49 protein-coding genes and 5 pseudogenes (1 of these 54 running past the window's edge) are annotated in these 57,671 nt (G+C 44.8%); 10 read left to right on the forward strand and 44 right to left on the reverse strand.

Annotation, left to right across the window (positions count from 1 at the left end; genetic code table 11):
- Positions 1-8: 8 nt before the first annotated feature.
- The 11 genes from nirB to N5P32_RS15845 all read right to left on the reverse strand — a co-directional run bounded on the left by nirB (position 9) and on the right by N5P32_RS15845 (position 13,976).
- Positions 9-2,567 (reverse strand): nitrite reductase large subunit NirB, encoded by a 2,559-nt coding sequence (gene nirB / locus N5P32_RS15795; protein WP_265729981.1) that lies wholly within the window; start codon positions 2,565-2,567, stop codon positions 9-11.
- A 70-nt stretch (positions 2,568-2,637) separates the two neighbouring features.
- On the reverse strand, positions 2,638-3,867 hold the full coding sequence (locus tag N5P32_RS15800; protein WP_265729982.1) for an NAD(P)/FAD-dependent oxidoreductase: 1,230 nt from the start codon (positions 3,865-3,867) through the stop codon (positions 2,638-2,640).
- 4 nt (positions 3,868-3,871) lie between these two features.
- Complete coding sequence (locus N5P32_RS15805; protein ID WP_265729983.1) at positions 3,872-4,720, reverse strand: ABC transporter ATP-binding protein; 849 nt, start codon at positions 4,718-4,720, stop codon at positions 3,872-3,874.
- A gap of 70 nt (positions 4,721-4,790) precedes the next feature.
- Entirely contained in the window at positions 4,791-5,762 is a 972-nt protein-coding gene (locus tag N5P32_RS15810) for an ABC transporter permease (RefSeq protein WP_265729984.1), read from the reverse strand.
- Positions 5,763-5,838: 76 nt separating this feature from the next.
- Positions 5,839-7,248, reverse strand: coding sequence for a CmpA/NrtA family ABC transporter substrate-binding protein (locus N5P32_RS15815; RefSeq protein WP_265729985.1), 1,410 nt, complete (start codon positions 7,246-7,248; stop codon positions 5,839-5,841).
- Positions 7,249-7,605: 357 nt separating this feature from the next.
- Entirely contained in the window at positions 7,606-8,370 is a 765-nt protein-coding gene (locus N5P32_RS15820) for an ABC transporter substrate-binding protein (RefSeq protein ID WP_265729986.1), read from the reverse strand.
- Positions 8,322-8,804, reverse strand: coding sequence for an ABC transporter substrate-binding protein (locus N5P32_RS15825; protein WP_265729987.1), 483 nt, complete (start codon positions 8,802-8,804; stop codon positions 8,322-8,324). The genes N5P32_RS15820 and N5P32_RS15825 overlap by 49 nt, the downstream gene beginning before the upstream one ends.
- On the reverse strand, positions 8,801-9,406 hold the full coding sequence (locus tag N5P32_RS15830; protein WP_265729988.1) for an ANTAR domain-containing response regulator: 606 nt from the start codon (positions 9,404-9,406) through the stop codon (positions 8,801-8,803). The genes N5P32_RS15825 and N5P32_RS15830 overlap by 4 nt, the downstream gene beginning before the upstream one ends.
- A gap of 207 nt (positions 9,407-9,613) precedes the next feature.
- Positions 9,614-10,249, reverse strand: a complete 636-nt coding sequence (locus N5P32_RS15835; protein WP_265729989.1) for a response regulator transcription factor — start codon at positions 10,247-10,249, stop codon at positions 9,614-9,616.
- Between the two features lie 104 nt (positions 10,250-10,353).
- Complete coding sequence (locus N5P32_RS15840) at positions 10,354-11,685, reverse strand: HlyD family type I secretion periplasmic adaptor subunit (protein ID WP_265729990.1); 1,332 nt, start codon at positions 11,683-11,685, stop codon at positions 10,354-10,356.
- Positions 11,686-11,687: 2 nt separating this feature from the next.
- Positions 11,688-13,976, reverse strand: coding sequence for a type I secretion system permease/ATPase (locus N5P32_RS15845; protein ID WP_265729991.1), 2,289 nt, complete (start codon positions 13,974-13,976; stop codon positions 11,688-11,690).
- 147 nt (positions 13,977-14,123) lie between these two features.
- Between N5P32_RS15845 and N5P32_RS15850 the strand changes: the two genes are divergently transcribed.
- Positions 14,124-14,495 (forward strand): hypothetical protein, encoded by a 372-nt coding sequence (locus tag N5P32_RS15850; RefSeq protein WP_265729992.1) that lies wholly within the window; start codon positions 14,124-14,126, stop codon positions 14,493-14,495.
- Between the two features lie 43 nt (positions 14,496-14,538).
- On the opposite strand, the gene N5P32_RS15855 is transcribed toward N5P32_RS15850, so the two are convergent.
- From N5P32_RS15855 to N5P32_RS15880, 6 genes are read right to left on the reverse strand one after another with little or no spacing between them, the layout of a single operon-like run.
- The gene (locus N5P32_RS15855) at positions 14,539-16,053 is read right to left on the reverse strand and encodes an EAL domain-containing protein (RefSeq protein WP_265729993.1); all 1,515 of its coding nucleotides are present in this window, start codon (positions 16,051-16,053) and stop codon (positions 14,539-14,541) included.
- On the reverse strand, positions 15,990-16,490 hold the full coding sequence (locus N5P32_RS15860; RefSeq protein WP_265729994.1) for a LapD/MoxY N-terminal periplasmic domain-containing protein: 501 nt from the start codon (positions 16,488-16,490) through the stop codon (positions 15,990-15,992). Before N5P32_RS15860 ends, N5P32_RS15855 begins: the two co-directional genes overlap by 64 nt.
- A gap of 10 nt (positions 16,491-16,500) precedes the next feature.
- Positions 16,501-17,190, reverse strand: a complete 690-nt coding sequence (locus N5P32_RS15865; RefSeq protein ID WP_265729995.1) for a transglutaminase-like cysteine peptidase — start codon at positions 17,188-17,190, stop codon at positions 16,501-16,503.
- 7 nt (positions 17,191-17,197) lie between these two features.
- On the reverse strand, positions 17,198-17,491 hold the full coding sequence (locus tag N5P32_RS15870; protein ID WP_265729996.1) for a DUF1244 domain-containing protein: 294 nt from the start codon (positions 17,489-17,491) through the stop codon (positions 17,198-17,200).
- A 34-nt stretch (positions 17,492-17,525) separates the two neighbouring features.
- Positions 17,526-18,131 (reverse strand): tRNA-uridine aminocarboxypropyltransferase, encoded by a 606-nt coding sequence (locus N5P32_RS15875; protein WP_265729997.1) that lies wholly within the window; start codon positions 18,129-18,131, stop codon positions 17,526-17,528.
- Positions 18,132-18,135: 4 nt separating this feature from the next.
- Positions 18,136-18,861: a pyridoxine 5'-phosphate synthase gene (locus tag N5P32_RS15880; protein ID WP_265729998.1), complete on the reverse strand. Its 726-nt coding sequence runs from the start codon at positions 18,859-18,861 to the stop codon at positions 18,136-18,138.
- 145 nt (positions 18,862-19,006) lie between these two features.
- Between N5P32_RS15880 and N5P32_RS15885 the strand changes: the two genes are divergently transcribed.
- The 3 genes from N5P32_RS15885 (at position 19,007) to N5P32_RS15895 (ending at position 20,692) form a co-directional block, all read left to right on the forward strand.
- A complete protein-coding gene (locus tag N5P32_RS15885; protein WP_265729999.1) occupies positions 19,007-19,681 on the forward strand; it encodes a DNA-3-methyladenine glycosylase I in 675 nt (224 codons plus the stop codon).
- Between the two features lie 44 nt (positions 19,682-19,725).
- Positions 19,726-20,367 carry a DsbA family oxidoreductase gene (locus N5P32_RS15890; protein ID WP_265730000.1) on the forward strand — a complete coding sequence of 214 codons (642 nt, stop codon included), beginning with the start codon at positions 19,726-19,728 and terminating at the stop codon, positions 20,365-20,367.
- 178 nt (positions 20,368-20,545) lie between these two features.
- Positions 20,546-20,692, forward strand: coding sequence for a (2Fe-2S)-binding protein (locus N5P32_RS15895; RefSeq protein WP_265730001.1), 147 nt, complete (start codon positions 20,546-20,548; stop codon positions 20,690-20,692).
- Between the two features lie 62 nt (positions 20,693-20,754).
- Here the strand turns inward: N5P32_RS15895 and bfr (N5P32_RS15900) are convergent, their stop codons facing one another.
- From bfr (N5P32_RS15900) to parC, 3 genes are all read right to left on the reverse strand, one after another.
- Positions 20,755-21,219, reverse strand: coding sequence for a bacterioferritin (bfr, locus tag N5P32_RS15900; RefSeq protein ID WP_265730002.1), 465 nt, complete (start codon positions 21,217-21,219; stop codon positions 20,755-20,757).
- Positions 21,220-21,230: 11 nt separating this feature from the next.
- Positions 21,231-21,704, reverse strand: coding sequence for a bacterioferritin (gene bfr / locus N5P32_RS15905; protein ID WP_265730003.1), 474 nt, complete (start codon positions 21,702-21,704; stop codon positions 21,231-21,233).
- A 116-nt stretch (positions 21,705-21,820) separates the two neighbouring features.
- Entirely contained in the window at positions 21,821-24,118 is a 2,298-nt protein-coding gene (parC, locus tag N5P32_RS15910) for a DNA topoisomerase IV subunit A (RefSeq protein WP_265730004.1), read from the reverse strand.
- A gap of 180 nt (positions 24,119-24,298) precedes the next feature.
- On the opposite strand from parC, the gene N5P32_RS15915 reads away from it, so the two are divergent.
- Entirely contained in the window at positions 24,299-25,027 is a 729-nt protein-coding gene (locus N5P32_RS15915; RefSeq protein ID WP_265730005.1) for a hypothetical protein, read from the forward strand.
- A gap of 10 nt (positions 25,028-25,037) precedes the next feature.
- On the opposite strand, the gene N5P32_RS15920 is transcribed toward N5P32_RS15915, so the two are convergent.
- From N5P32_RS15920 to N5P32_RS15995, 16 genes and pseudogenes are all read right to left on the reverse strand, one after another.
- Positions 25,038-25,925: a GNAT family N-acetyltransferase gene (locus tag N5P32_RS15920; protein ID WP_265730006.1), complete on the reverse strand. Its 888-nt coding sequence runs from the start codon at positions 25,923-25,925 to the stop codon at positions 25,038-25,040.
- Between the two features lie 329 nt (positions 25,926-26,254).
- On the reverse strand, positions 26,255-27,133 hold the full coding sequence (aguB, locus tag N5P32_RS15925; RefSeq protein ID WP_265730007.1) for an N-carbamoylputrescine amidase: 879 nt from the start codon (positions 27,131-27,133) through the stop codon (positions 26,255-26,257).
- 54 nt (positions 27,134-27,187) lie between these two features.
- Positions 27,188-29,041 carry a biosynthetic arginine decarboxylase gene (gene speA, locus N5P32_RS15930; protein WP_265730008.1) on the reverse strand — a complete coding sequence of 618 codons (1,854 nt, stop codon included), beginning with the start codon at positions 29,039-29,041 and terminating at the stop codon, positions 27,188-27,190.
- Positions 29,042-29,246: 205 nt separating this feature from the next.
- A complete protein-coding gene (gene lipA / locus N5P32_RS15935; RefSeq protein ID WP_265730009.1) occupies positions 29,247-30,206 on the reverse strand; it encodes a lipoyl synthase in 960 nt (319 codons plus the stop codon).
- A 1-nt stretch (position 30,207) separates the two neighbouring features.
- A pseudogene (lipB, locus tag N5P32_RS15940) lies at positions 30,208-30,853 on the reverse strand (lipoyl(octanoyl) transferase LipB).
- Positions 30,854-31,159 (reverse strand): YbeD family protein, encoded by a 306-nt coding sequence (locus N5P32_RS15945; RefSeq protein WP_265730010.1) that lies wholly within the window; start codon positions 31,157-31,159, stop codon positions 30,854-30,856. It lies immediately after the preceding pseudogene.
- A 25-nt stretch (positions 31,160-31,184) separates the two neighbouring features.
- Positions 31,185-32,333, reverse strand: coding sequence for a D-alanyl-D-alanine carboxypeptidase family protein (locus tag N5P32_RS15950; protein WP_265730011.1), 1,149 nt, complete (start codon positions 32,331-32,333; stop codon positions 31,185-31,187).
- A gap of 82 nt (positions 32,334-32,415) precedes the next feature.
- Positions 32,416-33,291 carry a septal ring lytic transglycosylase RlpA family protein gene (locus N5P32_RS15955; RefSeq protein ID WP_265730012.1) on the reverse strand — a complete coding sequence of 292 codons (876 nt, stop codon included), beginning with the start codon at positions 33,289-33,291 and terminating at the stop codon, positions 32,416-32,418.
- Positions 33,292-33,337: 46 nt separating this feature from the next.
- Entirely contained in the window at positions 33,338-34,396 is a 1,059-nt protein-coding gene (mltB, locus tag N5P32_RS15960; RefSeq protein ID WP_265730013.1) for a lytic murein transglycosylase B, read from the reverse strand.
- Positions 34,393-35,514, reverse strand: a complete 1,122-nt coding sequence (gene rodA / locus N5P32_RS15965; RefSeq protein WP_265730014.1) for a rod shape-determining protein RodA — start codon at positions 35,512-35,514, stop codon at positions 34,393-34,395. The genes mltB and rodA overlap by 4 nt, the downstream gene beginning before the upstream one ends.
- The gene (locus N5P32_RS15970) at positions 35,504-36,388 is read right to left on the reverse strand and encodes a penicillin-binding transpeptidase domain-containing protein (protein ID WP_265730015.1); all 885 of its coding nucleotides are present in this window, start codon (positions 36,386-36,388) and stop codon (positions 35,504-35,506) included. The genes rodA and N5P32_RS15970 overlap by 11 nt, the downstream gene beginning before the upstream one ends.
- A gap of 347 nt (positions 36,389-36,735) precedes the next feature.
- Positions 36,736-37,278: pseudogene (locus N5P32_RS15975) on the reverse strand (penicillin-binding protein 2); the annotation flags it as partial.
- A gap of 117 nt (positions 37,279-37,395) precedes the next feature.
- The gene (rlmH, locus tag N5P32_RS15980; RefSeq protein ID WP_265730016.1) at positions 37,396-37,863 is read right to left on the reverse strand and encodes a 23S rRNA (pseudouridine(1915)-N(3))-methyltransferase RlmH; all 468 of its coding nucleotides are present in this window, start codon (positions 37,861-37,863) and stop codon (positions 37,396-37,398) included.
- Between the two features lie 11 nt (positions 37,864-37,874).
- Entirely contained in the window at positions 37,875-38,228 is a 354-nt protein-coding gene (gene rsfS / locus N5P32_RS15985; RefSeq protein WP_265730017.1) for a ribosome silencing factor, read from the reverse strand.
- A gap of 14 nt (positions 38,229-38,242) precedes the next feature.
- Positions 38,243-38,908: a nicotinate-nucleotide adenylyltransferase gene (nadD, locus tag N5P32_RS15990; protein ID WP_265730018.1), complete on the reverse strand. Its 666-nt coding sequence runs from the start codon at positions 38,906-38,908 to the stop codon at positions 38,243-38,245.
- Positions 38,898-40,157 carry a glutamate-5-semialdehyde dehydrogenase gene (locus tag N5P32_RS15995; RefSeq protein ID WP_265730019.1) on the reverse strand — a complete coding sequence of 420 codons (1,260 nt, stop codon included), beginning with the start codon at positions 40,155-40,157 and terminating at the stop codon, positions 38,898-38,900. Before N5P32_RS15995 ends, nadD begins: the two co-directional genes overlap by 11 nt.
- Before the next feature lie 131 nt (positions 40,158-40,288).
- Between N5P32_RS15995 and tsaA the strand changes: the two genes are divergently transcribed.
- Both tsaA and N5P32_RS16005 read left to right on the forward strand, forming a co-directional pair.
- Positions 40,289-41,023, forward strand: coding sequence for a tRNA (N6-threonylcarbamoyladenosine(37)-N6)-methyltransferase TrmO (tsaA, locus tag N5P32_RS16000; protein WP_265730020.1), 735 nt, complete (start codon positions 40,289-40,291; stop codon positions 41,021-41,023).
- A complete protein-coding gene (locus N5P32_RS16005; protein WP_265730021.1) occupies positions 41,020-41,268 on the forward strand; it encodes a hypothetical protein in 249 nt (82 codons plus the stop codon). The genes tsaA and N5P32_RS16005 overlap by 4 nt, the downstream gene beginning before the upstream one ends.
- Before the next feature lie 133 nt (positions 41,269-41,401).
- On the opposite strand, the gene rpsA is transcribed toward N5P32_RS16005, so the two are convergent.
- From rpsA to gyrA, 6 genes and pseudogenes are all read right to left on the reverse strand, one after another.
- Positions 41,402-43,084: a 30S ribosomal protein S1 gene (gene rpsA, locus N5P32_RS16010; RefSeq protein ID WP_265730022.1), complete on the reverse strand. Its 1,683-nt coding sequence runs from the start codon at positions 43,082-43,084 to the stop codon at positions 41,402-41,404.
- 181 nt (positions 43,085-43,265) lie between these two features.
- Entirely contained in the window at positions 43,266-43,949 is a 684-nt protein-coding gene (cmk, locus tag N5P32_RS16015) for a (d)CMP kinase (RefSeq protein ID WP_265730023.1), read from the reverse strand.
- Positions 43,950-43,968: 19 nt separating this feature from the next.
- On the reverse strand, positions 43,969-46,143 hold the full coding sequence (locus tag N5P32_RS16020) for a prephenate dehydrogenase/arogenate dehydrogenase family protein (protein WP_265730024.1): 2,175 nt from the start codon (positions 46,141-46,143) through the stop codon (positions 43,969-43,971).
- 95 nt (positions 46,144-46,238) lie between these two features.
- A pseudogene (pheA, locus tag N5P32_RS16025) lies at positions 46,239-47,362 on the reverse strand (prephenate dehydratase).
- Positions 47,363-47,402: 40 nt separating this feature from the next.
- Positions 47,403-48,482, reverse strand: a pseudogene (serC, locus tag N5P32_RS16030) (3-phosphoserine/phosphohydroxythreonine transaminase).
- Between the two features lie 103 nt (positions 48,483-48,585).
- Positions 48,586-51,272: pseudogene (gyrA, locus tag N5P32_RS16035) on the reverse strand (DNA gyrase subunit A).
- 348 nt (positions 51,273-51,620) lie between these two features.
- On the opposite strand from gyrA, the gene ubiG reads away from it, so the two are divergent.
- The 3 genes from ubiG (at position 51,621) to N5P32_RS16050 (ending at position 56,095) form a co-directional block, all read left to right on the forward strand.
- Positions 51,621-52,343 carry a bifunctional 2-polyprenyl-6-hydroxyphenol methylase/3-demethylubiquinol 3-O-methyltransferase UbiG gene (gene ubiG / locus N5P32_RS16040; RefSeq protein WP_265730025.1) on the forward strand — a complete coding sequence of 241 codons (723 nt, stop codon included), beginning with the start codon at positions 51,621-51,623 and terminating at the stop codon, positions 52,341-52,343.
- Positions 52,344-52,363: 20 nt separating this feature from the next.
- Positions 52,364-53,107, forward strand: a complete 744-nt coding sequence (locus N5P32_RS16045; RefSeq protein ID WP_265730026.1) for a YciK family oxidoreductase — start codon at positions 52,364-52,366, stop codon at positions 53,105-53,107.
- Between the two features lie 126 nt (positions 53,108-53,233).
- A complete protein-coding gene (locus tag N5P32_RS16050) occupies positions 53,234-56,095 on the forward strand; it encodes an insulinase family protein (protein ID WP_265730027.1) in 2,862 nt (953 codons plus the stop codon).
- A 50-nt stretch (positions 56,096-56,145) separates the two neighbouring features.
- Here N5P32_RS16050 and N5P32_RS16055 read toward each other — a convergent pair whose 3' ends face one another.
- Together N5P32_RS16055 and fabV are read right to left on the reverse strand one after the other, a co-directional pair.
- Entirely contained in the window at positions 56,146-56,688 is a 543-nt protein-coding gene (locus tag N5P32_RS16055; RefSeq protein WP_265730028.1) for a hypothetical protein, read from the reverse strand.
- A gap of 102 nt (positions 56,689-56,790) precedes the next feature.
- A protein-coding gene (gene fabV / locus N5P32_RS16060) for an enoyl-ACP reductase FabV (RefSeq protein ID WP_265730029.1) crosses the window boundary here: on the reverse strand, positions 56,791-57,671 show its 3' portion. Its footprint extends 322 nt past the window's final position; only the last 881 of its 1,203 coding nucleotides appear in the window; the start codon falls outside the window, past its right edge; its stop codon occupies positions 56,791-56,793.

Below are 57,671 nucleotides of genomic sequence, written 5' to 3' on the forward strand. Positions count from 1 at the left end.
TCATCGTATTAACCCACCTTTGCGATTAATTGCTGTTTTTCTAGGTCCGTTGCAGGGCGCATTTGATTGCGCTCTTCCACAAACACTACGTTGCTGTCTTCACCGTCGTAATTCACAAATTGGCGAAAGGTTTTCAACGCTTCTTGGTCTTCTAGTGTGGTTTTCCATTCGCATTGGAAGGTATCAACCACATGCTGCATACGCGCTTCCAACTCGGCACACAGGCCTAGTTTATCGTGAATAACCACGTCTTTTAGATAATCCAAACCACCTTCTAAGCCTTCCATCCAGACGGAAGTACGCTGCAATCGGTCGGCGGTTTTCGTGTAAAACATCAGCACGCGGTCAATGTATTTCACCAAGGTTTCATCGTCCAAATCTTTGGCAAACAAATCACCATGACGGGGCTTCATACCACCATTACCGCACACGTACAAATTCCAACCGCCTTCGGTGGCAATGACCCCAATGTCTTTACTCTGTGCTTCTGCACATTCTCGGGTACAACCCGATACGGCGAATTTAATCTTATGAGGCGAACGCAGCCCCTTATAACGGTTCTCTAAATCAATCGCCATTTTCATACTGTCATTCACGCCGTAACGACACCAAGTGCTGCCAACGCAAGACTTTACGGTACGCAAAGACTTGCCATAGGCCTGACCAGTCTCAAATCCCGCTGCGATTAATTTCCCCCAAATTTCGGGCAACTGTGGCAAAGTAGCACCAAATAAATCAATACGCTGACCGCCGGTTACTTTTGTATAGAGTCCGTATTCTTTGGCCACTTCACCTAGAACGATCAATCGATCGGGCGTAATTTCGCCGCCGGGAATACGCGGAACAATAGAGTAGGTGCCGTCTTTTTGCATGTTGGCAAGGAAACGATCGTTGGTGTCTTGCAAGCTGATGTGCTCTTTTTTCAGCACATAGTCATTCCAAACACTCGCCAAAATGGAGCCGACAGCGGGTTTGCAGATTTCGCAACCGTGCCCTTTACCATGTGTTTTTAACAACTCAGCAAAGCTTTTAATCTCGCCTATTTTGACCAAGTTATACAAATCTTGACGTGTGTACGCAAAGTGCTCACAAATGTCCGTACTGACCTCAACACCCAACGCCAACAATTCATTGTCGACCACCTTTTTCAGCAACGCGGCACAACCACCACACCCGGTTGCCGCTTTGGTGACGCCTTTTACATCGCCAACCGACAACGCACCACAACAAACCGCATCGCTAATGTCTTGTTTAGAAACGTTATGACAACTGCAAATCGACGCCGTTGCGGGCAACGCATCAACTCCCAACCCAACAGGCGCTCCCTCCATTGCAGGCAAAATCAGCGACTGCGCTTGTTCCGGTAAATCAATGGCGTTTAAGTAATACTGTAACAGCGTATCGTAGTAGCTGTTGTCGCCAACCAAAACCGCACCTAATAACTTTTTACCGTCTTCGGACACCACCATTTTGCGGTAGCTCTGGCTCAATTCATCTTGATAAACAAACACTTTACAGCCCTGTGACTGAGCATGAGCATCGCCAACAGAGCCCACATCGCAGCCAAGCAACTTCAATTTCGTGCTCATATCAGCACCAGTAAAGGTCACACTCGCGTTGCCCATTAAATGACCTGCAGCGGCCTTTGCCATCGCGTAACCTGGTGCCACCAAACCAAAAATACGGTTATTCCACAGCGCGCATTCACCGATCGCATAAATGTCTTCATCGCTGGTTTGGCAGTGATTATTGACACTGATGCCACCTCGTTCACCCACGGCCAAACCAGATTGATGCGCCAACGCATCCTGAGGACGAATCCCCGCAGAGAACAAAATCAAATCCGTCTCAAGATGGGAACCATCGGCAAAGTTCATTCGATGAAAAGCCGATTCCCCATCAACAATCTCTTTGGTCGCCGTATCGGTGTACACCTTTACACCAATGCCTTCGATCATCTCTTTAAGAACAGAACCGCCTTTATCGTCTAACTGAACTGGCATAAGACGCGGAGCGAATTCCACGACGCTGGTTTCGAGACCCAAATTTTTCAACGCATTGGCCGCTTCGAGCCCCAACAAACCACCGCCAACGACCGTGCCTCGCGTGACTTCTTTTGCACAAGCACGAATGGCATCCAAATCGTCTAATGTACGATACACAAAAGTATTATCACGTTTATGACCGGGAATGGGTGGAACAAAAGGGTATGAGCCAGTGGCCAGAATCAACTTGTCGTATGATAGTGCCTCACCGTTATGCAACATCAAACGCTTCGCATCGCGATCGATCTCTGTCACCAAACTGTTTGTAAAATAGCGAACGCCATTGTCGGCATACAAAGAGCCGTCCGTCATGGCCAAATCCGCGGCGCCTTTCCCCGTGAAATATTCGCTTAAATGCACTCGGTCATAGGCCAAATACGGCTCTTCACCAAAAACCGTAATATTAAAGGCATCATGCCCACCTTGAGCGATCAGCTGCTCGACACAGTGGTGACCGACCATACCATTGCCGATCACGACTAAATGAGGTTTAGAATTAAGAAAAGACACGGTAGAAGTCATTTTATTCCCCTTGCAATAACTTTTATTGAAGTAACATGCCTAACGGCTAGCAACGTCCGAAACGACCTAATTACGCGACTTTGGGGCAGCAATACGCTTCGCCAAATATCAGCAAATCAAGCATGTCAGAGACATTGGTCTTATTTTGTATTAACTGGAAATACCAGCTCCCATCGGCGACGTTGCCATAAAGAATTGCTCCAACCAGCAAGCCATCATTGACTACCAGTTTGCGGTAATGGTTTACGCTGACATCCTTAAAAAGGAGGCAGCTGTCTCCACTGATGGGCTGAATCCTTCCTACAGAAAAAAGATTCACACCCGACACTTTTAATTTTGTTGGCGTTGGCTCTATAGAAAAAGCCGCTTCCGATCCCGATAAAACACTCAATAACACAGTAATTTGCGTCCAAATCGGCGCGACCAACCCAAAGGTCTGTTGGTTGAACTCACAGCACTCGCCAATCGCAAACACATCCGCGTAAGAGGTTTTCATTTGCTTGTCCACTAAAATAGCGCGATCAACCGCCAGTCCAGCCGTGCTCGCCAAGCTGGTTTCAGGTGAAATCCCCGCCGCCATCACAACCAAGTCAACACCCAGTTGGTCACCATTTTGACAAACCACCTGTTCGACTTGACCGTCGTCAGATTGCACAAAGGACACAGGCGACTCACCCAGTCGAAACGCCACTCCCATCTCTACCAAACGTCGTTGCAGTAATGCGGCGGACTCTTGATCAAGCTGACGATTTAGTAACCAATGAGAACGATGAAATACCGTTACCTTATGTCCGCGTTTCGCCAAACCAACGGCCGCTTCTAACCCCAAAAGGCCACCACCCACCACACAAATAGACTGGTTAGGCTTCATTTGGGTCATGACATTGACGTCATTCCAAGTCCGAAAGCCCATCACGTTGGGCGCATTCGCCCCGTCTATTGGCAAACGACTTGCCCGCGAGCCAGTCGCCAACACCAATTGGTCGTAAGCCACTTGGTGTCCGCTGGATAACATCACGTTTTTTTCAGCCACATCAACACGAACTACTGGGTCATTAGCGACGATTTCGATACCGTCGTCTTGCATTTTTTGCGCATCCACCAGCTTCATATCAGCATCGGCAATATCATTTGCCAGTAAAGACGACAGCAGTATGCGGTTATAACCAACCTGAGCCTCTTCACCGATCAAAATAATATGATATGCATCGCCATACGCGATTTTTGCATCGTGTGCCAATTTACTACCGGCCATACCTGCACCCACAATCACCAGCCGACGTTTCATTGTCTGGTTCATGGTATTACGCCTGCGCAGCCTTGGTGGTAGCAGGCGTGGCTTTGTTTTTAGCCACACTATGAATGGGTTCGACTTTGCGCTGTTTTTCGTACAAAAAAGTCAGCACTTGAGCACGGTAATCCACATATTTTGGGTCATTCGCCAGCGCCAAACGGTCTCTTGGGCGCTCCAAATCTACATGCAAAATTTCACCAATTGTGGCTTCTGGACCATTCGTCATCATCACAATGCGATCTGATAGCAAGACCGCTTCATCCACGTCATGCGTGATCATGATGACGGTGTTGTTTAAATCTTTCTGAATTTCCATCAACGAGTCTTGTAAGTGCGCACGCGTCAGGGCATCAAGCGCGCCGAAAGGTTCATCCATCAACAAGACACTTGGCTCCATGGCCAATGCTCGGGCGATGCCAACACGCTGCTTCATACCACCAGAAATTTCAGCTGGGCGCTTATCGGCCGCATGCGTCATGTGCACCAATTCAAGGTTGTGCATGATCCAATCGTGCATTTCTTTCTTAGATTTTGTTTTGCGAAACACTTGTTTAACAGCCAACTCAACATTCTGATAAGACGTTAACCAAGGCAATAAAGAGTGATTCTGAAACACCACCGCTCTTTCTGGGCCCGGCCCTTTTACCTCTCTGCCGTCCAACAAAATGCCGCCTTCGGTGGCATCATACAAACCCGCCACAATATTCAGTACGGTTGACTTGCCGCAACCAGAGTGACCAATAAGCGAAACAAATTCGCCTTTCTCTATTTTCAAACTAACGTTATCAAGCGCTTTAAACGAGCCTTTTGGCGTTGGAAACTCGATGGAAACATGGCTGATATCTAAATGTGTTGTCATACTTTTCTCCGATTCGCGTATTTTCATTACTCTATTTTTGACAAATGGCCTACTCGCTGAATCCCTTCAACTAACGCAGCACCTGAGTTTTGTCCCAAGAAACAAAACGCTGAATCGCCAACATAACTCGGTCTAATAAATAACCAATAAAGCCAATCATCAACACCGCCACCATAATTCGGCCTAGCGAATTTGAACTGCCATTTTGGAATTCATCCCACACAAATTTCCCTAACCCTGGGTTTTGCGCCAACATTTCTGCCGCAATCAATACCATCCACGCAATGCCAAGCGACAAACGCAAACCGGTAAACATCAACGGAATCGCAGACGGCACTACAATTTTCACCACGTGTGTCATCCAACCAAGACGCAACACTTTTGATACGTTAAGCAAGTCTTTTTCCACCGCAGCCACACCCACCGCGGTGTTAATCAACGTGGGCCACATGCAACACAGAGTCACAGTGAACATGGATGTCAAAAATGACTTTGAAAACATCGGATCATCAGAAACATAACTCGCGCTCACCACCATGGTTACCAAGGGCAACCATGCCAATGGCGACACAGGTTTAAAGACTTGAATTACGGGGTTCAAGGCGCTGTAAACCGACCTGTTAAGGCCTATCAAAATACCGACAGGAATCGCAATCAAACTGGCCAACCCAAAACCTGCTAAAACCGTATACAAGCTGGTAAAAATTTGATCAAAAAACGTTGGTTTACCGGTGTAGTCTCTTATTGTTCCAACATAACTAGGGTCTTTGGCTTGTCTTTGGGCAATACGCTCCTCTTGTCTGGCGTAAAACTTATCCGCCTTGATGCGCTCATTTTGATGCTCAGCCACCAGACTGTTCCATTGTTCATACACCACCACAGGCCCTGGAAACTCTCCCAATGAGGTATGCACACGACTTGCTCCGACTTGCCACAACAAGATGAAAACCAAGATGCCAAAGACAGGCAGCAGCATTCCTTTCACAGAAAATGCGCTGATCTTATCCTTCAAAGACGCCATCGTTATGTTTGAAATCATCATCTTTCTCTCACTCTATTTCTTGGAACGTGGCCACGGTATGTGACCACTTTGGACTGACTCTTTGTGTTTGATCTTCTTAAATCTGATCATCACCTTTCAGGCCGATTTTGAAGCGTTTCAAATAGTCATTCGGGTATTTTCCGTCATACAAAACGCCATCGATGAAGTCACTTTGAGGTGGTTTGAATCCATCTTCTTTGTCAAAGTCAGGGAATTCAGACGCCATCATGATGCCATCTTCGATCAATGAATTAGCCGCTTGCGCATAGATGTCAGGACGGTAAACTTCTTTAGCGATATTCATGAACCATTCGTCAGACTTAGGTTCCGCAATCTGCCCCCAACGACGCATTTGCGTTAGGTACCAGATGGCATCGCTGTAATACGGGTAAGTCGCGTGGTGACGGAAGAAGACGTTGAAATCAGGAATCTCGCGCTTGTCACCTTTTTCGTATTCAAATGTCCCCGTCATACTGTTGGCGATAACATCGTAATCGGCACCAACGTATTGGCTGCGTGAAAGGATTTTCACAGCCTCTGGACGGTTAGCGTTATTGTTATCATCCAACCATTTCGCAGCACGGATCATCGCTTTCACCACACGAATATGTGTGTTTGGATACTGCTCCGCCCAATCACTGCTCACACCAAATACTTTTTCTGGGTTGTTCTTCCAGATTTCATAATCGGTAATCACTGGCACGCCAATACCTTTAAATACGGCTTGTTGGTTCCATGGTTCACCCACGCAGTAACCAGAAATAGTGCCGGCCTCCATGGTGGCTGGCATTTGTGGTGGCGGCGTTACAGACAACAGAGCATCTGCATTGATTTGGCCACTGGTATCGCCTCGTGCTGGCGCGTAGTAGCCAGGATTGATTCCACCTGCAGCAAGCCAATAACGTAATTCATAGTTGTGAGTGGAAACTGGGAAAACCATGCCCATTTTGAATGGCTTACCCTGCGCTTTATAACCATCAATGACCGGCTTTAGAGCACTTGCACTAATAGGATGAACTGGCTTTCCATCGGGGCCATTTGGAATGTTTTTCTTCATTTCATCCCAAACATCGTTTGATACAGTTATGCCGTTCCCGTTCAAATCCATGCTAAACGCCGTCACAATGTGTGCTTTGGTACCGTAGCCGATGGTGGCGCCCAATGGCTGTCCCGCCAGCATGTGAGCACCATCTAATTGCCCATCAATGACTCGATCCAACAGCACTTTCCAATTTGCTTGGGCTTCTAACGTGACGTACAAGCCTTCATCTTCGAAGTAGCCTTTTTCATAGGCCACCGCCAATGGCGCCATGTCTGTTAACTTTATAAAGCCAAATTTCAACTCTTCTTTTTCCGGATAACCAAGCTCTGCATGAGCAATGCCAGACAAAAGAACAGAGCCGACCAACACAGACGCACGGACTTTCTGTACTGCTATTGCAGTCACAGGCAGGGGAATTACGGCTTTCAAAAATCTAAGGTTCATCGTCATACTCCGCTTCTAAAGACAGGTTTAAAAAGTAGAAAAACAAAAAAGGCGCATGCAATCACAACAAAATGTGTTCACAGGCGCCTTTGCCATTCAAAGAAAATCCTACATTGGATATTCAGTAATGTGGGTGACAATTCAGCATCGTTGCTAATTTCACCAAAATTTTTTAGCTAACTATTTTTCTCAATGTATTTAATAAAGCACGCAACGTGCCAACATAATTAACCATATGATTTATATAATATTTATATATTTAACACCGCCACGAATGACGTATGAGCCCGCTGAAAAACCTTTTTTCGCCCAATCATTACGCACAACGCACTAAAACATGACATGTTCAAATACCACTCACTCAAAACGATCAAACCCTTTTAATATGCCTTCTGGGTGCAAACGGATCTTTCCTGAAGCAACAGAGGAAAGCCAAGTGGACTCTTCTTTTGCAGACAATCGCCACTCTGATGCCTGATTCCTTTGCGCTAAGCCCAGCGCCTCATAAAACAAGTCCTTACGATAAACTTGCTCCGCCAAATCGTTCAGCGACGTGACATGATCCAGTTGATGCCAACGATGCATCTGCGCCATGATCCATAATGCATAACTTGGAAGCGGCTTATTAATATCACTGCCTGAAAATCGCTGATAGGCGTCCATTGGCCAATCGAACTGCCCCTTAGGCTTTACCGATCCGAAACCATAGACCAGCTGCTCAACCGTGCAATTTAAATAATCAGATTGGCTTAAAATATTAAGCAGCTCTGTCTGATTCGCCGGATTATCCACCCACTTACATGCCTGCTCTAGCGCTCGTATCACCGCAAGATACGACCCGCGATTTTGCTCAGCCCAAGTCGAGTTCACACCAAACACTTTCTCTGGTGTGCTTCCCCAAATTTCAAATCCCGTGACCAACATATGCCCAACACCTTGCTCCACAGCAAGACTGTTCCATGGTTCGCCGACACAGTAACCGTCTATGTCTCCTTGGCGAAGACTGTCCACCATTTTGACCGGAGGCACCACCACGATCTGCACATCATTATCCGAATCAATACCCGCTCGACTTAACCAATCCCGCAACTGGTAATTATGCGATGAGTAAGGGTATACCATCGCAAACCGCAGTGGCGCAGCCCCTTACCTCGACTTTCAATCAACTTTTTCAGCGCGGCACCCGATCGAATGTCTGCCGATGACACAGCAAACCGCTGTAACTGTTTGTACAATTCATTCCCAATGGTGATGCCATTACCATTGTGGCTGACCGTAAAGCTCGTTTCCATGGATGTCTTTATCGTGCCAATACCCAAACTGGCCGCAATTGGCATGGACGCCAACATATGAGCACCATCCAGTAAATTAAACGTCACCTTGTCACGAATACTCGCCCAAGACGCTTCCTTGGAAAGCACCACATCCACGCCTTCTTGTAAGAAGAAACCTTTCTCATGAGCAATGACAAAAGGAGCGCAATCAATCAATGGAATAAACCCAATTCGAATAGGCTCTGCATTTTGAATAACTGTATTTGGCTGCATCAAGATCATTTTGAGCCTCCCATTAATTCCATCACAGAGATAATATTTCGAGCTACGTCGGTCATACGCTGACTACGATCCATAGCCAATTTGCGCAGAGCTTGATAAGCGGCGGGTTCATCACACTTCTGATGTTTCATTATCAAACCTTTTGCTTTGTCTATTAGCTTGCGGTCTTCAAGCTGACTTTTCACTGACTCTAATTCAGATCGAAGCGCCTGAAACTCCCTAAATCTTGCGATGGCCACTTGAAGAAGCGCCTTAACGCTGCCACTGTTCACGCCGTCAACAACATAAGCACTTACACCAGCACGAATAGCGGCTTCCACATGTCTGGAATCGTCTTCTTCGGCGAACATAACAATCGGGCGTGGGTTATCTTGAGTAAGTCGAGACATGTTTTCTAACATATCCCGATCGGGTGATTCGATGTCAATAATGACCATATCCGGCTGAAACTCTGCCACGGCTTCCGTGAGGTTTTTAGCACTCTCCAAGCGCCTAATCACACGATAACCACTGTCGACCATCGCCTGTTCAACAATGGCCGCTCTTGCTGGTTCATTGTCTACCAACATCACAGTCAGTTCTTTTTCTGGGGGAGCAAGCATGGTGCATTCTCTTAAAAAACGTAAAGTAAGCACCAAAAAAAATGCAAGATATGCGCCATTTAGACACACATAAAATGGAATAATAGACAGGAAAAAGGCCCGTTTTAGGGCCTTAAAGAAGAAAACAACGTCAATTTAATAGCAGAAAGACATCAAAAAAGTAAAACGCGAACCAAAAAAGCGCAAACTAAGACTCGATGAACAAGTTTAATGCACGACAGACTGCAGCTTCACCAAAAGCGCCAATGCCAAACGATCTTTTGTCTGTGTTTTCTTAAAAATCGACGTCAAATGGGCTTTCACTGTACGCTCAGTAATATTCAATTCAAGGGCAATTTGCTTATTAGATAAGCCTTTAGAGACGCATTGCGCCACGCTTAACTCGCGTTCAGATAACTCATCTAACGCACTATTCGGCTGCGCGACAGGCAAAGCAGATTGCTGAATAAGCTGCTGAATAAAGGCTTTTCCACCCCAAATCTCACCAGACTCAATGACCGACAAAACCAAGGTCAATTGCTCTTTACCAATATAGGGCGCGCACTGCCCGTTTACACCGACAGAAAAAAGCCGTAATGCCGCCGATTGACTATGCTGGCTGGGGAAGACGACCACTTTTTGTTGAGGAAGCTCAGCGCAAACACTGGCCACATCCTCGACGTCCTTTGCAAAAAATTCCTGATCCAAATAAAAGAAGCAGTATTCAAATTCAGACGGTTTTGCACTCAATATTTGGCGCACTTCTTCCAAGGTATCAACACGAACTAATGAGACACCACGGCTTATCACTTGATTCCAATGCTTCCATACGGCGCTATCTGTATTCCAACACAAAATTTTCAAAATTGATCTCGTCCTATCAAGTGCGATATTGCTATTCTAACCAGCAAATAATAACGGTTTGTTAACATTTGTTACTCGTCATCAAACCTGCCATTTTTTTGTAATTAGCGCTCACGGAGCGCATTCTGTTTTGCCTTCAGAATCGGTTTTAGCAAATAATCTAACAATGTCTTTTTGCCCGTAATGATGTCTACCGTTGCCTGCATACCAGGAATAATAGGCAATGGTGCTTCTTTACGGCCTAAATGGTTTTTATCTGTCCTCACTCTCACCAAGTAAAAGCTGTTGCCTTCTTCATCTAAAATGGTGTCCGCACTGATATTTTCAACCACCCCATGTAAACCGCCAAAAATAGCAAAATCATAGGCCGATAGTTTTACCACCGCGCTCATATCTGGTTGAATGAAACCAATATTTTCTGGACGAACTTTCGCTTCGATCAACAAGGAATCTTCAATCGGAACAATTTCCAGCAAGCTCATTCCTGGTTTAATAACACCACCAACGGTATTGATCTGCAGCTGCTTAACTATCCCTTTAACCGGCGATCTCACTTGAGTTCTGGAAACCTTATCTTCAAGCGACACATTGCTCTCGCGGAGTTGGTCTAACTTGCTTTTTACTGTTGTTAAATCTTCTTGCGCATCCGCACGAAATTTCGCATCGCTTTCTTCTAATTTACTTTGCGCTTCTTTTAAAGCCGATCGCGCGCGAGGAATCGCCAATTGCGTTGCTTCTAGATCCCCTTGCAACTGGTTTACTTGACGCTCCAACTGCAATAGTTCAACCCGAGAAACAGCCCCCTGCTCAAACGCGGGGCGCGTTAATGACAACTCCTCTTTCGAGAACGCATAACTTTGTTTTAAGTTGTCTAACTTGGCTTGTAACTCGACAATTTCCTGTTTTCGCTGCTCTATTTGCTGCTGGAAACTGGACTGATTCGTGCGTAATGACTCTAGGCGGTTTTTATACAAGTCCATCTCTCGACTCACCACTTGCGGATACTCTTTCATCACCTGTGCATCGAACTCTGGCTTAACTCCGTACGATTCGGCTTGCAGACGTGTGGCACGCACCCGCAAGTTAATCGATTCCGCTTGCTGTTCACGCAATGACGACAAAGCTTCTGTATTTTCAATAGTCATCAGCACCTGACCACTATCGACCACTTGCCCCACCTTAACATTGATCTCTTTTAAAATACCCCCCTCAAGGTTTTGTATTTGCTGAACCTGACTGGATGGTATGACTTTCCCTTCACCAACGGTAACTTCATCCAACGAGGTATAGTGCGCCCACACCAAAGCGACCGTCACAAAAATAAAAATAACCCATAAAATAATTCGACCACCACGAGGCGTTTTCAGCATCAATGCTGCATTTCGGTTCGTCAAATATTCTAAATCGTTTTGAGATATCTGGTTTTTATTGCTCATTATTAACTGACCTTCAATTTGCCTTGGCGAAGCGCTTCATGCACTTGTGCTTTTGGACCATCAGCAATCAAGCGACCGTTATCCATGACGATAATACGATCAACCATGTCTAGCATAGAGGCCTTATGTGTAATTAAGATGAGGGTTTTGTCTTTAATCCCTTCCATTAATCGACGTTTCATCCGAGCCTCAGTGGTGTTGTCCATAGACGCCGTCGGTTCGTCCAAAATAAGAATCGGCGGATCAAAAAGTAACGCTCTTGCGATCGCGATACTTTGGCGTTGCCCTCCAGATAACAAGGCACCACGCTCACCAACATTGCTGTCCAGCCCGCTTGGCTTACGATTAGCAAACTCAGACACACCGGATAAATCCGCCGCTCGAATGATCGCGTCATCTTCCATGTAAGGCACACCCATGACGATGTTGTCTTTAATGGAACCATAAAATAAATTCACGTCTTGTGACACCGCGCCAACATTGCGACGCAAATCGGTCGGGTTTACTTGCCTCAAATCGACACCATCTATGCGTATGGCGCCAGAGCCTGGTGTATACAAGCCCGTCATTAATTTGCCTAATGTTGACTTACCCGAACCAATACGCCCAATAATGGCAACTTTCTCACCTTGCTGAATGGTGAAGTTTATCGAACTTACCGCGGCCTGTTCTTGATCTGGGTAGGCAAAGTCTACCGCTTCAAATTGAAAAGACCCTTTAAATGAAGGACGGTGCACAAATTTCACGTTATCTGGGTTTTCTACCGGCGAAGACATGATCTCATTCAATGACGAAAAAGCCGACTTAGCCTGATTGTAACGAGTCGCCAAACTGGCCACTTGCGCCATTGGACCAAGCGCTCTTCCTGTCAACATGACTGACGCCACCAGCGCCCCCATGCTCATATTACCTTCTGATATTTGATACACACCGACAATAACAATAATCACGGTTGTCAGCTGTTGAGCCACCATTGCAAATGACGAAGAAGACTGTGACAACTGACGCGTTTTTACCCCCCAATCGGCAATATTGCCTACGGCATTTTCCCATTGTTGCTGCATGACGCCTTCCGCATTATTCAGCTTCACACTTTCAGCATTGTATAGGCTTTCGATCAATACTGCGTTTTTCTGAGACGCGGTCTTTTGACTTTCCTCAATGGAACGTCGTAGCGGAATTTGAATAATAAGACTGTATAGGACAATCAGCGCAATGGTCACTATCGGAATGTAACCAACGGGGCCACCTATCAGCCATATTACGCCAATGATTAAAAACATGAACGGAATGTCCACCAAGGTGGTGATGGATGCAGACGTGATGAAGTCTCGGATGCTTTCGAACTCTTGCAAGTTCTTTGCAAATGCGCCAACCGACTTAGGACGAGATGCCATCGTGATGTTATTCACTTTGGAAAAAATCGACGCGGATATCAAGATATCTGATTTTTTACCGGCAATATCAATAAAGTACGCTCGCAGCATGCGCAGTAAAAAATCGAATAAATACACCGCCGCGGCGCCAATTGCCAAAACCCATAGGGTATCAAACGCGTTATTTGGCACAACACGATCATAAACATTCATGACAAACAAGGGGCTGGCTACGGCAAAAATATTAATTAATAACGACGCGATGAAAACATCACGATATATTCGCCAAGACCCGGTAACGGTTCCCCAAAACCAATGACCTTTTTTGGTTTCTTTTTCGTCACTTTTTTCGGAACGTTTGTCAAATTGATACAAGGGACGAACAAAAAAGCAGTAACCCGAAAACGATTCGTTCAGCTGCTCTATGGTTATCGTTAATTCACCTTCACCGGATTCTGGTCGGAGAATTTTAGCGCTTCCGTTTTTTCTATCTAATTCCAACAACACACAGGCTTGCTTTTCTTTTAAGAGCAAAACAACCGGCATGACCATATCAGGAATTTTTGCCAAAGAACGCTTAACAAATCGGGTACTGAGGCCAATCCGCTGTGCAGCACGCTGGAAAAGCTCAGGAGTCATGGCGTTGTCAGTAATAGGTAACCCCGCTGCGATGCCATCGGCAGTATAGGGGTTATAGAAATATTTACTTAATAAGACCAAACAATCTAATAACGGATTAGGATATTCTAACGACGCACTTTGGACATTCCACTGATTGGCCTCGGCTTGTAATGCCTCTTCACTCACCGTATCGGTTGCGCCATCTTCTGCTTCATTTGTGATTTCATTTTCATCATAAGACTCATTCTCTGCCGATGACGAAGAGTTCTGCTCTGGACGACCAGTGTCAGACATGCTCTATATTCTCCTAAACAACCCAAATTTGGCTTATAAACATACAATACAATGATGACAGTTATGGTCTAGAATAGTGGTTATTAGGTAAGATGGGAAGTGAACAAATCACTTACTCACACATTGAGAGATTAGAAGGAAATCAATATGCTATATGCAAAAGTCGATGCGGATGGCGTCATTGTTGACGTAGCAACATCCCAATCAAACGAATACAAATTACTTGTTGCACCAAACGATCCGACTGTTGCCAGCATACTAGAAAAAAAGTTCACTTCTGCAAGCACCAGCACCCAAGAAATACTGTCAAGTTCCGATGGCGAAATGATGCGTATTTTAGAAGACTTAGTCGATCTTCTTACAGAAAAACGCTTAATTCAGTTTACTGAACTGCCACTTGCCGCACAGAAAAAACTACTCGGAAGAAAGTGGGTTCGTGGCGTTCACAGCAATAACGATGAAAGCTTAATGATAGAAAACGATCATCTTGGCGAAGACAGTGGCGACTCATTAATCTGAAGACCTACAAATTCATCGGTAGCAAGATACGTAAACCAACCGCTTACATATCTTGCGCTCGACCCACAAAATACCCCTGCACACCCGTCACATCAAAACGTCTTAATGCGGTTAATTGCCTCTCACTCTCTACACCCGTTGCAATGACTTCAATGTTTAAACTGTTAAACATTTTACAAAGCGTATGCATGAAGAAGGATTCTGACTCCTTTCCTGCCGCCATACGGGTATAGGACGAGTCCACTTTCACATAATCTGGCATCAGTGTTTGTAAGTACTGAAAGGCTGAGAATTGCTTACCCACGTTATCAATACCAAATAATACACGCTGAGATTTCAGCATTTGCGCCAACACATTGGCTTGGGTTTCTTCCAGCAAAACACTCTGCTCAGTCACTTCAAACATTAATTTGCTTTTCACCTCAGCGGTCTGCTGAGCAAGAATCTGTTTCAACCAGTCAATGAACTCTGGTTTTGCATACGCTGACGCAGATAAGTTTACCGTCAGAGGCACAGAAGGGTGTTTCGATTTAATGTAATGTATGACTTGAGACACAATCACCTTGTCGATCTGATCACCCAAATCAAACTGTTCAGCCAAACCAATAAAATACCCCGCGTGATATTCTTTGCCCGCGTGCTCCAACCCCATAAACACTTCTTCTTGTGAAGTAACCGGCGAATCATCTAACGTACTCACTTTCTGCTTTTTCAATTTAAACGCTTGGCGTTTAATCACAGATTCTAAAATGTCTTTCCATTGCGTTCGGTTAATCGATACATTCCGACTCACATTCAAATCAAATACTTTGTAGGTATTCGCACCTTCACGCTTCGCTTCACGCAACGCGGTATCCGCTTGTGACATTGCACTTGCGCGCTCAACACTGCCGTCGATGGTCACCGCGCCGATATTTGCCACGGCGATGGAATAACTGATGCTGGCGGTGTTTAGCTCCATTAAATCCGACATAATATCTTGCACTATATGCTTTAACTGACTGTGATCTACATTCGGAATAAGCAGTACAAAGTCGGCACCAGACAAACGCGCAAGCGTTGTAAAAGACGAAATCATTGCGACCTTCTTCGACAATATATCCGCCGTAGCCTGAATGAACATATCCGCTGATTCATAGCCTCGTTCATTATTCAGTTTGCCCAAGTCCGCCAAGCTCACAAAAACTAAGCCATCAGTACCGCGTTCCCGTTCCGCAAAGTGAGATTTTATCTGGCTTTCAAAAAAACTTCGGTTACCTAATCCACTAACAGGGTCTTTAAAAGCCTTGGCCTGCAACCATTGTGCGGTTTCTACTTCAGAAGCAAACTCTTTTTCGAGCTTTTCGGCCATGCGATTCATGGATAAAACTACGGATTTTAACTCGCGAGTTTTAGGGACATTGGTCATTTTCATAAAGCGACGCTGTTGAATCGCTTCCGCTTGCTTCTCCAGTTCAACCAAAGGCTGAAATAAGTAACGCAGAGCAAAGCTCCCTACAATGAGTGTAATCGCGCCGATGACAAAAATGATATCAATAAATCTCTCGTCGCCAGCCAAAGTTGGTTATAGCCATAGCCAGCACTGCCGGTAATGTACACTTGCTCAAGCTCACTCCAGCCATTTGAAATGACGGCTTTCGCAACAGGTACTTTAAAAAATCTATCAGCTGTATAAACCAACTTTGGCACACCATTAATGATGGTTTCATTAGAGCGAGAAATATCCTTATCCGTGTCGTAAACGTGAATACGAACTTCCGAAAAATACCCACTGTCAAAAACCGCATTGATGCTGCTTTCCACCGAGGCGTAATCTTCTAGCGCCATAAAATCAGACACGGACATACTGAGTGACGTGGCAGAATCTTGTGTTGTTGATTCTAATTGACCGATTAAATACCCCTTTGTAGCATTGAAATCAATCCCCATCACCACAGCAAGCATCAATGAAAAAATGGCGATTATCGTCAACATTAATTGGCGGAACAGCGTCATCCACGTTCTCCTAATTTGTCATCGTATTAAAACGACCGTTTAAATCTGTCCACAAGCTCAATCTAGATGAGCCACCAACCAAGACACCGCGCCCTTTTTCCTTAGAAAGCCACAAGTTTTCTGCATTAAAAGAATAAATTGGCAAAAGATCATTGCGCTTTGACGCGGGTTTTAATTCTTTATCAAGGTTATCAAGCAAAACAGGAACGGAAGTCGGCTTATGATAATACGCCAACACCATGTGATGCTGATTCAACTTCAACGCTTTTACGTACACTAATCTTAGTTTTTCATCAGGCACGCCTAACTCACGCAGAGTGAAGTATTTGGCAATGGTAAAGTCTTCACAGTCCCCTGCTTGCATGCCTAAAAATTCAATGGGCGTCGCCCAATAGTCTTCTTTACCCCATAATGTCATATCGTCAACAAATTCCATTTGATTGAAAAAATTATTCACCTGAGTAAGTTGATCAACGATCGATAAGGATTGGCTGTCATCCACTAACTTGCGCCATGCTAAAATTCGTTTCTCAGCGCTCGCACCGTACACTGCTGCCGCCTGCTTAGCCAACTTACGATATTTATCCGATACATCAGCGTACAACAGCCAATGCGGCATCAAGCACACAACAAGCAGCATGGACACCATGCGCTTGTTGTGGCCTAAAAACAAAAAAAACGATTCAAATCGTTTTTTCACGTTCACTCTACTTTTTTGACTCTGATTTGGCGTTGAAAGTCGCCAATTGTTCAGGCGTGGCTTCAGGCTGATATTTCGCCTTCCAAGTGTCATAAGGCTCGCCATAGACAAATTCACGCGCCTTATCGTAATCCATTGCAACGCCTTGCTCTTGTGCTTCGGCCATATACCACTTACTCAAACAGTTACGACAAAAACCCGCTAAATTCATCAGGTCAATATTTTGCACAGATTTGTTCTCGTCCAAGTGTTTTAATAATCGGCGCAGAACAGCGGCTTCGATTTCAGTTTGTTTACTCATAGCAAGACTACATCTCTCTGTTAGTAATAGGGTTTTATGACTCGTTTTTATGTCGATGGTTCAGTGGTTGTTGTCGCCATTGCCACTCTTGTGCTGCCGCCATAAAGACTCTTAACGGCTGCATATTTTCGCCAGTCACCTGCTCTATGGCATACGCACACGCTTCGAGTGTCGACAGAGCATGTTCGTTAGGCGATTTTCGGATCGTATACCGTCCTAATGGCGGCTGAGCAAAACTCACTGCACCGAATTCACGCAAAATTGGCTCCGTTAAATAAAGCTTCTTTGCTTTTCGCCATGTTGCATCAATGAGAATGAGCCCTTCAACATCTGCCTTTTTCGTTGAAGTACTCGACTCTATTGGCACCGCATCCTCACATGGAAACACCAGTTTCCATGCCGTTCGATCTTTTTGAGACAACAAAGCCTTCATCTCGTCATGGCTTGATATTGAAAGACAAACCACAGACGGCAACGCTAAAGACAACAATGACACGGTGTTTTTAGCGTGCTTCGCTTCTTTTGGATCTTGTAATATTAGAACCTGCAATTTAGTGGATAAATGAGGTATCCACGGACAAACACATTGTTCCACTAAAAAACAACAGGCTTCACAACGTGCTCGTTTTGCAGTCTCCACTGTATTAAGCCAGTTTAGCTAAATACGCTTTCACTACGTTGTTCCAACCTTGCTCCAAGGCCTCAACCGTAAGTGCATGACCAATGGAGACCTCCATGATTCGTCCCTGCTCGCACAAGGCTTGCACGTTGTTCAAATCTAAGTCATGTCCAGCGTTCACATCCAAACCGGCATCTAATGCCGCCTGTGCCGCTTGCTGATAGGTTTCAAGCACTTGTTCAAAACCGGCTTTCCCAAATGCATTGGCGTACGCTTCTGTGTACAGCTCAACTCGATCCGCACCAATGTCTTTAGCAAGTGCCATATTTTCTGGTTCAGGGTCCATAAACAACACAACGCGAATACCTTTCGCTTTTAATTTAGCAATCACAGGGCGAAGCGCGTCTTGATCACGGGCAATGTTCCAGCCATGGTCAGAAGTGAGCTGATTTGGGTCATCAGGCACCAGCGTACATTGATCGGGTTCAACGTCGAGCACCACATCCAAAAACTGGGCGTCAGGAAACCCTTCAACATTTAATTCAGCGCCAGGAAAACGCTTCAGCAAGGCTTTCAAATCATAAGCGTCTTGGTACGTTGCGTGTCGTTGATCCGGTCTTGGGTGAATGGTGATACCAAACGCACCAAGCTCTAGTGTTCGCTCCGCCATCGCAATTAAGTTTGGATAATCTCTTCCACGTGAATTTCGAAGTAAGCCTATTTTGTTCAGGTTAACGCTCAAATGTGTCATTCAACTTCTCTCGACAGGGTCATTTATTGGCATTATAGGACAAACACATAGCGTCCATCACTAAAATAGCAAACAAGATATTGGTTCAATCCATCATATGGATCAAGGGTTATGGTAAACTGCGCCCACATACTAGGAGTCCAAGATGACATACGAACTCTTTCAATCAATTTATGACCGCGCAGCACTTCGACATGGAGGGTCAACACAGTTAGAACAAAGACTGTCTCGACCACTCAGCACCTCGCAACTCAGTCAACATACTGATGACAGATGGCTAGCCGCATTCACTCAAAAAGTCTTTCAATCTGGTATTAACTGGCAAGTAGTACGCAACAAATGGCCCGGCTTTGAAACTGTCTTTTTCGAATTTGATATTGAAAAAATGCTGCTGATTCACGATGAAATGTGGGAAGAAAAAGCCAAAGACGTGCGCATCATTCGCAATTTCGGCAAAGTCATGACCATCCGAGAGAATGCACTCATGATTAACGAATGTCAGGCCAGTCACGGATCGTTTTCGAATTTTGTCGCTAAGTGGCCTAATGACGACATTATTGGCTTATGGGCTTACCTAAAAAAGCACGGCGCTCGCTTAGGTGGCAACACGGGACCATACGCATTAAGAGCGATGGGAAAAGACACCTTCATGCTCACCAACGATGTCGAAGGCTATTTGCGACAACATGAGATCATCACAACAGGCAGAGACACTCAGTCCGCTTGGAAAGCGGCACAAACAGCATTTAATCATTGGCATAAAGAAAGCAGACGCTCATACACAGAAATCAGTCAGTGCATTGCATTAAGCGTCAATTAACCCCTTTAGACATTCAGTAACCGTACAATATTTTAGGAGAACTCATGGCCGATCTGCGTATCGACATTATTTCAGATGTGGTTTGCCCTTGGTGCTATTTAGGTTATTCACGCCTTAAACAAGCCATCGAACAATTGGGCGACGATTATAAAATCGACATTCGTTGGCAGCCGTTCGAACTACACCCAGACATGCCATTATCAGGCGCTGACCGAGAAATCTATCTAGGTGAACGATTTGGTAGCCCAGAGAAATTGAATGAAGCCACGCACGCTATACAACAAGTTGGCATTGAAGCGGGTATCCAATTCAATTTTTCAGAAAAAGATCGAATCCCAAACACCAAACTTGCTCATCAATTTGTGCTTTCCGCGACCAAGTCTGGGTTAGCCACGCCGTTTGTGATCGCGCTTTTTCATGCGTACTTTACCGACGGAAAAGACATTGGCTCACAAAGTGTATTAGAAGAGTTATCCCTAAGCATTGGCCTAAAACCAACCGACATTGAATACGCCTTAAGCTCGACCGCCCAGCAACTGACAGAGAAAAAGCTGCAACACCTGCGAGACCTAGACATTCAATCTGTCCCAACTTATGTCATCAACGACAAATACATGATTCAAGGCGCACATGATCCTGAATCCTTTCTGAAAGTCCTAAACGACATCGCCGAAAAAGAGCACTAAAGCTTCTAGTTTTCTTCTCTCTCACACCAATAAAAACGCTTTTGTAAGGCGCTTTTATTGGTGTCTTCTATAAAAAACTATCAAACCTTAAAAATAGATTAATTTTTATCTATTGATAATCATTACCATTAAAAATAGAATCGCATGATTGGAATATTAGTGAGAGTGATTTTCATTTATGTACGTATGTATTTGTAATCGAGTATCAGACAAGACAATTAAGGCGTCGATTCAGGAAGGCGCTACAACCATGCGCGAACTTTACAAAGAACACAGTATTGGAAGTCAGTGCGGGAAATGCTGTCAGTGCGCAAAAAGCTACTGAACAGTGAGCTTATCAAAATTGCTGAAACTCAAGTTCAAGTAGCTTAATCACAAAGCAAAGTATTACATTTGAGATTGCAGGTAATTTTCTATTCCAGAACTTGCAATCAAGTGCTGTTGAGTCTCAAGCCAGTCAATCTGCTCTTCTTGCTCTTCTAATATTTTTTCCAATGCATCACGGCTCATAAAGTCCTTTTTCTGCTCACAAAGGTCAATAGCGGCCTTCAGCGCAGGCAATGTATCCAGTTCAAACTCTAAATTCGCTGAAATCATCTCTTCGCTGTTTTCACCAATACGCAAACGACCTAGATCTTGCAGGTTTGGCAGGCCTTCCAAAAACAAAACACGCTCAATCAAACGATCGGCATTTTTCATTTCTTGAATGGAAGTTTTATAGTCCGCTTTATCCAACGCACTAAAGCCAAAGTCCTTGAACATACGCGCGTGAAGAAAGTACTGGTTAATACCCACTAGTTCATTCGCTAACACTTTATTTAGGCTAGCAACTACGTCACGATCCCCTTTCATACAAACTCTCCTTAGTTACCCATTTGTGACTGGTAGTAGTTTTGCATGCCAATTTTTTCCATCAATCCGAGTTGCTGCTCCAACCAATACACATGGTCTTCTTCCGTATCAAACAACAACTTTTCAAGGGTTTCACGCGTTTGATAATCGCCTTCCGCTTCACAAATAGCGATGGCATCACGCACACAGCTAACCACTTCTAATTCCAGCGTTAAATCATTTGTCATCATTGATTTAACATCAGAACCAATCAGTAAATCGCGACGTTTCGTCATGCAAGGCACACCTTCCAAGAACAAAATACGCTTAATTAGCCAGTCAGAATGTTGCGTTTCTTCTTCCATCTCATGATTCAAACGCTCATAAAGCTTATTCAAGCCCCAATCATCGTACATACGAGAATGAATAAAGTACTGATCAATCGCCGCCAGCTCGTTCGCTAGCAACGCATTCAAACTATCAATTACTTTTTTACTGCCTTTCATGTCTTTTCCTCTTGTTGGAAGCAAGTCCATTTTCTGAACGAGCACAGTATTCAATACTTAATGTGAAACAGTTGAGCCTAGACACAGTCTAGACCCAACGATCATATTATTCACTATTAAAACAAATCTTGATTAGACGTGCCGTCGACTTTCGCTTGTTTACCTTCACCCACTTTGACTTCAAGACTGTCAATGCGCTGGAAACCTCTTGGCAACTTAAGACCTCTTCGGCCTCGTTCACCAAGGTATTCTTCTAAGTCTTTTTCTGCGAAAGAAATAAAGCGCTTGCCAGCGTACGCCGTCAATAAGTCCGTAGGTTGCACACACGCCAACGCAATCACTAGCTCTTCTCGCTCAGCTGCGCGTGCGCTAGGAATGCTCAACATTTTATTGCCTTTCCCCTTTGCCATTTGAGGCAAAGAAGCCACATCAAAGGCTAGCATACGTCCTTCATTAGACACCGCCACAACACGGCCAGATTCTGGATTTTGTACTAGTACAGGCGCCATCACTTGAGCGCCCTGAGGCAGAGTCAATGTTGCTTTGCCTGCTTTATTTTTTGCATAAAGGTCGCCCAGCTTTGCCACAAAACCATAACCAGCATCACTGGCAATTAAGTAATGAGCATCTTCATTGTCCAAAACGGCAGACACAATCGTAGCGTCTTTTTCGAGAGAAATTCGACCCGTAATGGGCTCGCCCTGACCACGAGCAGAAGGCAAGGTATGCGCTTTGATAGAGTAGGTTCGACCGTTGGAAGCCAGCAGCACCAATGTCTGATTTGAGCGGCCTTTCGTGCTGACCAAGAATTCGTCACCAGATTTATAGCTCAGTCCATTGACATCAATGTCATGCCCTTTTGCCGCTCGGATCCAACCTTGTTTAGAAATCACCACCGTAATAGGGTCATTCGATAACAAATCTTCTTCACTAAACGCTTGGGCTTCTTTACGAGCCACAATTGGCGTACGTCTGTCATCACCAAACGCATCAATCGCCTCTTGGATTTCTTCCGTAATCAGCTTTTTCAATTTACGATCTGACGACAGCAAGCCTTCTAGCTGTTTACGCTCTTTTTCAAGCTCATCTTGCTCACCTTTGATGCGCATCTCTTCCAATTTGGCAAGGTGACGTAATTTCAGCTCTAAAATGGACTCCGCTTGCATGTCACTCAAACCAAATCGCGCCATCAATTCCACTTTCGGCTTGTCTTCAGTACGAATGATCTCGATAACTTCATCAATATTAAGGTAGGCAATTAATAAACCTTCCAAAATATGCAAACGGTTCATGACCTTATCAAGTCGGAATTGCAGACGACGGCGAACCACATCAATACGAAAACGTAACCATTCCGACAAGAAACTCTTCAGTGGTTTGACCTGAGGCAACCCATCCAAGCCAATTACGTTCATGTTGACACGATACGATTTTTCAAGATCTGTCGTAGCAAACAAGTGTGTCATCACCGCATCGATATCAACACGATTAGACTTAGGCACGATCACCAGACGGGTCGGGTTTTCGTGATCAGATTCGTCGCGTAAATCCACCACCATAGGCAGCTTTTTGGCCTGCATTTGCGCCGCAATTTGCTCTAATATTTTACTGCCAGACACCTGATGAGGAAGCTCGTTTACAACGATTTCGCCTTCTTCAATGGTAAAGCGCGCTCTGGCTTTAATTTGCCCCTTGCCGGTCTCATAAAGCCTAACAATATCGCCACGCGGAGTAATGATTTCTCCACCAGTAGGGAAATCAGGACCTTGGACGAAATTAAGCAACTCATCCAAGTCAGCATTTGGGTTGTTCAACAGATGAATACACGCCCCACCTATCTCTCGCAAATTGTGCGGCGGAATGTCGGTCGCCATACCAACAGCAATGCCGGTTGTGCCATTGAGCAACAAATTCGGCAGTCGAGAAGGCAGTACGGAAGGCTCTTGAAGCGTGCCATCAAAGTTAGGCACCCAATCCACCGTACCTTGGCTCACTTCTTTCAGTAAAACATCAGCGTATTTGGACAAGCGTGATTCGGTGTAACGCATGGCAGCAAAGGATTTTGGATCGTCTGGCGCTCCCCAGTTTCCTTGTCCGTCGACCAGTGGATAACGGTAAGAAAATGGCTGAGCCATCAGCACCATGGCTTCATAACATGCACTGTCACCATGCGGGTGAAATTTACCTAACACATCACCCACAGTACGAGCGGATTTTTTGTATTTTGCGGTGGCTTTAAGTCCCAACTCGCTCATCGCGTAAATAATACGACGCTGAACTGGTTTTAACCCATCACCAATGTGCGGCAAAGCTCGATCCAAAATAACGTACATAGAGTAATTTAAGTACGCTTTTTCTGTGTAGTCTTTTAATGAAAGGGTTTCATTCGACTCGAAATTTGACAACTCACTCAAGGAAACTTTCCTTCTACAATCATTTGAATGTGTAAATTATCGACACATACGGATTTCAAAACTAATATGGGGTCAACTATAAAGAAACTTCCCAACACACTGCAACACTCAGCGTAAGATTATCATGGAAAGGCCTGTATTCCCGTGCTTCAATATGGGCAAACATTAAAAAGGTAGCGGATGGTGAACGTAAGCGATCAAAATATACTCGATCCTCTGGATTACGATCTTGGTGCCCCCAGCAAACACCTAATCATTCATCAACAAGACGATCTGCGCATTGCTCACGAGCATCTTTTCCAAAGCGCGACACCGGTCCGTTTTTACCATTACCCTGCTAATACGTTTTTATTTGTGATGAAAGGCGAGTTGTATTTACAACACCACCAACAAGACACAGAAAGCCCCTCTCAAGAAACAGCGCTTAAAAAACACCAGGGAATTTGGTTGGCTGCCAACAGCATCAACTGTGTGAACTTATTAAGCGCCAGCGCAGAGGTTTGCTTGGTGCAATTTTCACCATTACATGACCTCAGCGACACACCACCACCCTTCAAAAAAATGTCTTCGGGCAGCGTTGAGTCTCAGACAGGTAGAGGCCAAATCAAAACCTGGCCTCTTTGGGAGGGGGAATCGGGACAAATTTGCTTAGAACTGTATCCACCTCAGTACAAAGAAACGCTTTATTATCACAAAAAAGCGACCCAATATTTTTTACCGTTAAACGGGACCGCATTCTTATCCGACAAAACCAAACAAACCGAAGTTTGCCCAATCTTTGGAAAAATCATTCCGCACAAACAACCGCGCGCCGTCATAAACCCGAACAAAGACAGCATAACCATGCTGTCCGTCATGACGCCTCAATCAACGAAAGGCCGCGTGCTTTTGCTAACAAGATCGACCTAAAAAACACTAACTAACGCAACACCAGAGCAGTGAGAATATGGTCTTCCCACTGACCATTAATTTTCAGATAGTCTCTGGCAACACCCTCTTTATCAAAACCAAGCTTTTTCAGCACCGCCGCACTGCGTGCATTTCGAGGCATATAACTGGCTTGTATGCGATCAATGTGCAGTTCTTTAAACAGATATTCCAGACCCGCTTTTAACGCTTCATGCATGATGCCTTTTCCCTGCTCACTCTCTCGCAAGCTGTAACCTAGGTTACAGGCTTGGAAAACACCTCGGATAATATTCGAGTAATTGGTATAAGCGAGCATCCTGTCTTCATTTGGAGATAGAAAACAGAGCACCACCCCTTTATCTTCCAAGAAATCACGACGCATTTCTCGAACCCGCAGCATACAAGTTTCAAGAGAATAATAGCCTTCACTTCTCAACGGCTCCCACGGAGCCAGGAACGTCTTTTCTTGATTAATATAGTCATACAGTAACGGCGCTTGCGATTCATCCAGTATGCGCAGCACCCCTCTTTCTGTCTCAATTCGCGGAAAACGAGACGCATGTACAGTTTGATCAGAACACTTAAAGCGCATGTCTTTCATCACTTCAAACAACTTTAACGAATAATCTTCATACCAGAAATTTTCACCAATCGATAGAATCCGACGCAACATGTCATGATTCAACCATGCGTCAGCGGCTTTTCTTGTGCTCCAATACGTCACCAACAGATCCATTTCTCCAGAGCCACACTCAGCGCCGAGGAAGCCGGGTTGCTCCTTAGCCAACTCAAGCGTTTTTTCAGCCATGATTCGGTACGTCAAATCATTCAACATAAGCTTGCTGGATAGCATTATCGCAAAATAAGGTGTCGATTCTGGGGAACTAAATACGCTCATGGGCTCTCTGATACGTTGGAGTGAATTGCTCATAAACACACAAATACAAATTATATCCGCACGAATGTAAAATCTACGGCTATAGTTAGTATCTACGTTTTGGACAGATCTATACTGACGAAAGCTCTCTTTCTTATTGAAGGCTGGAATTACGCATTTAAACATCGTCAGAGGTACTGAGAAAGTACCGTATACACTATTTTTATATTTTGTTTAGGCTTCGAAAAGCCAAGTGTAAATAGATCTTCCCTATTGATATCCCCCTTTATATCAATAGGGATATGGAAAGCTTTGTGCCCGCATCATGCGGGCACTTTTTTGTTTATAAATTATTTTTCCCAAGTAATGCCCGCACCTGAGGTAATGGCATGGTATTGATCAGGACGACGGTCTCTAAACAAACCAAACGAGCGGCGCGCTTTACGTATCGCCTCCAGATCGTACTCAGAATACAAAATAGTATTTTCATCACGACCCGCGACACACTTCATAGCGCCCATTTCATCGGTCATAAAAGACGAACCGTAAAACTGGATAAAGCTATTCTCACCGTCTTCTCGACCAACCCGATTCGCGGCGATCACCGGCACCATATTTGCCGCAGAATGCCCCTGCATCGTACGCTGCCAATGATCTTTTGAATCCCATTCAGGGTAAGGCGGCTCAGAACCGATGGCAGTTGGATAGAAAATCAGCTCGGCTCCCTTCAAAGCCAACTCACGAGCCAACTCAGGAAACCACTGATCCCAACAAATACCGCACCCAATGCGTCCGAATTGGGTATCCCATACTTTCACACCAGTGTTCCCTGGTGTGAAGTAGTATTTTTCTTGGTAACCAGGACCATCAGGAATGTGTGTTTTACGGTATAAATCCATCACGTCTCCGTTGGCATCAATCATAACCAACGAGTTATAAAACACATTACCATCGCGCTCAAAGAAGCTAATGGGTAAAACCACGCCCAGCTCTTTAGCAAGCTGGCTCATGGTTTGAATGGCCAAACAATCGTTCACTGGTTGGGCCCAGTCAAAATAGGCAGGCTTTTGATCTATACAAAAATACGGCCCCATGAACAATTCTTGCAACAAAATAATGTTGGCTTGATTCGCTGCCGCTTCTCTGACTTGCGCCACGGCATTGTCTAAATTCGCTTGAAAATCCGTACCAACCGACATTTGCACACACGCGACTTTTACATTACTCATAATTCAATACCTCCAATATTTCGAAATGCACAACGATTATTACTACCGTCCAACTTAAACCTGCGTTAAATACGTTGTGCCTTCGAGTACTTTTTTATAGGTTGCCATTAAGGTCACCTGCTCTTCCTGAGTCAGCGGGCTAGCAGCGACTTTGTCTTGGTAACGTTTAAGCAGCTCATTTTCGTTATAGCTAACAGATTTAAGAACATCTTGAACGCTGTCACCTTTCAATACATGGTCAATCTTAAAACCATCTTCAGTCAGGTAAACATCCACGGAGCAAGTGTCACCAAACAAGTTGTGCAAATCTCCCAACGTCTCTTGGTACGCGCCCACCAAGAAGAACCCCATCAAATAATCTTCACCTTTTGGTGGCGGTGGAGGCAAAGGCAAAGAAGACTCAATTCCTTGACCATCAACATAACTGTATAAACAGCCATCAGAGTCACAGGTTACATCTTGGATTTTTCCTCTAAAAGAAGGCGCTTGATCCAAACCTTGCAAAGGCAATACTGGGAACAATTGGTCGATTCCCCACGCATCTGGCATGGATTGGAAAACCGACAAGTTAACAAACAACTTTTCAGCCAAACGCTCATTAAGCTCATCTATGACCGCCCGATGACCTCTGTTTCGGTTATCTAAGCGTGGCAATAGATTACGACACGCAGACAAGAAAAGATTCTCGGCTTGCGCACGTTGTGAAAGGTTAAGCTGACCATGATTGTACAAGGTCAAACTGTCGTTAAAATCATCCAGTAAATCATGATAAATTTCGACTAAAGATCGGCTTTCATCATCATTCTGGCCTTTCAAGCTTTGGTAAGATGCCCAAAGTCGTTGCAATTCAAGCTCACTGTCCTCTGCAGGCTCTTCAATCGGCAACAGCTCTGCACCGTGTGAAAATACATCCGCAATCATCATCGCATGGTGCGCTGTGACCGCGCGGCCAGACTCAGAAATAAGGTGCGGATGTGGAAGTTCGTATTGTTCACACACGTTATGGAATGCAAACACTACGTTATTCGCGTACTCGCCAATGCTGTAGTTCGCAGAGAAATCATTTTGACAACGAGTTCCTTCGTAATCCACGCCCAATCCGCCACCAACGTCGACCCATTTCACCTTAACATCCATCTGATGCAATTCGGCATAGTAACGGGCACATTCTTTCAAGCTGTTTTGGATGTCTCGGATACGAGTAATTTGTGAGCCTAAGTGGAAATGAATAAGTTCTAGGCAATGCAACAGATCCAACTCACGCAGTCGATCAATGGCACGTAATAACTGAGACGTCGTTAAACCAAATTTAGACTTTTCACCGCCACTGTTACCCCAGTGCGTGGTACAAGTTGACGCCAATCGAATACGGATACCAATTCGCGGCTGAACATTGATTTTGGCCGCTTCTTCTAGAATCCAATCCAGTTCGTGCATTTTCTCGACCACGATAAATACTTGGTGTCCCATTTTTTCAGCCATCAATGCAAGATGGATGAACTCACGGTCTTTGTAGCCATTACAAACAATAATACCATCCGCATTTTTATGCATAGCCAGTACTGCCATCAACTCTGGCTTACTTCCGGCTTCCAAGCCAACTGTCGATGCATTATCAGGCTGACACGCTGCAATTTCCTCAACCACTCGACGCTGTTGGTTTACCTTGATAGGGTACACGATCGCGTATTTGGCCTGATAATCATAGTGATCTATCGCCTGCTGAAACGAGTTCGTAATTTTCTCAATGCGCGAATGCAGGATATTAGGAAAGCGAACAAGACAAGGGTATGGAATACCTTGCTCCTTCAACGCAACAGAAAGCTCAGTCAAATCAATACTGTTTTCTCTATCAGGTAAAGCAATCGCCCTGCCTTTGTCATTAATTGAAAAAAACCACTGCTCCAATGACCAACATTGTATAGTTCCATTGAATCTTTGATTGACCAAGGCTTCATATTATCTCCAAAAGTCTAATGACTTATAAATCCATACTGTGTGAATATAAGGTATGGCATTGTAAAATACAGATATATATTTTACGTTTCAAACGAATAAAAAAAGCGGGGCTAAGACGCATCTTAACTCCGCTTTATTATAACGCATCCAAAAATTAAGAAACGCGCTCACCATGAGCCTGCTTATCTGCATGATAAGAGGAACGAACCAAAGGTCCACAAGCGGCGTGTTTAAACCCTAATTCTTTTGCAACTTCTTCGTAACGAGCAAACTCTTCAGGCGGAACAAAACGCGCCATAGGGAAGTGATGCTTAGATGGTTGCAAATACTGACCGATTGTTAGCATATCAACATTATGTGCTCGCAAATCTTTCAATACTTCAACAATCTCTTCGAATGTCTCACCCATACCAACCATCAAACCTGACTTAGTTGGTACATCTGGACAACGATCTTTGAAGTTCTTCAACAAATCTAACGACCATTGATAGTCAGAACCCGGTCTCACTTGACGATATAAACGCGGAATGGATTCTAAGTTGTGATTGAACACATCCGGTGGAGCAATCGATAAGGTATCAACAGCCACTTCCATACGACCACGGAAATCAGGAACAAGTGTCTCAATTTCAATATTTGGACTTTCTGCACGTGTTTCTCTAATGCAGTCCACAAAATGCTGCGCACCACCATCACGAAGGTCATCACGGTCAACAGACGTAATAACAACGTACTTAAGCTTCATATCTCGAATCGCTGCAGCCAACTCTTTTGGCTCATCAGCACTCAATGGATTAGGGCGACCATGAGCCACATCACAGAAAGGGCAGCGACGCGTACAAATCTCACCCATAATCATGAATGTTGCCGTTCCGTTACTAAAACACTCACCTAGATTAGGACAGTTCGCCTCTTCACAAACAGAAGCCAACTTGTGCTCTCGTAAGGTTGCTTTAATGCGTGCAATCTCAGGAGAAGCCGGCATACGAACACGTAGCCAATCTGGTTTGCGAGGAATTTCTTCTGTTGGAACAATTTTAACGGGAATACGCGCCATTTTATCGGCACCGCGTAGCTTTTCCCCTTGGACAACGCGTTTGCGTTCTGCTGTCATTCTAACTCCACCCTTGTTGGATAGTCGGATTGAGATATCCGAGATGCTCAGCAAGCTGATTAGCCAGCTGAACCTTTACATTCGATAAATTAGCGTTCTGATTAAGACGCTTCATATCAACCATCTGTAAACCTTGATAGCCACACGGATTGATACGATTAAATGGGGTGAGATCCATATCAACATTCAAAGCCAACCCATGAAATGAGCAGCCTCTGCGTACACGCAACCCCAATGATGCTATCTTTTTGCTCGGTAACATACACACCAGGCGCATCCGGTTTCGGATAAGCATCAATGCTGTTCATTGCTAAGACACCGACTACCGAGTTTTCCAGTACACTGACTAGATCACGTACACCAATGCCAAGACGCTTTAAGTCAACCATGACATAAGCAACCAGCTGGCCAGGGCCATGATACGTGACCTGACCACCACGGTCGACTTGAATTACAGGAATATTTCCTGGGGCCAAAAGATGCTCTTCTTTGCCTGCTTGCCCTTGAGTGAACAATGGAGGATGTTCTAATAACCAAATCTCATCCGCATCGTCTTTTGAACGAGTTTGAGTAAACTCCTTCATTCGTTCCCATGTATCGGCGTAGTCAATGACACCCAAATCACGGCAAATTAAGTCTAGCTGCATTTACATAACCATCTTAACGGCTTCAATCGACATTAAGTCGCGGTGCAAAGCCGATAATTGGTCTTCGCTTTGAGCCACAATGCGAAAGCTAAAGCTAATAAAACGACCTTTGCTAGAACGGTTAATGTTTTCAGCCGAGGTGTTCATTTCAGGAGCATGAGTCAGTAGACATTGTGTAATGTCAGCATGAACACCTTCCACATCTATAGAGACCACCTTAATGACATAGTTTTCACAAGGGAACTCAATTTTGGGTGCGTCTACTGCTTTTTCAGCCTGATCGCCGTCTTTCGTAATTAGTGCCATTACTCTACCATTCGCCACTAAGGGCTTAAAATAAGTTCATAAAAAAGAGTTTAATTTTATCAAACATTCGCTTGAAGAAACCACCCTCTTCTACAGCCTCTAGAGCAACAACAGGACGCTCCAATAGAATATTTTCACCCGAACCAACCACAATCTTACCCAACACATCGCCAACAGCAATCGGAGCAACAATTTCTTTTTGCATGTCTAGCGTAGCTTGAATGGAATCGCCTTGTTGACGTGGCATGGTTACCAAAACATCTTCTGAAAAACCGACTTTTACATTAGACTGGCTTCCGCCCCACACACGAGCATTGTTAACAACTTGACCACGACTATATAACTTACGTGTTTCGTAATATCTGAATCCATAATCAAGTAATTTTTGCGATTCGACAGCTCGCGCTGTATCAGACTTTGTGCCCATAACAACGGTAATTAATCGAGTGCCATTTCGAACGGCCGATGCCGCCAGACAGTAACCAGCCGCATCAGTGTGACCTGTTTTCAGGCCATCGACCGTCTTATCACGCCACAAGAGTTTGTTACGGTTTGGTTGGCGGATGTTGTTGTAAGTAAATTCTTTCTCAGAATACATGGTGTAGTTTTCTGGAAAATGCAGGATGGTCGCTCTGGCCAATTTAGCCAAATCATGGGCACTTGAATAATGATCTTCTGCAGGAAAGCCCGTTGCGTTTACGAAATGAGTATTTTCCATTCCAAGCAATTGAGCATGCTGGTTCATAAGATCTGCAAACGCAGATTCACTTCCCGCCACATATTCAGCAGCCGCGACGCTGGCGTCATTGCCAGATTGAATGATAATGCCACGCATTAAGTCTTCTAACTTAACTTGAGTTCCCTCACGAATAAACATTCGCGAGCCTTCCATGCGCCACGCTTTTTCACTGACACTAACTTTATCTTCAAGAGATAAGTTACCGCGAGCAAGTTCATATTCTACGATATAAGCGGTCATCAACTTTGTTAAGCTTGCCGGTGGTAGAGCTTGATCTGCATTATGCTCTACCAATATATCGCCCGTGTACGCATCCATAAGAATATAGCTGCTCGCAGACAACTGTGGCGGTGTCGGAATTAATGAAGGAGCGGCAAAAACAGAGCCACTAACAAAACTGACTATTAGGGATAGTGTTACTAGGAGTTTTTTCATACTCAAAAATATCGTCTTCTAAAAAAATGTTAGCAAATCATACTAGAGCACTCTGTGAATCTCTAGCCCAAAAAAAGTGTACTTACGGGATCAAGGCAACTCTCACCGGATTACCAAACCCCTCCTGTTGCAATTTCGTTTGCCATTCTTGCAATTCGTTTGCACCATTAAATGGCCCAACAAACACTTTATATAGGCCGTCATTTTGTTTGTTAACGACCACGTTAACACGGGTATCAAATGCTTCGAAAAGTCGCTGCTTGAGCTTATCTGCCGAATCTTCTGCACTAAACGCCCCCAGTTGAAGATGTGAAAACACCAACCCAGAAGAGTCTATTTTTACCTCAGCGCCACCATCATCTGAAGCCTTTATTGGCAAGGCCTCCGGCGGCTTTACAGACTCTACTGACGGCGTATTAGGTGCAGAATAACGTTGCCCCTGTGACGGCGTTATGGCCTCTATTCTCACTCTAGCCAACCCTTTTTTATGATAATCCAAGCGGGCCGCAGCAGCGTATGAGAGGTCGATCAACCGGTCGCCATGAAATGGCCCGCGATCATTCACCCTAACAATAACCGATCGCTGATTATCAAGGTTGGTTACTTTGAGATAGGTTGGGAGCGGCAGTGATTTATGAGCGGCTGAGAAGCTGTACATGTCATATGTTTCCCCATTTGAGGTTTTATGACCATGAAATTTTTTACCGTACCAGGATGCCGTCCCTTCTGCGACGTAACCCTGTGCCGAATCCATCACCCAATATTTTTTACCCCAAACCTCATAAGGACTCTTGTTCCCACCCCGACTTTTTTGTTCCCACTTTGGTACTAGGTCAGGTAGATGGTCGACCTTAATGTCCCCTGTCGGCGCATGGTCCTGCAAAATAGTATAACGGCCACCACCAGAGGCCTTTTCATAATCAATGTCGTCTTTGCCTAAAACATGGCGAGTACTCATACATCCACTTAGCACCAGCGTGCAAACACTGGTTACTAACAGTATGTTAATGACTTTCATAACGCCCTATACTCTCAGCGAGTTCCAATACTGACATGGCGTATCGTCTACTCGGGTTATAATCCATAATCGTAAAAAAATTCTCATAAGCAAGCCAGTACGACACTGTCTCTGGAGCGGTACGCAATGCGATCAAACCTGTTTTTCTGGGAATAAACGGTTGAGTCGGCAAAACATCCAAAGCAGACCAATCCGACATTTCGGTACTCGCTTTACGGCCATAATTGACCAAATCTGTCACTTTTTCAGGGTTAGCAACATACGCCATAACATACCAAGGCTGCTTTGACTGCCAGCCGTGGTGCTTTAGGTAGTTTGCGACGCTACCAATGGAATCTGCTTCGGAACCCCATAGGTCAATGTGGCCATTTTTATCATAATCAAGTGCCAGCTTTTGGTAATTACTCGGCATGAATTGCACCATGCCCATCGCACCACTGTATGACCCTTTCGTTTCACCAATGTTCCAACCCTCTTTACGGGCTAGCAATAAATACGCTTCTAGTTCGCTTTGAAAGTAGTCCTTTCGCCTTGGGTAATCAAAAGCCAACGTGGTTAACGAAGTAAAAACATCTTTGGATCCTGTTATACGACCATAATAGGTTTCGACACCAATTAAAGCGACGATCACCCGCGGCTCAACACCAAACTCTTGCTCAGCTTTACGCAACCAATATTCATTCCGTTTCGCAAACGCCTGACCTAGCTTCGCTCTGTCTTCTGTTACGAAACGTGTCTTATACTCATAATAAGGGGTAATGACTTCCGGTTGATTGTCCGATTTTTCAATGACTTTCGGACGCAGCTTAATGCGTGAAAACGCCAATTCTAAGCGTGACTTGTCGTAATTATATAAGCGTACGAGACGCTCTATAAAAAGTTGAACCTCAGGATTACCCGCATAGGAGTCAGCCCATTCTTCAGGCATTTCCTCCAGCAGAGTATCACTGACACCAGAATTGGAAGGCAATGTAGAATGATCCGTACTACTACATGCAGTCAGACCAAGCGCTAAAAACAACCATGCAGCTTGCTTAATCATCATCTTGCTCTTTTATGTGTTTGTATTGACATTAGAATCCCAAATGTCGCCATGATGGTAATAATCGAAGTACCACCGTAACTGACAAGCGGTAAGGGTACCCCAACCACAGGCAAAATACCTGACACCATCCCAATATTTACAAACATGTATACGAAAAAAGTAAGCGTCAAACTGCCCGCTAATAACCGCGCATAGTTATCCTCTGCATTCGCCGCTATGTACAAACCACGAGCAATAACCAGTAAATACGCCAATATCAAAACACCACACCCCAGCATGCCAAACTCTTCGGCAAGCACGGCAATAATAAAATCAGTATGACTTTCAGGGAGAAAATCTAACTGCGCTTGCGTGCCTTCTAAAAAGCCTTTCCCATACACGCCACCAGACCCTATCGCCGTTTTGGATTGGATAATATTCCACCCAGAACCCAAAGGGTCACTTTCAGGGTTTAAGAAGGTCAACACCCTTTGACGCTGATAGTCGTGCATAAACTGCCATAATGCATAACCAGCAACCGGAGCCATCGCGGCGGCGCCAAGAATATAACGCCACCCTAAGCCAGCAAGAAAGAGAACAAAAATGCCGGACACTGCCACCAACAGCGATGTCCCTAGATCAGGCTGTTTCGCTATCATTAATACGGGCACAACAATTAAGCCAAGCACAGATAAAATTTGTTTTATGTTCGGCGGTAATTGCCTATCCGAAAAGTACCACGCAATCATCATTGGCATGACGATCTTCATGATCTCAGAAGGCTGAAATCGCAAACCGCCGGGCAAAGCTAACCAACGTTGCGCCCCTTTGGCCCCGACGCCAAAGAGCAACACACCAATCAACAAAACGGTAATAAAAATGAATAAACTTGGGGATGCGCGCTTCATATACTTAGGCGGCAACTGAGCCAGCGCTAAACACACCAATAGGCCTATGGCCAATCGAAACACTTGGCGCTCGACCATTGCGACATTTTGACCGGATGCGGAATACAAGACGAAAAGGCCACCGACAATTAATAACAGCAATGAGGCCATCAGCAAGACATCGATGTGCACCAACTTCCACAAACGAGCATTAGTAAAAGATAAGACTCTACGATACACACTATCTGACATTGTTGTTCCCTTTTAAGTAGTCGTATCGCTCGGGGTAATCATTGTATAGATACGCGTCAAACAGGGCTTTGGTTAAATCAGCAGGCTTTGAACTACTACCACCATTTTCAAAAATAGCAAAAACAGAAATTTTAGGATTCTTCGCCGGCGCAAAACCAATAAATAAAGCGTGATCATGCAAGCGCTTTTCCAGCGCATCCGCATCGTATTCTTGGTCTTCTTGCAAACTAAACACCTGACCCGTTCCTGTCTTCCCTGCGATATCATACTCAGTACCTTGCAAGCGTCTTGCTGTACCATGAGAATCTGTTACCACTTTTCGCATGGCATCTATCATCCGCCCCCAGTTTCTCTGATCTTTCAATACGATGTCGTGCTCATCACCCAATCCATTCTCAAACGTGGCAGCTTGCTCACCAATCGTACGAGCCATGCGTGGATAGAAATAATGACCTTTACTGGCTAATGCAGAGGTCGCAGAAGCAATTTGAACAGGAGTGGCCACCATAAACCCTTGACCGATACCGACGTTAACAGAATCCCCCGGATACCAAGGTTCTTTATACTTGGCCTTTTTCCACTCATTGGAAGGCAATAAACCATTGCTCTCGCCATTTAAATCCAACAAATTACTTTGCCCAAAACCAAAACGGGTTAAAAAATTATGAATGGGCGTGATACCCATTTTATTCGCTAATTGATAATAGTAAGTATCAACCGATTCGATAATAGAGCGCTCTAGATCAATCCATCCATGACCCGTTCGTTTCCAGTCTCGATATCGACGCCCGTCTGGGTTAATTTGGTAATAGCCTTTGGCGAAATATCGCTCCGTCCAAGAAGCAAACCCATATTCAAGGCCTGCAAGTGCCATAAAGGGCTTGATTGTCGATGCTGGCGGATAACCACCACGCAACGCACGATTGAAAAGGGGAGTTTTTTAGATTGACGCAGCGCACTGTAGTTAGCAACAGAAATGCCACGAACAAATAGATTGGGATCATAACCTGGCTTAGAAACCAGCGCCAAGATCCCACCTGTAGTTGGGTCAATGGCGACAACAGAGCCCGTATAATCACCCAATAGATCATAGGCATACTGCTGCAGTCTAGCATCCAAATACAGATGCAAGTCTTTACCTGGTGTGGGGTTTTGTCGATCCAATTCTGACATTATTCGACCGCGGGCATTCACCTCAACTTTGCTGAGGCCAGCTTCGCCAAATAATGTTTTTTCGTAATAGCCTTCGATGCCCGTTTTACCGATAAATAAAGCCCCTTGATAGGCTTGTCGGTCAACGGTTTCTAAATCTTTTGAAGTAATACGGCCAACATAACCAATAGCATGAGCAAACGCCTCGCCATATGGGTAGTATCTCGTCAGCTGCGCCTCGACCTGAACACCATCCAATCGGTACAGATCAACAGACACTCTAGCCCATTCTTCATCGGTCAGTTGAGGCTTTAAGGTTAAAGACTGATATGGTCTACGATATTCTTTAAGACGGTCTTCAAAGTCTTCCCACTCATCATCACTTATCTCGATAATGTCAGAAAGCGCTGTTTTTAACTGAGGAAGACTGTCAATACGCTCAGGGGTTACCGTCAAACTGTGAATAGGCCGATTGTCTGCCAGAATAACGCCATTACGGTCGTAAATTAGCCCGCGAGGTGGCGGCTCGGTCACCAGCATTACCCGATTGTCGTCCGCTTTCGTTTGGTATAAATCGTGTTCTATGACTTGCAGGTAAAAAAGTCGAGCCATCAAAATAATAACAAGCACCAAGACAAAAACGGCGGCGGCGATCAGACGGTGCTGAGTGAGCCGCTGCTCTTGGCGATAATTCCGAAAATTTTGATGTCGACGACTCACCTGTCTACCTTACCTATGATACGGGTGATTATTCATAAGCGTCCAAGCACGATAAATCTGCTCCGCTAAAATAATTCTCACCATGGGGTGTGGCAAGGTCAAACGAGACAAAGACCACACTTGGTCAGCTCGCGCAGTACACCTTGGGTCAAGTCCATCTGGGCCACCAACCAACAGACTGACATTATATCCATCCATTCGCCATTGCCCAGTTTGGTCCGCTAACTGCTCAGTAGACCATTCTTTACCCAACACCTCCATGGCAATAACCTTATCGCTTGGAGGAATCGCCTCTAGCATGAGATCGCCTTCCTTTCGAATGGCTTTTGCAATGTCAGTATTTTTCCCCCGAGGTGACATCGGGATCTCTAAAAGCTCTAATGCAAAATCTTTTGGAAGGCGTTTTGAGTACTCATCATAACCTTCTGTCACCCATTTGGGCATTTTACTGCCAACAGCAATCAAACGAACACGCATTAAAAAGAGCCTTAAATTTGTTCTGGTTTAATGTCCCACAATTTTTCAAGGTCATAAAATGCTCGTGCTTCTTCTGTCATCACATGCACAACAACATCATGCAAATCAACCAAAACCCAGTCACTTCCCATACCACGACCTTCAGAACCTAGTGGCTGAAGACCTTTTCCTTTCAAGTGTTCAAATACATTTTGACCCAGCGCATTCACATGACGCTTAGAAGTACCCGTACAAATCACCATGTAATCCATCATATCGGTATGACTACCGACATTAAGCACAGTGATTTTATCACCCTTGACATCTTCCAATGCTTCAACAGCAAAAGCTAAAATTTGATCTGCTGTGAGATTAAGTTGACTCATATAATTACGTTTTCCTATCGATATAATTGATGTTGCTCTATGTAATTCTGAACGGGCTCTGGTAAAAGGTAAGCAATAGACTCATTTTTTCGAGCTAACCCTCTGATCATACTAGAGGATATTCCCAAAGGAGTGAGTGTTTCAAACCAGATTCGCCCTGAGGGCGCGCATTGTAACTCATGCGGTGAGGCGGCACGATAGTTTTCGCAAAAACCACTCAATTCAGAGATTAAATCGGGCTCCCAACCTGGACGAGACACCACCAACAAATGCGCATATTGAATAATTTTTTGCCAATCATGCCATGTAGGAAGGGACAAAAAGCTGTCCATTCCCAACACCATAATAAGTGGCTCATTTGGCCCCATTTCTGCCCTAAGGTCACGTAACGTATCAATACTATAGCTAGGACCTTCGCGATCAATTTCTCTAGAATCAACACTTAAACGAGCATCACCAGACATGGCCAGCTTTACCATATCAAGCCTTTGCTGAGGCATGACACTTGGCCGATCTTTATGCACTGGCTGAAAACAAGGAATCAACTTCAAAGCCGAATAATGATAACGGTCCAAAATCTCAACCGCTGTTCTAAGATGGCCATTATGAACAGGATCAAATGTCCCCCCCATAATGGCCAACCCAGCCGTTTTCACATTTCCTTTTGCGTTAATTGTCACGAGTATGACCGTCACCCAACACTATATACTTTTGACTGGTTAAACCAATCAGCCCAACTGGCCCACGAGCGTGTATTTTATCCGTTGAAATACCAATTTCCGCACCCAAGCCATATTCAAAACCATCCGCAAAGGCCGTAGATGCGTTAACCATGACAGAAGAAGAATCCACTTCGGTCATGAACGCACGCGTTTTTGAATAATTACAGGAAACAATGGCGTCCGAGTGATGTGAACCATACTGATTAATGTGCGCAATGGCTTCATCAATATCAGACACGACTTTCACAGACAGTTTTGGCGCGAGGTATTCGGTAAACCAATCCTCCTCCGTCGCTCTTCCAATTGCGGAAGAAAAAGCCTGTGAAGCCTCACACCCAACTAACTCGACCCCTTTTTCTGTGTAGGCAGCAACAAGCCTTGGTAAGATCTCGCCAACAACCGATTGATGAATCAACAACGACTCCATTGCATTACACACACCATAGCGACGTGTTTTCGCGTTTAACGCAATGTTAAATGCTTTTTCTAAATCTGCTTCATCATCAATATAGACATGACAATTGCCATCAAGATGCTTAATAACAGGCACCCTTGCATCCTTACTAATACGCTCAATTAACCCTTTGCCACCTCGCGGAACGATCACATCCACAAATTCAGGCATAGTGATCAATTTACCAACCGCATCACGATCTGTCGTGTTCAAGACTTGTACGGCAAACTCTGGTAAACCAACGGCTTTCAATCCTTCAGACACCGCCTCTGCAATGGCCTGATTTGAATAAAATGCTTCTGAGCCGCCACGCAAAATAGTGGCATTACCCGATTTCAGACACAAACTAGCAGCATCAATGGTGACATTAGGACGAGACTCATAAATAATCCCCACCACACCTAAAGGAACACGCATTTTACCCAACTGAATACCAGAAGGACGGAATACCATGTCTGTGATTTCGCCAACAGGGTCCGGCAAAGCAGCGACCTGACGCAAACCTTCAATCATGCCATCAATACGTGCATCATCCAGACGCAACCGATCAATCAACGCCGCATCAAGGCCTTTCTCTTCGCCACTATCTAAGTCCTTAGCGTTCTCTAATATCAATCGAGGTCGTGCAACTTCCAAAGCATCAGCCATGGCAAACAAAGCCATATTTTTTTGCTCTGTGGATGCTTTAGCAAGAAGACGCGAAGCCGCCCTAGCTTGCTGACCAATTTGATTCATATAAGATTCTAAGGACATTTTTAATCTCTATTAAAAGTAAAAAAACAGACAACAGACCAGCAAATAAATCGCGATCTCTTAAACCAAGACAGTATACTACCACAATATTTTTATTCATTTAGTGCCGATTTTTACGAAAGGATCTTCCATTGTCATCCCCTAACTCTTTCACCCTATCTACCATTGGCATCGTTCACTCCTGTTACAAAGAAAAGTTTGGCATCCCTCGCCAACCAGGTTTAGTGACAGAGGCCACCGCAAAAATAGAACTTCTTCCGCCTTACAATCGCCTTGATGTATTAGATGGACTTGATGGTTTTTCACATATCTGGATACAGTTTATTTTCCATGCCTGCATAACCGAAAATTGGAAAGCAAAAATACGCCCTCCCCGCTTGGGTGGGAAAATAAAAATGGGGATATTCGCCACTCGCGCTACACACAGACCCAATCCAATAGGCCTGTCCGTGGTAAAAATAGGTCGTATATATCAAGAAAAACAAAAAATATTCATCGATTTACACGGAGCAGACTTACTTGATGGAACCCCCGTTCTAGACATTAAACCCTACCTGCCCTACGCAGACAGCATCACTGATGCCAAAGGTGGCTTTGCACCAACACCAAGCCAGTCACCCAAGAAACCCGTAATCTTTTCCGAACAAGCAAAAACACAATGCGAGCAGTATCAAAGTTTGCACAAAAGAGAGATAAGCACTTTAATTGAACAAATAGTAGAGCAAGATCCAAGACCTTCTTATTTGTCAGAGCAGACACACAGAGAGCATGGCATAAAACTTTGGGACATTAATGTAAAATGGTGCGCAAGAAACGATCACTTTGAAATTCTTAGAATTGAACAAGAGCAAGAGAGCATGACATGAATAAAAAGCAGTTTTTGAACACATATAAAACGGTCGATAAATTAAATAAAGAAACCCAAAAAACTGCCGAAAAACCGCCACTTTACCGCTCTAAAGACGATGAGCGCCTTATTAAAGACTTTCATTACGCAAAATTCCAAAAAAACCTACACAACACACAGCAAAGCAATGCATTAAAAGCACTACTGAATAAAAAAGATTGGAGCGAAGAGGACACCGAAACATTACTGGCGGCATTGCGTTAACAAAATATACACAGCAACTATACCCATGGTTATCCACATGTTATGTGTATAGTTTTCCTGTCAATAATTTCAAAAAAATATGTAAAAAAAAGCGGACCTAAGTCCGCTTTTTTATAACAGCAAGAATCAAAACTTAGTTTTGGTTCTCTAGTTGCGCTTTGATCAAATCACCGATAGTGGTAGGACCATTTGCTTCAACTTGTTGCTTCTCAGAATGAGATTTCAACGCTGCTTTTTCTTCAGTAGCATCTTTCTGCTTGATAGAAAGAGTGATAGTGCGAGCTTTACGATCAACATTGATGATCGCTGCTTCTACTTTATCGCCTTCTTTCAATGCAGTTGTTGCATCTTCAATACGCTCACGGCTGATTTCAGATACTTTCAAAGTAGCTTCAACGCCTTCAGCAAGAACAACAACAGCGCCTTTTGCATCAACTTCAGAAACAGTACCGTTTACGATAGTGCCTTTGTCATTTTCAGCAACGAAAGCTAGGAACGGATCTTCTTCTAGTTGTTTAACACCTAGAGAAATACGCTCACGCTCAGCATCGATAGACAATACAACTGTTTCTAGCATATCGCCTTTCTTGTATTGACGAACTGCTTCTTCACCAGTTTCGTCCCAAGATAGGTCAGATAAGTGAACAAGACCGTCGATACCGCCATCAAGACCAATGAACACACCAAAGTCAGTGATAGACTTGATTGCGCCAGAGATTTTGTCGCCTTTATTGAAAGAAGTAGCAAACTCTTCCCATGGGTTCATTGTGCACTGCTTGATACCCAAAGAAATACGACGACGCTCTTCATCGATGTCAAGAACCATAACTTCAACTTCATCACCAATCTGAACAACTTTAGATGGGTGAATGTTTTTGTTAGTCCAATCCATTTCAGAAACGTGTACTAGACCTTCTACGCCTTCTTCAAGCTCAGCGAAGCAGCCGTAATCAGTCAAGTTAGTTACTTTAGCAGTTACTTTAGTGTTTTCTGGGTAACGAGCTTTGATAGCTACCCATGGATCTTCACCCAACTGCTTAAGACCTAGAGATACACGGTTACGCTCGCGGTCGAATTTAAGAACTTTAACGTCGATTTCATCACCAACAGCAATGATTTCGCTTGGGTGCTTAATGCGTTTCCAAGCCATATCAGTGATGTGTAGAAGACCATCAACACCACCAAGATCAACGAAAGCACCGTAATCAGTAAGATTCTTAACGATACCTTTAACTTCTTGACCTTCTTCAAGAGAAGCAAGCAATGTTTCGCGTTCAGCGCTGTTTGTCGCTTCCATAACGGCACGACGAGAAACAACAACGTTGTTACGTTTTTGATCAAGCTTGATAAGTTTGAACTCTAGATCCACACCTTCTAGGTGAGACGTGTCGCGGATTGGGCGAACATCTACCAAAGAGCCAGGCAAGAAAGCACGGATGTTAGCGATATCAACTGTGAAGCCACCTTTAACTTTACCGTTGATAACACCGTGAACGATGGCATTTTCTTCGTAAGCTTTTTCAAGAACAGACCAAGTTTCTGCACGTTTAGCTTTTTCACGAGACAATTTAGTCTCACCGAAACCATCTTCAACAGCGTCAAGTGCAACTTTAACTTCGTCACCGATGTTTAAGTTGAACTCACCACTTTCCGTTAGGAACTGAGAACGAGGAATTACGCCTTCAGATTTAAGACCTGCATGAACAGTTACCCATTCACTGTCAATATCAACAATGATACCAGTAACAATTGAGCCTGGCGCCATTTCGACGGTTAACAGGCTTTCTTCAAACAGTTCTGCGAAGCTTTGAGTCATTGTATTTCCTATATAGTCGGCCTATTAAAAGAGCTAGGCCTTATCCACACTGCCAGCAAATGTGGGTCAATTTTTTTGGATGATGCGACAAAGGCTTGCTGGCACCCTTGCCGACTTGAATAACATTTAATCTATTCTAGCACAATTTGGCTAAAAAAAAGTAGACGCAAAAAAGAACAGATTATACAAGACCGGCTTTTACGGTTTCCGCAAAAATCATCTCGACAACCTGCTCTATCGTCAAATCTGTACTGTCGATAACTAACGCGCCTGCCGCTGGGACAAGAGGAGCAATGGCTCTATTGGCGTCACGCTCATCACGTTCTTTAATCGTTTTTACAAGTTCTTCTAGGTTAACAGCTTCGCCTTTTTGCTGCAATTGCTGCAAACGTCTTTGTGCTCGTTCTTCCGCTGAAGCGGTTAAAAACACTTTTATTTGAGCAGAAGGAAAAACCACTGTCCCCATATCTCGTCCATCAGCCACCAAACCTGGCGCTTGCGAGAAAGCGCGTTGACGCAACAACAACCCTTCACGAACCTCTGGAATAGCCGCTAACTTAGACGCTGAGTTGCCAACTTCCTCCGTTCGAATGGCTTGTGTTACTACTTCGCCTTCCAAAATAATATCAACACGGCCTTCTTCAGATTGCTTAAACTGAATATCCAAATGCTCTGCAAGAACTTTCAACATATCCACATCATCTGCAGACATGCCATGATGCGACACAGCAAGAGCAAGCAATCGATACAAAGCACCACTATCAAGTATGTGCCACCCCAGCTTTTCTGCGATCAATTGACTTACAGTGCCCTTACCCGCACCACTTGGACCATCAATCGTAATAACTGGGCCTTGGTTGATCATAACTATTCCTCTTAAAAAACTACTGCGTTACCGAGCAATGAAAACCTAATTGCATCGCAACGCTCTCCAACTCATTAAATTCTTCTAATAATTTTTGACAATCATTTACTTTTGTTACGGACTGACTACGCGCACCCAATAAAAGCATAGCAAGAGCCAACTTATCATCGCCTGCACAGTCCAATTCACCACCCTGTGGAAGACCTCCTGTAATTAATAAATCACCCTCATCATGAGCACAAACAATACTCATCTGTTCTAGCGCGTCAACAATCGCCAACACCCTGTCTTCACAATAATATGGCAATGCGCCGATTCCCTTAATACGACTATCACCTTTGGCGTACGCTGCAGCAACACACAGTAAAGGAAGCTCATCTCTAAATTGGTAACACTGCTCAACCGACAATTCAAAGGCATGCAACTCAGCAAATCCAGCTCGCACTTCACCTTCATAAAGTCCTGATTGCCCCCGCACGGGAAGCGTCACATCGGCACCCATAGATTTCAAAAGAGACAAGAAGGCAAAGGATACCGAGTCCAATCCAGCATTACTTATCATCAACTCAGAGCCCGGCAGCAAATTGGCTAGTAGCACCAACCATAAGGTTTCATATTCATCGCCCGATAAAACAACATCCACCCCCTGCAAAGGCATTGGCTTAATGTCGAAGCCATCCTCCAAAGCAGACATATTTGCACCGAAGTACCGAAAAAGCACATCACTATGAGAAAGCGAACGCTGCGGTTGAACAACTCGACCTTTTTCAGGTGAATACAAAGCCGCTAAAAACGCCGCCATACGCAAACTTCCAGAAGCAGTTTTCAAGTATACCGACACATCCAACGACACGTTTGGCGACAATGACACAGGCAAACAATCTGCAACCTCCGAGACCACTTCTCCCCCCATCTTACGAATCAAGGAGAACAAATCACCCATTGGCTGATTAAGCAGCCCCCCTTCCGCAACCACAGTGACAGGAAACTGCTGGCCAGCCAAAACCGGCAACAACAAATACAAGCTCTCACGTGATTGATGGACATTGATTGGTGCGATCGGCGCTTTCAAACCGCGAAGACCCACGCCGTGAATTCGCAAAGAATCAACGGACGACTCCTCAATAACCACACCCATATCACGGAAGGCCTGCATTGTAATGCGAACATCTCCCGTCAAATCGATGTTTCTTATCTCACTCAACCCACTTGAAAGCGCCGCTATAGTAATAACTTTATGTGACAAAGATTTGTCACCCAGCAAAGAAATATCACCCTTGACCACAGAAGCAGGCAAGACAGAAACCGATACTGGCCGAACTTCTTTTGATGAACCGATTGTACGTTGCTCTAACAATCGAAGAAAATGATCTCGCGCAGACTTTGCACGGGTAAACACACCAAACATACTCGCGCCATCGCCCTGCTCAATCGCAGCACGCATGTCAGCAAGACGATCGGTAAAATGATCCAATGTCGCTAATGTGGCCTCTTTATTTGCCATAAAAACATCACGCCACATGACCGGATCACTGGACGCTATTCGAGTAAAGTCTCGAAAACCACCGGCGGCGAATTTAAATATGTCTTGGCTGCGCTCCCCATTGGCCAACGCATCCACCAAGGTATACGCCAGCAAATGCGGTAGATGACTCGAGGAGGCAAGCACATGATCATGATGAACAACATCCATGCTCACCACATCCGCCCCGACTGAACGCCACAAGCGATGAAGACGATCCAATAAAACAGGATTACTGTCAGGCAAAGGAGTCACTATTGCCATGTGCTTTTCAAATAACAAAGAATTGGACGCTAAAACACCACTTTTCTCAGCACCAGCTATCGGATGACCTGGAATAAAGTTCGCAGGAACAGTTCCAAAAACTCGGCGTGCCGACTCAATCACACTGCCTTTTGTCGACCCAACGTCCGTCAATAACGTATTTTCAGATAAAAGAGGCTTTAACTCTGTTAAAACCGACTCCATCGCTCTGACAGGAGTCGCCAGAATAATGACATCCATCTTAGAAATATACGTTTCCGTTAGCTCTGCTGGATAATCAATCACACCAGTAGAAACCCCGAGCGCCAACTCACTCTCACGGCGATCCACACCATAAAGCGTTGCCAGACCTCGCTCTTTTAATGCCTTAGCGAAAGAACCACCAATCATGCCAAGACCGATGATCATGACATTCCCAAATTTCTTTTTTCAGTTGACGTCACATCTACAGACATCCGAAATTCATTTTCACCAGTCAAAGCACAACACTCTTTTTCAAATTACTACAGTACCGCCACAGGGTAAGACCCCAACACTTTCACTTCCGAAGCTCGCTCGCGCAGCTCATCAATTACCGCACGGCACTCATCATCCAAATAATGCCCCACGAAATCGATGTAGAAGATATACCCCCAACGACTCATCAACGAAGGACGAGTTTCTAGCCGAGTCATATCCACACCGTGACGCTCAAACGCTTCGAGCAATCGATACAAAGCACCCGGCTCATTTTTCGCACTGATCAATAATGACGTTTTATCTTTACCGCTCTGTGGAACCTCTTGATTGCCGACAATTAAGAATCGAGTGGTGTTATCAGGACGATCCTCAATGTTTGCGGAGACTTTTGTCAAACCATAAAGCTCACACGCCACTTCTCCCGCAATGGCCGCAATGGCGCGACCACTTCGGCCAGCCTCAGCCGCCAGACGCGCCGCCTCCGCATTAGAGCTTACAGCAACACGCTCTACATGAGGCCAGTATCGATCCAACCAAGCGCGACACTGAGCCAATGACTGCTGATGAGAATAAATATGAGTGACGTCTTCTGAATTGATATTCGGACTCACTAGCAAGTGGTGGTGGATACGCTCTTCCACTTCACCACAAATTTTCAAACGCGAGTCACGAAAGCTATCCAAAGTATGATTAACAACACCTTCAGTCGAATTCTCCAACAGGAACAACGCCATAATTTGCCGCGCCAGACTCAACCTCACGAAAGACTTCATCAATTGCGGCCATAGGCGCACTGATAATAGACTTACCAAAGTGCTTTAGTGCCGCCTGCTGCGTGAACAGTACCTTCTGGCCCTAAAAACGCAATACGCATAGGCTTTTCAAGCGCCAAGCATGAAGACATGACCTGACGAAATATCTTCGCCATCTCTTCATTACCCAAAGGGCCTTCGTTGCGCTCCATCACTCTACGCAACACTTGTGCTTCACGCTCTGGGCGATAAAAGACAACCGCCTCACCACCTTGTTCAGCCAATTTCACTTCGGCCACTTTTTGAGCGCAGCGAGCGCGTTCGTTGATCAACATCTGTATTTGCGAATCAATCGAGTCGATACGATCGCGCAACAATGGCAGCGTATCTGGTACTGCTTGCTTAGAATTCGACATGCTATTTATTATCCGTAGAGGTTATTATCTTTAAAAAGTGTTATCCGTGACGCTGTTCAAAGCCACGCATAAAATCAATCAAAGCCTCAATCCCTTCCATAGGCATTGCGTTATATATACTTGCACGCATACCACCAACAGAGCGATGACCAGCCAAAGTACGAAGGCCAGCGGCTTCAGACTCCTGCAAGAAAAGCGACTCAAGAGACTCGTCAGCCAAAATAAACGGCACATTCATACGAGATCGATACGCAGGCTCAACCGGATTTGAATAAAAATCACTAGAATCAATAAAATCGTATAACGCTTTTGCCTTACGAATGTTAACCGCCTCAATCGCCTCAACCCCCCTTGCGCTTCCAACCATTCAAACACTAAATCAGCCAAATAAATGGCAAACGTTGGCGGAGTGTTAATCATGGAGTCATTCGCTGCCAAATTCGCAAAATTCCAGATTGACGGCAACTCGTCACTACTACGCGCCAACAAATCTTTGCGAATGATGCAGATCACAACACCAGCAGGACCAACATTTTTCTGCGCGCCCGCATAAATAACGCCATACTTACTGACATCAATTTTACGAGATAAAATAGTAGAAGACAGATCAGCAACGATGGGCAACGTCGTTTCAGGAAGATCAGCAAACTCCACACCACCAATGGTTTCATTTGGACAAATGTGAAGATAAGCCGCACTCTCATCCGGTTCAAGTGTAGAAAACTCAGGAACGGTCGTGTAATTCTGCTCTTTAGAAGAACCGACCACTTTTACATTTGTGTATCTTTTCGCTTCTTTGATTGCTTTTGTGGACCAAGCGCCCGTATCCAAGAAACAAGCCGAGTCATAGCCGTTTGCTAAATTTGCTGGAATCTGAGCAAATAAAGTTGACGCCCCACCTTGAACAAACAACACTTCATAATCATCGTTAATATCAAGCAAACGTTTTAAACGTGCTTTTGCTGATGCCAAGATAGACATAAATTCATCACTGCGATGACTCATTTCCATCACAGACACACCAGCACCGTGCCAATCCAACATTTCAGCCTGCGCTTTTTTCAAAACGGCTTCTGGCAAGAGCGGCTGGACCAGAACAAAAATTATATACTCGGCTCATCCTGCTTATTTACCTCTAGTATTTTCAGGAGTTACTTTACAAGAACAATTTACAACAACGATCTACAACAAAAGCGACGCACCTAAGTGCGTCGCTTTATTATTTATTCCGCCTCGTCATCAATGACATCAGGAGATTCGTCGCCATCGCTTGGCGCCTGATCAACAACAGCGTCATCCGCTTCATCAATCTCAACATCTTCTTCATCATCTTCAACGACACGTTCAATACCGACCAAATGTTCATCATTGGTCAATCGAATCAAAGTAACCCCTTGAGTATTTCGACCCTGACACGACACTTCGGTCACTCGAGTACGAACCAAGGTCCCCTGATCGGTAATCAAAATAATCTCATCGGTCTCATCCACCTGAGCCGCACCAACCACTGGCCCATTACGCTCGGAAACTTGAATACCGATAACACCTTGACCACCACGACCGTATACAGGGAAGTCTTCAACCAACGTACGCTTACCGTAGCCGTTTTCACAAGCCATCAATACCGCAGAACCCTCTTGTGGAACAATAAGAGAAACCACTTTAGCGCCTTCACTCAAGCGAATACCACGGACACCTGCCGCAGTTCGACCCATAGCACGAACATCTGACTCTTTGAATCGAATCGTCTTACCAGAAGAAGAAACCAACATGATATCGTTGTCACCATTGGTAACCGACACACCAACCAATTCATCTGTTTCGTCTAGGCTAAGCGCAATCAACCCCGTCGAGCGCGGACGAGCAAAATGCTGCATTGCTGTTTTCTTAACGGTTCCGTTTGCCGTCGCCATAAAGATATAGCTACTTGCTTCAACCATTGCGTCATCAGCGACGTCATCGTCTGCTTCCGCTTCATTTTCAGTTGCCTCAACAACCGGTAGAGGCAACAAAGCAGAGATAGACTCACCCTCTCTCAATGGCAACAAGTTGACAATAGGACGACCTTTCGCACTGCGGCTTGCCACTGGAATTTCGAACACACGCAACCAGTAAACTTTACCGAAGTTACTAAATAGCATGATGGTGTCATGACTGCTGGTAACCAACAAATGCTCAATGTGATCTTCGTCTTTCATGCTGGCAGACGATTTTCCACGGCCACCACGACGTTGCGCTTGGTACTCTTCCAACGGCTGAGATTTTGCGTAGCCGGTATTTGAAATCGTGACCACCATAGGCGCTTCATCAATCAAATCAGCAATGGTCAGGTCTTGGCGAGATGTCAAAATTTCAGTGCGACGCGCATCACCGAAAGTGTCACGCACTTCTTCCAACTCTTCACGAATGACTTCCATCAAACGATCTGGGTTAGACAAAATATTTAGCAATTCACCGATCAAATCAATCAGGGATTTGTACTCGCCAAGCAACTTATCATGCTCTAACCCGGTCAAACGATGCAGACGCAAATCCAAAATCGCTTGGGCTTGGTCAGGTGACAAATGATATGCACCGTCTACAAACCCATACCCCGCTTCAAGATCATCCGGACGACACGCATCCGCACCAGCACGCTCAAGCATGGCAACCACATTACCTGGCTGCCAAGACTCACCGACGAGTTTTTCTTTTGCTTCAGCTGAAGTAGGAGACGTTCGAATCAACTCAATGACGCGATCGATGTTGGCAAGAGAAACCGCCAAACCTTCAAGAATATGACCGCGCTCACGCGCTTTACGCAATTCAAATATAGTACGACGCGTTACCACCTCACGGCGGTGTTTAACAAAACACTCTAGAATCTGCTTAAGGTTTAGCAACTGAGGTCGACCATCAACCAAAGCCACCATATTCATACCGAATACAGACTGTAACTGAGTTTGTGAAAAGATATTATTGACAACCACATCTGGGTTTTCACCGCGACGCAATTCAATAACGATGCGCATGCCGTCCTTATCGGACTCATCGCGAAGCTCACTGATGCCTTCCAGTTTTTCTCTTTTACAAGCTCAGCGATTTTTTCAATCACTTTCGCTTTATTTAACTGATATGGAATTTCAGTAAAGACGATAGATTGGCGGTTGCCTTTTTCCATGTCTTCAAAATGATGGCGAGCACGCATATAAATGCGACCACGACCTGTTTTGTAGGCTTCAATGATCCCTGCACGACCATTTATAAACGCCCCCGTTGGGAAGTCTGGTCCAGGAATGTGGTCAATCAGCTCATCAATAGTGATGTCTGCATTATCAATAACAGCAAGACAACCATCGATAATTTCGCCAAGGTTATGAGGTGGGATGTTAGTCGCCATACCAACCGCAATACCAGCTGAGCCATTTACCAACAGCCCCGGCACGCGCGCAGGTAACACTTCAGGCATAAACTCCGTACCATCGTAGTTAGGTACGAAATCAACGGTCTCTTTCTCAAGGTCCATCAAAAGATGATGGGAAATTTTCGCCATACGAATTTCGGTATAACGCATTGCTGCTGCACTGTCACCATCGACAGAACCGAAGTTACCTTGACCATCGACCAAGGTGTAACGCATTGAGAAAGGCTGCGCCATACGAACAATCGTATCATATACGGCGGAATCACCATGCGGGTGATATTTACCGATTACATCACCGACGATACGCGCCGATTTTTTGTACGGTTTATTCCAATCATTTTTAAGTTCATTCATCGCAAATAGAACGCGACGGTGAACAGGTTTTAACCCGTCTCGCACATCAGGCAATGCTCGACCTACAATTACACTCATGGCGTAATCTAGGTAAGATCCCTTTAGTTCATTTTCGATACTGACGGGAATAATTTCTTTGGCTAATTCACCCATAGATACAATCGATCCTTATGCCTCGGAGTCAAAAAGACCCCTTAATATCTTTTTATAAGCGCCGCATTGTACCATAAGGAAATAAATAACACCCCTTCAGGAGCATGTTTTGTTGCCCTATATTGCATTTATAACGACTCCCAATCCCGACACCGGAAACATCAGGTATACTCAACTAAGACAAAGTAAGTTTGCTATTGGTCGACCCTTGGGTTGGCGCTATACTAGAAAAAGCATGAATCCAATTAAATGTGAAAGCACGTACAAATTCACAGAAGAAAAACACGCAGCGCAACTCAATACATCGAGCCTGCCACCTTCAGCAACACAAAGACGGACACCGCATAAATGACAACAAATCAACAAGACAACGTAGACTTAAATGAAGTAGCCAAGTTTGAAGCGCTGGCCAGTCGCTGGTGGGACACTGAAAATGAATTCAAACCACTGCACGACATCAACCCATTGCGCACGCAATACATCAACGAACGCGCCGAAGGACTACAAGGCAAAAAAGTCATTGATGTGGGCTGCGGCGGAGGCATTCTTTCTGAAGCCATGGCAAAACTGGGCGCCAACGTCAAAGGCATCGACATGGGAGAAGCCCCTCTGGCTGTAGCCAAACTCCACAAAGAAGAATCCAAACTTGACATCGATTACGAAAAAATCACAGCAGAAGAAATAGCCCAACGCGAAGCCGGACAATACGACGTAGTCACTTGCCTAGAAATGCTAGAGCACGTTCCAGACCCTTCGTCAGTCATCAAGGCCTGCATGACATTAGTCAAACCGGGGGGGCACGTATTTTTCTCTACCATTAACAGAAACCCGAAGGCCTATCTTTTTGCAATCATTGGCGCGGAATACATTCTTAATATGCTGCCAAAAGGAACACACGATTATGCAAAATTCATCCAGCCTGCAGAACTAAACAATTACGCAAGAGCGGCTGGCTTAGAAGTTAAGCACATGACAGGAATGACCTACAACCCACTTACCAAAATCTACAAACTTAACGACAAAGACGTGTCCGTTAACTATTTAATGCATACCCAAAAAATAGAAGCCTAATAAAGGCACAAGGAGGAGATATGTTCGACTATCAAGCCCCAAGCCAACTACTAACAGGCAAGGTTATTCTTGTTACAGGCGCTGGTGACGGCATAGGTAAAACCGCCGCCATTACTTATGCCAAACACGGTGCAACTGTCATTCTACTAGGCCGCACAACAAAAAAACTTGAAGCCGTATATGACTACATTGAGCAACAACAATACCCTCAGGCAGCCATCGTTCCATTAAACTTGGACGGTGCCGCCGAGCACGATTACATTGAACTTGCCAACACCATCGAAAGTGAATTTGGGCACCTTGACGGCATCCTGCACAATGCCAGCTTGTTAGGCGAAAGAACCAGTCTCGCCACCTACGACCCAACACTATTTGAGCAAGTTATGCGCGTAAACGTAACAAGCCAACTCCTGCTTAACCAAGCACTACTTCAACTTCTACAAAAAGCAGAAAGCGCCTCTATTATTTTCACATCTTCGGGCGTTGGTAGAGAGGCAAAACCAAATTGGGGCGCCTACGCTGTTTCAAAATTCGCAACCGAAGCCATGATGCAACTTTTCTCCAGCGAGCTTTCCGAACTGTCTCCCAACATCCGAGCAAACGCAATCAACCCCGGCGCAACCAGAACCAACATGCGCGCCAGCGCGTACCCAGAAGAGAACCCAGACACTCTTGCAACAACCGAAGAGATCATGCCGCTCTATCTGTATCTTATGGGCAAAGACAGCATTGGCACAAACGGTCAGTCCATTAACGCCCAGTAACAATAAGATGCAATGGGTTGCACACTACCCATTGCATCGCATCACGCGCTTCAGTTAACCTGAACACATGATCAAAACCAGAAAAAACTCACTGTATTTATCCTGCTATTTAGCGCATTTCTTACCATGTCAACTCATGCGGACAACACACACCCAACCAAAGACAACACGACCACCATGATCAACAGTCCAATTTTGACCATTCAAAATAAAAGCACCAGTGACAAAAACAGTTATCACCTTATCACACTCCCAAACCATCTAAAGGTATTACTGGTCAGCGACCCTCAAGCCGAGCGCTACTCCGCATCACTGTCTGTGAAAGTAGGCAGCTTCCAAGACCCAAAAAACCAACAAGGGCTAGCCCACTTCCTCGAACACATGCTTTTTTTAGGCACGGAAAAATTTCCAGAACCCGGCAACTATCAGTCCTATATCAACACGCACGGCGGCTCCCATAACGCTTATACAAGCACAGACACTACGAACTATTATTTCGACATTACGCCTTCCGCCTACGAAGGCGCGCTGGATAGGTTTTCCCAATTTTTCATTTCGCCATTATTCAGCGATGAATTGGCTCAAAGAGAGAAAAACGCGGTTGATGCCGAGTACAAAGCCAAATTAAAAGACGAAAATCGCCGTAACAACCAAGCTTTAAAAACACTCACAAACCCAGACCACCCCTACAGCCACTTCACCGTAGGCAGTCTTGAAACACTTAAAGATAGGCCGGGCAGCCCATTACGAAAGCAACTACTCACACTGTATAAAAACAACTACTATGCCGAAAACATGGCACTTGTTTTGGTTGCAAATTTACCTTATAGCCAACTGGCAGCACTGGCAAAAGACTACTTTTCAGGCATTTCAAACCACCACACACCGCATAATGACCACCTTCCAGAGCTCATTAATTCAAACAAAACCAAGTTACAATTTGTTCGCTCGTTAATCGACAACAACACTCTGAATCTCTATTACCAGATCGATGCACAAGGGAATAACTACAAAACTCAACCCTCTCGCTACCTCTCCTACATTCTTGGGAATGAAAACAAGGGATCCCTTTACGCATCACTAAAATCTGAAGGACTGATCAGTGGTTTGTCAGCAGGTATTAGCACAGACTACGGCAATCACGCCTTCTTTCAGCTGAAAATTCGCCTAACAAACGACGGCCTAACTCAAATAGAGACCGTTGCAAGACGCACCTTCGCCACCATCAGCCTACTCAAGTCCTCACCGGTAAACCCACTTTACTTACAAGAGGGACTAAAACTCAGCCAACTCATGTTCAATCATCAGAACTATGTTGACCCACAAAACCTAGCAAGAACACTCTCCGCCAAAATGCTCAACGTACCAACCGAAGACATATTGAGCAGCTTTCGCCTAGAAACCGCCGCCAGCGATCAACAAGTTCAAACACTGCTGCAACAGCTCAACCCAGACAAATTACTCATACAGCTCGTCACAGACAAAACGTTCCCAGAAAGCTGGACAAAAAAGACTCCGACGTGGCAAATAGAACCTTGGTATAACAGCAAATACAGCAATAACAACATCAGCCAATCACTGGCAAATATCATTAACCTATCGGTAAAAAACACTCACGTCAGCCTTCCCGAAAAAAACCCTTTTATTCCAGAGTCACTAGCAATAGTGACCGAACAAGACACCGAGCCAAAAATCATCTTTGAAAAAAAAGGCATCACGTATTGGAATAAATCTGACCCGAGTTTTGCCAAACCAACCGCAATGAACTTCCTTGCCATCAGGTTCGATCACGCCGCTGACACAGCCAAACGCACACTACTCAACCGCCTTTGGACTCGTTTATTTAATGACAGCATCAGTGAACTCACCTATGCTCCTTACATTGCTGGCCTAGGCTATTCCTTTTATCCGCACAGCAATGGCGTAACTTTACGAACCAGTGGCTATTCAGACAAACAGAACAACTATGAAATCTGGCTAATCGACCAATTATTCCTGTTTCGCCCCACATTAGAACGCTTTAACCTTGCCAAAAAACAGCTTGAGACAGATCTAAACAACCAAAAAAGCCGACAAGCTTACAACAACGCCAACAGCGCATTGAATATACTCATAACCAAAAACAGCTTCACCACAGAACAACTCAAAGAAGCGCTAGATTCATTGACATTACAAGATCTACAAGCCTTTACAAAGCAGGCAAGAGATAAGTTTGACATCGTTGGATACAGCACAGGCAACACCACGAAAGAGCAGTCTATTCAACTTGCACAGTCCATCTTCCTTCGCTTCAAAGACAGACTAATTTCAAGAAAACCTTTGGAAATCGAAACCAAACCCTTAACGCCACAAGGAAGACATCACTACCAATTTCCGTCAACAAGTGACGATTGTGCCGTCCTCTACGCCCTAATTGATACAAGCAGCCAGACAAAGAACAAAGCCATCACAGAAAAGGCGTATTTTTCTATCTTGCGAACGCTAATCAGCAGCCCTTTTTATCAAGAATTACGCACAGACCAACAACTGGGCTACATTGTGGGCGTTCAAGACCTGAGCATCCGCAATACGCCAATTCTAGGATTACTGGTGCAATCCCCAAACAACGACACATCAACCATTATCAACGCCATGGAAGACTTCCTTACTGAGCAAAGAGAAAGGTTACCCAACATCTCCACTTCGGAATTCGATAACGCTAAAAAAGCGTTATTACAACAACTCGGAAGAGAAGCTAAGAATTTAAGCGACAACGCTATAGAGGAATGGCACCAAATAGCCAAGCCAACCTCGCCAGACTTTCAAACGAAAGAAGATTGGATTCACCATGTGGAAAAAATACAGCGAGAAGACTTTCTTGAATTTATAAAGCGCAAGCTTCAATCAAAAGACACAGCAAAAATAATCATACACAATCAAACATTTCCAACCACTTTGACAGAACAACAGAGTTGGAAAGAAACCACGCCAACCAGCAATAACCTCTAATGCCAACATCGCACACGACAACGAGTACAAAGCGGATAAAACACGAGACATTACCCGCCGATCAGACGCTCCAATTTCTCGGCGTCGGTCGCCGGCGCTCCCTTTGCACCGCTTTCTGCCGTTGGCGATACGCTTTTACCGATAGGTGAAAAGTCACCAACATCCGGCTTCACATTATTAGAAGCGGCGTCATTTGCTCTTGCTTGATCACCAAAAATACCCACCTCAGGCAGCATTCGTAATCGCTTAGCCTGAATATCTTCTGGTATATTCCCCGTGAACAAAACCGTAAAAGGCGCCTCTTCTGTTCGCTTATTCACCTCATCGTAAATGGCTTGCTCACGCTCCGCAATGGCATTCTCTTCCAGATAAGACATCCCTTTACCGTCTGCCGTGATGACAATATTAGGACCCAAAGTGGTTTGGGCTTTTTCAGCAGGAATAACAGCCACTTCCTCTTGGGAGCTCATCACAACTTGATGTTGAGAATGGATGACCTGATTGCCATAAATAATATCCACAGGCTGACGAACGACAGTCTGAGCACTCACGCATAGCGGCAGAATCGCAGAGCAAAACAATAAGTATTTCATAATGACCTCGAAATAAGACCCTACTCACTATAAGAGATAAAAACACATAAAAAAAGGAGCTCAAACTAAGTTTGAACTCCTTTCCGTTACCTAGACAGCAAACTAAAGCGTGATAACATCAAAATCCGCTTCAGGATTGGCTTCCGCATCGTAATCAACACCGTCTACGCCAAAACCGAACAACTTCAAAAATTCATCTTTATAAAGCTGGTAATCTGTTTCAGCAAAAAGGTTTGCATCATTCACCTGCGGCCAAAGTTCACGACACGCCTGCTGAACATCTTCACGCAACTCCCAATCGTCTAAACGCAAACGGTTTTTATCATCCGTCAATTCAGCGGGGTTATGATTATTGTATAAACGCTCAGAGAACATGCGATAGATCTGATCCATACAACCTTCATGAATGCCTTTTTCACGCATCACTTTGAACACCATTGCCAAATACAAAGGCATCACAGGAATCGCAGATGAAGCTTGAGTAACAACAGACTTCAATACAGCAACATTCGCGCCACCGCCAATTTTAGCCAGTTGCGCATCAATCGCCGCTGAAGCACGATCCAAATCTTCTTTCGCCTTACCCAACGCACCATGCCAATAAATCGGCCAAGTGATATCAGAACCAATATAAGAATAAGCAACCGTTCGAGCGCCTTCCGCCAACACGCCCGCTTCTTGCAAAGCCGACATCCAAAGCTCCCAGTCTTGACCGCCCATTACCGTCGTTGTTGCCGCCACTTCTTCTTCTGTTGCTGGCTCAATCTCAGCTTCAATGATCACATCTTTGTTCGTGTCAATTGCCGTGGAGCGGTATGGCTGACCGATCGGCTTAAGCACAGAGCGGATCACTTCACCCGTTTCAGGCATTTTACGAACAGGGGAAGCCAAAGAGTAGACAACCATATCCACTTGACCAAGGTCTTGCTTGATCAGATCAATCACTGTGTCACGCGCTTCGTTTGAGAAAGCATCACCGTTAA

The organism is Marinomonas pontica (genome assembly GCF_026191375.1).
GTDB lineage: Bacteria > Pseudomonadota > Gammaproteobacteria > Pseudomonadales > Marinomonadaceae > Marinomonas > Marinomonas pontica.

What these genes read in the sequence shown, in the direction of transcription:
- nirB (WP_265729981.1), bottom strand. Translation starts at nt 2,567, where the DNA reads ATGACTTCTACCGTGTCTTTTCTTAATTCTAAACCTCATTTAGTCGTG.
- N5P32_RS15800 (WP_265729982.1), bottom strand. Translation starts at nt 3,867, where the DNA reads ATGAACCAGACAATGAAACGTCGGCTGGTGATTGTGGGTGCAGGTATG.
- N5P32_RS15805 (WP_265729983.1), bottom strand. Translation starts at nt 4,720, where the DNA reads ATGACAACACATTTAGATATCAGCCATGTTTCCATCGAGTTTCCAACG.
- N5P32_RS15810 (WP_265729984.1), bottom strand. Translation starts at nt 5,762, where the DNA reads ATGATGATTTCAAACATAACGATGGCGTCTTTGAAGGATAAGATCAGC.
- N5P32_RS15815 (WP_265729985.1), bottom strand. Translation starts at nt 7,248, where the DNA reads ATGAACCTTAGATTTTTGAAAGCCGTAATTCCCCTGCCTGTGACTGCA.
- N5P32_RS15820 (WP_265729986.1), bottom strand. Translation starts at nt 8,370, where the DNA reads ATGGTATACCCTTACTCATCGCATAATTACCAGTTGCGGGATTGGTTA.
- N5P32_RS15825 (WP_265729987.1), bottom strand. Translation starts at nt 8,804, where the DNA reads ATGATCTTGATGCAGCCAAATACAGTTATTCAAAATGCAGAGCCTATT.
- N5P32_RS15830 (WP_265729988.1), bottom strand. Translation starts at nt 9,406, where the DNA reads ATGCTTGCTCCCCCAGAAAAAGAACTGACTGTGATGTTGGTAGACAAT.
- N5P32_RS15840 (WP_265729990.1), bottom strand. Translation starts at nt 11,685, where the DNA reads ATGAGCAATAAAAACCAGATATCTCAAAACGATTTAGAATATTTGACG.
- N5P32_RS15845 (WP_265729991.1), bottom strand. Translation starts at nt 13,976, where the DNA reads ATGTCTGACACTGGTCGTCCAGAGCAGAACTCTTCGTCATCGGCAGAG.
- N5P32_RS15850 (WP_265729992.1), top strand. Translation starts at nt 14,124, where the DNA reads ATGCTATATGCAAAAGTCGATGCGGATGGCGTCATTGTTGACGTAGCA.
- N5P32_RS15860 (WP_265729994.1), bottom strand. Translation starts at nt 16,490, where the DNA reads ATGACGCTGTTCCGCCAATTAATGTTGACGATAATCGCCATTTTTTCA.
- N5P32_RS15870 (WP_265729996.1), bottom strand. Translation starts at nt 17,491, where the DNA reads ATGAGTAAACAAACTGAAATCGAAGCCGCTGTTCTGCGCCGATTATTA.
- N5P32_RS15880 (WP_265729998.1), bottom strand. Translation starts at nt 18,861, where the DNA reads ATGACACATTTGAGCGTTAACCTGAACAAAATAGGCTTACTTCGAAAT.
- N5P32_RS15885 (WP_265729999.1), top strand. Translation starts at nt 19,007, where the DNA reads ATGACATACGAACTCTTTCAATCAATTTATGACCGCGCAGCACTTCGA.
- N5P32_RS15890 (WP_265730000.1), top strand. Translation starts at nt 19,726, where the DNA reads ATGGCCGATCTGCGTATCGACATTATTTCAGATGTGGTTTGCCCTTGG.
- N5P32_RS15895 (WP_265730001.1), top strand. Translation starts at nt 20,546, where the DNA reads ATGTACGTATGTATTTGTAATCGAGTATCAGACAAGACAATTAAGGCG.
- bfr (WP_265730002.1), bottom strand. Translation starts at nt 21,219, where the DNA reads ATGAAAGGGGATCGTGACGTAGTTGCTAGCCTAAATAAAGTGTTAGCG.
- bfr (WP_265730003.1), bottom strand. Translation starts at nt 21,704, where the DNA reads ATGAAAGGCAGTAAAAAAGTAATTGATAGTTTGAATGCGTTGCTAGCG.
- N5P32_RS15915 (WP_265730005.1), top strand. Translation starts at nt 24,299, where the DNA reads ATGGTGAACGTAAGCGATCAAAATATACTCGATCCTCTGGATTACGAT.
- N5P32_RS15920 (WP_265730006.1), bottom strand. Translation starts at nt 25,925, where the DNA reads ATGAGCGTATTTAGTTCCCCAGAATCGACACCTTATTTTGCGATAATG.
- aguB (WP_265730007.1), bottom strand. Translation starts at nt 27,133, where the DNA reads ATGAGTAATGTAAAAGTCGCGTGTGTGCAAATGTCGGTTGGTACGGAT.
- lipA (WP_265730009.1), bottom strand. Translation starts at nt 30,206, where the DNA reads ATGACAGCAGAACGCAAACGCGTTGTCCAAGGGGAAAAGCTACGCGGT.
- N5P32_RS15945 (WP_265730010.1), bottom strand. Translation starts at nt 31,159, where the DNA reads ATGGCACTAATTACGAAAGACGGCGATCAGGCTGAAAAAGCAGTAGAC.
- N5P32_RS15950 (WP_265730011.1), bottom strand. Translation starts at nt 32,333, where the DNA reads ATGAAAAAACTCCTAGTAACACTATCCCTAATAGTCAGTTTTGTTAGT.
- N5P32_RS15955 (WP_265730012.1), bottom strand. Translation starts at nt 33,291, where the DNA reads ATGAGTACTCGCCATGTTTTAGGCAAAGACGACATTGATTATGAAAAG.
- mltB (WP_265730013.1), bottom strand. Translation starts at nt 34,396, where the DNA reads ATGATGATTAAGCAAGCTGCATGGTTGTTTTTAGCGCTTGGTCTGACT.
- rodA (WP_265730014.1), bottom strand. Translation starts at nt 35,514, where the DNA reads ATGTCAGATAGTGTGTATCGTAGAGTCTTATCTTTTACTAATGCTCGT.
- N5P32_RS15970 (WP_265730015.1), bottom strand. Translation starts at nt 36,388, where the DNA reads ATGGCACTTGCAGGCCTTGAATATGGGTTTGCTTCTTGGACGGAGCGA.
- rlmH (WP_265730016.1), bottom strand. Translation starts at nt 37,863, where the DNA reads ATGCGTGTTCGTTTGATTGCTGTTGGCAGTAAAATGCCCAAATGGGTG.
- rsfS (WP_265730017.1), bottom strand. Translation starts at nt 38,228, where the DNA reads ATGAGTCAACTTAATCTCACAGCAGATCAAATTTTAGCTTTTGCTGTT.
- N5P32_RS15995 (WP_265730019.1), bottom strand. Translation starts at nt 40,157, where the DNA reads ATGTCCTTAGAATCTTATATGAATCAAATTGGTCAGCAAGCTAGGGCG.
- N5P32_RS16005 (WP_265730021.1), top strand. Translation starts at nt 41,020, where the DNA reads ATGAATAAAAAGCAGTTTTTGAACACATATAAAACGGTCGATAAATTA.
- rpsA (WP_265730022.1), bottom strand. Translation starts at nt 43,084, where the DNA reads ATGACTCAAAGCTTCGCAGAACTGTTTGAAGAAAGCCTGTTAACCGTC.
- cmk (WP_265730023.1), bottom strand. Translation starts at nt 43,949, where the DNA reads ATGATCAACCAAGGCCCAGTTATTACGATTGATGGTCCAAGTGGTGCG.
- N5P32_RS16020 (WP_265730024.1), bottom strand. Translation starts at nt 46,143, where the DNA reads ATGATCATCGGTCTTGGCATGATTGGTGGTTCTTTCGCTAAGGCATTA.
- ubiG (WP_265730025.1), top strand. Translation starts at nt 51,621, where the DNA reads ATGACAACAAATCAACAAGACAACGTAGACTTAAATGAAGTAGCCAAG.
- N5P32_RS16045 (WP_265730026.1), top strand. Translation starts at nt 52,364, where the DNA reads ATGTTCGACTATCAAGCCCCAAGCCAACTACTAACAGGCAAGGTTATT.
- N5P32_RS16050 (WP_265730027.1), top strand. Translation starts at nt 53,234, where the DNA reads ATGTCAACTCATGCGGACAACACACACCCAACCAAAGACAACACGACC.
- N5P32_RS16055 (WP_265730028.1), bottom strand. Translation starts at nt 56,688, where the DNA reads ATGAAATACTTATTGTTTTGCTCTGCGATTCTGCCGCTATGCGTGAGT.